This is a genomic window from Rhodothermus bifroesti, from assembly GCF_017908595.1.
Classification (GTDB): domain Bacteria; phylum Bacteroidota; class Rhodothermia; order Rhodothermales; family Rhodothermaceae; genus Rhodothermus; species Rhodothermus bifroesti.
In genome coordinates this window covers 456,945-497,421 of record NZ_JAGKTL010000003.1, presented here as the reverse complement: position 1 = coordinate 497,421, position 40,477 = coordinate 456,945, and the positions used below count along the sequence as shown (strand labels likewise).

The following is a 40,477-nucleotide window of genomic DNA, read 5'->3' as shown; positions in this document are numbered from 1 at the left end:
TCCCATGATCCACATGACCTATCGTACCTATGTTCACGTGCGGCTTCGTCCGCTGAAATACCTCCTTCGCCATAGCTGTGCTTTTCTCTTAAGGTTAAAAAAACCGCAAGCTGGCTTTAGGCCGCTGTAGCGCCTGTAGCCGCTGCGATGATTTCGTCGGCAATGTTTTTGGGGACTTCTTCGTAGGTTTCAAACTGCATCGTGTAGATGGCCCGTCCTTGCGTCAGCGAGCGCAGGTCGGTTGAGTAGCCAAACATCTCGGCAAGGGGCACTAGGGCCCGCACCACCTGGGCATCTTGCCGTTGCGACATACTCAAAATCCGCCCTCGACGGCTATTCAGATCGCCAATCACTTCTCCTAAATACTCTTCCGGCGTGACGACCTCCACCAGCATGATCGGCTCCTTAAGTACCGGATCGGCCCGACGGGCAGCATGCCGGAAAGCCATGCGCCCGGCAATCTCAAACGAAAGCGCGTCGGAGTCGACCGGGTGCGTCTTGCCATCGTAGAGCCGCGCCCGCACACCTTCAACCGGATAACCTGCCAACGGCCCCCGGTTCATCGCCTCACGGATGCCTTTTTCAACCGCTGGAATAAACTCCCGCGGGATGACACCGCCGTGAATGTCGTTGATAAACTCAAGTCCTGTCCCGCTTTCATTAGGACCAAATTCAATATAGACCTCTGCAAACTGGCCGCGGCCACCGGTTTGCTTTTTATGCACATAATGCTCTTGCACCACTGCCCGGATAGCCTCCCGATAGGCAACCTGCGGCCGCCCCACGTTGGCCTCAACCTTAAACTCACGCCGGAGTCGGTCAACGATAATCTCAAGATGCAACTCGCCCATGCCGGCAATGAGCGTCTGGCCCGTCTCGGGATCAACCGACACCCGAAACGTGGGGTCCTCCTCGGCCAACTTCTGCAGGCCATTGGCAAGCTTATCGCTATCGGCTTTGGTCTTGGGCTCAATGGCGATCCGGATAACCGGCTCTGGGAAATCCATCCTCTCGAGCTGGATTGGATGGTCCGGATCGCAAAGCGTGTCGCCTGTGCGCACTTCCTTAAGCCCTACCGCAGCCGCAATATCCCCGGCCATAACTTCGTCAACATCCTCGCGGTGGTTGGCGTGCATAAACAGCAATCGGCCAATACGCTCCCGCTTGCCGGTTGTGGTGTTCAGCACCTGCTGACCTTTGGTCAGTTTTCCACTATAAACCCGGAAGAACGTCAGCTTACCAACGTACGGGTCCGTCATGATCTTAAAGGCCAAGGCGCTAAAGGGCTCATCAATGCTGGGATGGCGCTCCAGCTCTTCTTGCGTTTCGGGATGATGCCCTTTAATGGCCGGAATGTCAACCGGCGAGGGGAGATAGTCGAGCACGCCGTCCAACAACCGCTGCACGCCTTTATTTTTAAAGGCACTGCCGCAGAAAACCGGCGTAATGTCGAGCTTCAGCGTAGCCTTGCGGATGGTCGCCCGAATCTCATCAGGTGTGATCGGCTCCCCTTCAAGGTATTTCATCAGGAGCTCATCGTTGTGCTCCGCAATGGCTTCCAGCATCAAAATCCGCCAGTGCCGGGCTTCTTTCTTCAGATCTTCGGGGATTTCGATCTCATCCCACGTAGCACCCTGCGTCTCATCGTGCCAGATGATTGCCTTGTCGAGCACCAGGTCGATTACGCCCCGAAACATCTCACCCGTGCCGATCGGAATTTGCACCGGCACCGGATTGGCCTTCAGCCGCTCCCGCATCTGTTCGATGGTGCCCTCAAAGTTGGCACCCGCACGGTCCATCTTGTTGATGAAGGCAATGCGGGGCACGTTGTATTTGTTGGCCTGGCGCCAGACCGTCTCCGATTGGGGTTCAACACCCCCAACAGCACAAAAAAGTGCTACAGCACCATCCAACACGCGCAGCGAGCGCTCTACCTCGACGGTAAAATCGACGTGACCCGGCGTGTCAATGATATTGATCCGATGCACCGGCCGGTCTTTTTTAGACCCAGACCAGAAGCAGGTCGTGGCCGCAGCTGTAATCGTGATGCCACGCTCCTTTTCCTGCTCCATCCAGTCCATGGTCGCCGCTCCTTCATGCACCTCACCAATGCGGTGCACCCGGCCCGTGTAAAAGAGGATCCGCTCTGTCGTGGTCGTCTTACCGGCATCAATATGCGCCATGATGCCGATGTTGCGGATCCGCTCTAGAGGTATATCGTGATATCTAAGTTCCATTGTTGACCTAAACAGATTTCAACCCCACAATCCAATCCTTAAAAGCGGAAGTGGGCAAAGGCCCGGTTGGCTTCCGCCATACGGTGCATGTCGTCCTTCTTTTTGATCGCCCCCCCTTCACCACGCGCCGCAGCCATAAGCTCATGGGCCAGACGAATAGCCATGCTCTTGTCTTTACGGGCACGCGCACTCTGAATAATCCAGCGGAACGCCAACGAGATGCGCCGCTCTGGACGCACCTCCATGGGCACCTGGTAGGTAGCACCCCCTACCCGCCGACTACGCACCTCTAACAACGGTGCCGCATTGTTTACTGCCCGCTTAAAGACGTCAATGCCCGGCTCGCCCATGCGCTCCTCAACCAACTGAAACGCCTCGTAAACGATGCGCTGCGCAAGGCTTTTTTTGCCATTGCGCATCACATAGTTAATAAAACGCGCTACCAACTCGTCGTTGTATATCGGATCAGGCGCAACCGGTCGCCGTTCAGCTCGCTTTCTACGCATAGTCTAAAACTTACCCGTACCTAAAACGACATCGCCCACGGCGATGACTCAGTGGACTTATTTCTTAGGCCGCTTGGTACCATACTTGGAACGCGACTTGCGCCGGTCGGTTACCCCTGCCGCGTCCAAAGCACCACGCACAATGTGGTACTTCACTCCCGGCAGGTCCTTCACACGACCACCGCGCACCAACACAATCGAGTGCTCCTGCAAATTGTGCCCCTCCCCAGGAATATAGGCAATCACCTCCTCTCCATTGGTCAAACGCACCTTGGCTACCTTCCGAAGCGCAGAGTTCGGCTTTTTCGGCGTGGTCGTATACACACGCGTGCATACCCCCCGACGCTGCGGACACCCATGCAGGGCAACCGACTTGGACTTTCTAATTTTGGGCTTACGCCCCAGCCGAATTAGCTGCTGTATTGTTGGCACGGCTCCTTAATCGTTTGTGCAACAACGTAGCTTTGTAATATACACTGTCTTTAGCACTTTGATCAAACCACACCCCTCCTCTTCCCCCATTCTTGGCCATTTCTCCACTAAAATCTCCTATAACAGGCGATTTTAGCTGATCTACTGATATAGACTAGTAGATCATTCTATAAAGGGATTCCCCCCCAACCCACAAAGGGGATCGTCAAGCTTCTGGTGCCTGCCGGCCTGAGCTTGACAGTGAAGCGGACGGTTCAACGGATGAAGCAGCTGAGGGTTCGTCGCTTTGCAAATCTTTCACTACCGCTTCTGCTTCCTGGCCATTTGCTGCCAGGTAGTCGCCATAAGGCCGTGGACCCAAGATTTCGATAAGATCCCGCGGACCAAGAACCTCCTTTTCTAACAAGCGCCGGGCTAAAGCCTCAAGCTGCTCCCGTTTTTCTTCGAGGAGCTTACGAGCGCGCTCACGGACTTCTTGAATAATCCGGCGCACTTCTTCATCAATCAGACGGGCTGTTTCCTCAGAGTACGGCTTGCCAAAGAAGGCCTGCTCTCCATAGTCACCCGAAAGGTTAAAGCTGACGTAGCCTACACGCTCGCTCATGCCGTAATCAACCACCATTGCATAGGCCATCTTGGTAATGCGCTCTAAATCATTTTGCGCTCCTGTCGAAATGCGACCAAAAACGATCTCCTCGGCCACCCGACCACCAATGGCCATCGTCATGCGGTCCAGCAAGGCCTCCTTGGTATACAGGTAGCGCTCCTCTGGCAGGTATTGGGCATAACCCAAAGCAGCTAACCCACGTGGCACAATGGAGACTTTGACTACAGGATCGGTGTACTGCAAAAACCAACCCACAATAGCATGCCCCGCCTCATGGTAGGCCACAATCTCGCGCTCTTCGGGCGAAATAATTTTGTTTTTCTTTTCTAGGCCCGCAATAACGCGATCAATCGCCTGCTCAAAGTCTTCCATTTCAACAGCCTCTTTGCCACGCCGCGCCGCCAGTAAAGCAGCTTCGTTGCAGACGTTGGCAATTTCAGCGCCCGCAAAGCCCGGTGTCTGGCCCGCCAGCACTTCTAGGTCCACATCTTTACCCAAGATCAAATCGCGCGTGTGCACCTTGAAGATCTCTAGACGCTCCCGCCGATCAGGCTTATCGATCAGAATCTGCCGGTCGAAGCGCCCCGGCCGCAGCAGTGCCGGATCAAGCACGTCAGGCCGGTTTGTGGCGGCCATAATGATCACACCTTTATCGGTGTTAAAGCCGTCCATCTCGACCAGAAGCTGATTGAGCGTGTTTTCCCGCTCATCGTTGGCCCCCATCATGATGCCACGACCACGCAACCGTCCCACCGCATCAATTTCATCAATAAAAATGATGCATGGCGCCTTTTCTTTGGCTTGGCGGAACAGGTCGCGCACGCGCGCAGCTCCAACCCCGACAAACATCTCCACAAAATCGCTTCCCGAGATGGAAAAGAACGGCACACCTGCCTCACCAGCCACCGCCTTGGCCAAGAGCGTCTTGCCTGTACCTGGCGGACCGACCAGCAACACCCCCTTAGGCAGCTTACCCCCTAGCCGGGTAAACTTTTTGGGATTCTTAAGAAACTCAACGATTTCCGCTACCTCTTCTTTGGCTTCATCCAAACCGGCTACGTCCTTAAATGTGACCCGGTGCTCTCCCATCGCATCATAGAGAATTGCCCGGTTTTTGCCAATGTTGAGCACCTGGGAACTGGGGTTCATGCGACGCAGCAGAAACACCCAAAGCGCAATGATCAAAATTAACGGGAAAATCCAGGTAAGCAGACCCCCAAACCAGTTCTCTTCGATGCGCGCACTAAACTGCACAATCGGGCGGCCTTCGGCCTGGGCCTGTTCATTATAGGCCAGCAAGAAACTCGTTAAATCGTGATCTGCCGGCTTGGTTGTGGTAAAGCGCCGCAATAGTTCCGCAGACTGCGGGCTCCGCAGCAGATCAGTCCGGCGGGGAGGAATCGGCACTTTACCTTCGCGAACCGCTGCTTCTGTAAAGCGCCCTTGAATACGGGTATCGTTGATGATTTCAACCCGCTCGACGTAGCCCTGCTGCACATAGGCTAAAAATTGGCTGTATTCCAGCGAATTGGTGTCGGTGCTACTCCAAAACAAGAAAAAGTGCACCAGCAAGGCCAAAAAAATGGCCAAGTAGATCCATACCGAAAACCGGGGACGCCGCTCGGGCAAACGAGGCCCCTCATCCCCCGGCGCGTCTCTTCGCCGCAATTCTAAGCTGTCGCGCTCTTTTTGCGACATGCGTTCCATCATCAAAAAGTTCAAAAGAATACTTTAAACTACTTCCCCGCCTTGTCCCAATGGACAGGCTTGCCTTGAGCCAAACCGTTTAGATTTTACTTTAGTTCCTGCTTTCGGGAGGCTCTAGGCGGAAAGGTCGGGCTGCAGCTTGCAAAACCGGGTGGAGCTGTTCCAAAGCAGCCTGAGCAGCCTGAGCACTGGGATAACGTCCTAAAATGAGCCGATAGTGCATGCGTCCTTCATGCTGAAACGGACGCACATCGATCACAGCGCCACCGGTCAAGGGCCGGTACTGCTGCAAGACTTGTCCTACTTCATTGGCGTCTTCAGTTTCTAAGAGCAAGATGGTCCAGACTTCTTGAGATGGCCGAGGTTCTTGCTGCGCAAACCCAGGCTCTTGCAGCCGTGCACGTGGCCCTCTGGGCGAAGCGACTTGAGCTGAATCCGATGGGCTTGCAGCAACCGACGGTGGCTGCAGGACCGCAAGCACGCGCTGCGCCTGCTTGGCCTCTGGACTTTGAGGATAGCGCTCCGTAAGGTAGGCATAGAGCTGAGCAAGCGTAGGTCGCAAGTTGCTAGAGGTCACGTGCGCCATGGCCACCGTATCGACGGCAACGGCCGCTGCGGCTTGCACCGAAGCAGCTGTGTCGGCCACCGGTCTGGCCGATGCTGCAAGCAGTCGCGCTGCAAGTGCAGCAGGTACCGGAACAGGGAAGCGACTAGAGTCGCTTAGGGCATGGCCGTCCAACAGGTCTTTCCATACGTAACCCGTAGCCAGCAAGGCACGGGGCGCAACGGGGGTGTTTTCGTAGTGCACAGCAAGCTCAAGCAAGCGCTGCAGGGCCTCGTGATGACGTCCTGCCCGCCAGGCAGCAACGGCATGGGCGTAAGCGGCTTCGGCCAAGTTCAGCGTGTCCGGCGCATTCTGCGTTGCCGAGGGCGCTTGGCCCAGCTGCACGCGCAGCTGACTGGCAAGCGCTGTGGTCGGATAGCGTTGCAGCAACGTCTCGAGGAGCGCCTGGGCAGCCAGCGTGTCCCCTAGAGCGCGCTGCACTTCCGCCAGCGCATAGTAGGCCCGCTGCGCAACGGGCTGATCGGCATCTTCGAGGATTACCAAGCGATACCAGTAAGCCGCTGAATCCGGCTGATGCATAGACAAAAACAGCACGTTGCCCAGCTCGTAGCGCAACTGCGCGCGTTCAGCCACAAGCCGTGCCCGCTGCACGGCATCGCGTGGAACATCTGACACGTCCACCAAAGGCAAGGCAATCTCGGCATCGTCTTCCCAGGTCTCTGCTGCAGCACCTTGGGCAGCAGGATCGGAAGACGCAGCACTCCGCAAAGCAGCCAAGCGCCGCCAGTTGGGAAGCAACGGACGCCGCCCCCAGCGCTCAAAGAAACGCGAACGGTTTTCTTGCACGCGGATAGGATCGCGGTGAAACAAAAAGCCGGCCTCGCCTGTAGCTGCAGCGGCCTCAACGACCTCTTGCCCTGGCAGGGAAGGCGCAGACTGCCCCTGCAAAAAGCGTTGCTCTAACGCACGCTGACCCGCAGCACGGCGCTGCGCTTCCAGCTCTTGGGCGCGGCGACGGCGCAGCTCCAAGACAAAAGCAGCAAAGGCTTCTTCATCGAGACTCCCTAAATACAGCAGCGAATCCAGCCGGTGGATTTCTTGGCGCACGCGGCGAAACTGTCCAAATACGCGCGCCAACTCGGCAGCGTCTGAGAGCGCAAACGGCGTCGGCGTAACTTCAGCAGCTGCACGCGACGGCTGCGTAGCTGGTCGAAGCGCTGCCGCTGCCGTGTCGAAATAGGCCGCTGCCCGCTCGTAGTCCAGAAATGCGTCTCGATAGAGCTCACCCAAAGCATAGTATATGCGTCCACGGACGCGACTTGCATCGGCAAGGTTGCCGTAAAGCAGCGCTTCGTAAAGCGTACGCGCCGTCTCGGCCTCTCCCATAGCCTGGTAAATACGCGCGCGCAGGTAGTAGAGCTCTCCCTGCCGTGCGAAATGTTTGTCATCACGCAGCATTTGGCTCAGGCTGCGCAGCGCTGCTGCAGCATCCAGGTGCAGCCCCTGAATCCGAAGGGCATGCCAGGCCGCAGCATAGCCTAGCTCGTAGTTAGGCCGATAGCGACGCACACGATCAAAAGCACGATAGGCACAGGCATAATCGCGCAGCGTCTCGCATATCTGCCCCAGCAAAAAATATCCCCGCGCACCCAACTCCCGATCTGGAACGCGCTCAAGACCAGCTTCTAGCGCCTGGCGCGCAGCTTCCCAACGCCGCTGCTGCACATACACCTCGGCCTCCAACAGCTTAAAACGCGACTGCCAAGCCGCAGGCAGTCCTTCTCGGGCTAACGTCTCTTGCAAAACCGCCTGCGCTTCATCATGCGAGCGGGCAGCCAAAAGCGCCCGGCCAAGCCAAAGCCGTGCTTCCAGCTCATAAGCCCGGCTTAGAGCCATCACTTCCCGAAATTTTTGGGCAGCTCCGGCATAATTACCCATGTAGTAATACGACTGGCCAATCAGCATCAACGCATCGTCCGCCCACTTCGAGCGTGGATGCTCCCGAAGCACGTTCGCACTCTTATCAATGGCCTTGTTAAAGGGGGTCACATTACTAGGCCGCGCTGGCGGACCAAACAACGAGAGGTACGTCGTCCCATCGATGGGTTCAGCCTGCTGGCGCTCTAGCGCCCGCCGCCCTTCCTCAAACGATCGACGGGCATTGTAAAACGTGTTGTAGTAAGCCCGAAAATTTTCGACCTGCTGCCCTAAAAACGAACTAGAGCCGCATCCAGCAAGCAGCCAGAGTACACCTATGCTAAGCACCCCAAAACCAATCGGGCGCAGCACGCTAAGCAGTGCGCATTGTAGCGAAAGCCGAGGCATTTACATCTGCGCAAGCAGACCGTTGCTTCCCAAACGCCACGACGCAGCATTGGTTCAATCGCCACCCTCCCTACAAGACGCCCACCATAGACCGGCTCCGTAACTACAGCAAGGGAGGTCCAGACCTCTTCATTGATCAAGGCCCGAACCTCCCTGTCAATATCCGCAAGCGTGCGACCACGAGCCCTAAAAGCACGCTCAAGCCTAAAGCGAGCCTCCTCTACGAAGTCTCTAAGCGACCTGAAAGCTTCTTCTCGATATCCTGGCTCCACTTGTAAACCAGAGCCAAGTCCTCCTCCGACTCCAAGATCTCCTCTTGGATCATCTCTAAGGCTAGGAGCAGTGGCTGTAAGGAGAGCTCTTCCCAGTCCTCGTTGTAAATCTTCACCTCGGGCTCGATCACCGGCTTCCAGTCCTTGTCGTAAAACACCTTCAGCACCACGCGATCCCCCGAGCTCTCCGAGGAATCCACCCGGGCGTTCGGGAAGAAATAGTAAGTCATCGCTGCGCTCCTCGTAAGCTCCTCCGAAGCCACCTCCAAAAGCGCTAGCTTCCATGGCTCGTCCTGGCGACTGGCCGCCTTGCGCAATTCTTCCCCTGAGATACTCAAGCTCTGAGCGGGCTCTGGCTGCGTCCTCTGGGGAAACGTAATCCCCGAACTCGCCTGAGAGCGCAGTTTGGAGATAATATTGCCTGAGAAGAATTGCACTTCTAGCCGCATTCGCCAAGGGTTGGGCTGATACCAGCCCCGGTTCATTGTCGGGGGACGCAAGAGAATCGATGAAATCGGGATAAGCATCTTCACTCACCTCCTGGTTAAATTCTATAAGCCCTTCAGTTTGTTTATAGATTATCGGAACAATTGTTCTTTTCTCCAGGGTCTCAAGACCTAATCAAGTGGTTTGTGCTTCAAAGCAGGGGCTGCATGTAGCTTCTTTAGGAGAGGATTTAGATGCCAGATGCAGCTAAGCTACCTCCTTTGTGGGCTTTTCGGGACGTAAGCGCCTATGGGCTGCGGTGGGTGCATCGTGCTGCCCTTCACCTAGCCCCTACGCGGCTACGTCCAGTGCATGTCACGTTGCTGTTTTTGGTTACGGGGCTACTCTCGGCCAAGCTGGCTGCGCAGAACCGTCGCCGTGCTGAACGTACAGCTGCTGTGCTACTTATCCTCAAGCACCTACTTGATGGCCTCGACGGTGCACTGGCGCGCTTGCAGCGGCCTTCGCGTATGGGTCGTTATTTGGATTCTGTTGCCGATTTTATGGTCAGTGCGGCTCTGTTTGGGGCTTTTGCGCGACGACGCGGTGGTCGAGGCCGCGATTGGCTTGGGGGTGGGCTTGGACTTTTAGCCCATCTGTTGCAGGTATCGGTCTACAACTATTACTATGTACTTTATCGGCATCGTCGAGGTGGCGAAGCGACCAGCCTACTGGATGAACGAAAAGCGCGGCCTTATCCTTGGGATCCGCCGGGCCTGACCCCTCTCTTGCATCGGGTGTATTTATGTCTTTACGGCTGGCAAGACCGCCTCATAGCCTGCTTGGACAGGGTGCTTACGACTGCTGCCATACCACCTTTACCTTCCCGCACCTTTATGACCGCGCTTTCGTCGCTAGGTTTAGGGGCTCAGCTGGCTGTTATGGCCACTTTTATGGCTTTAGGCCAGACGGCACGTCTACCTTTTATGTTTATTGGGCCTTATTTAGCCTGGACGGCGCTGCTTTTGGGCTGGCGGCGGCGCGAAGCTCGTTGTCACGCGCTTATTCAATCCGGCTGACATGCACCATGTTGGTTCGCCCTTTGGCAGGCAGCGGCATGCCGGCCGTAATCACAACCAAGTCCCCAGAGGCAACCAGTCCGTGCTCTCGCAACAGGCGGTGGACCAGCTGCACGCCTTGGTCGGTGTCTCGTTGGAAGGGGATGGCAAAGGCTTTGGTCCCCCAGAGCAATCCTAACTGTGTTGCTACGCGGGGGTTATCGGTAAAGGCATAGACGGGCACCGAAGGTCGGTGGCGGGCAATCCTACGCGCCGTGTTGCCCGTAGCCGTTAGGCAGGCAATGGCTACAGCGCCGACCTGCTCGGCCAACTGGCAAGCCGTATAGCCAATGGCTTCGGTCACCGCCTCCGCAGTTTCCGTTGCACTTCGGGGCGTCATTAGCCAACGTCCTTCGGACTCATGCACCTCGCGGCGGAAGCGTTCGGCCTGGCGGATGATTTCGTCCATGACCTGCACAACCCGGACTGGATACTTGCCTGAAGCCGTTTCAGCCGAAAGCATCAGCGCATCGCTACCATCGAGCACAGCATTCGCTACATCGCTGGCTTCAGCCCGTGTTGGTCGGGGATTGTCGATCATGCTTTCGAGCATCTGTGTCGCTGTAATGACCGGCTTAGCCGCTGCCAGACATTTGCGAATGATGCGTTTCTGCACGGCAGGTACCTGCGCTAGCGGCATTTCTATGCCCAGATCCCCTCGCGCGACCATGATGCCATCAGCCTGAGCGAGAATTTGGTCGATTTTAGCAACGGCTTCAGGTTTTTCAATCTTTGCAATAACGCCAACCTGCTTGCCCGAGTCGCGCACGCGGCGTATAAGATCGGCTACGTCGGCTTCACTACGTACAAAGGAAAGCGCGATGAGGTCTACCTCCATACGCAGGCCGAAGTCCAAGTCACGCAAGTCCTTTTCAGTAAGCGAAGGGCTGGAGTGGCGAATATGCGGCAGGTTCACGCCTTTGCGCGAGCGCAACGGTCCACCGACCACCACCTCAGTGATTACGTCCTCATCGCTTACAGCCACCACTGCCAGTTCAAGGAGTCCATCGTCGAGCAAAATGCGTCCCCCTACCTCGACGTCCTGGGCCAGTGTCGGATAGTTGATGTAAATGCGGCTGCGGCCGTCAGCGCGCTCAGCGCGACTGGTAAGCACCAAACGCTGGCCTTCGTGCACCAGCACCCCGCCCCCTTCGACGTCTCCAATCCGAATTTTGGGTCCTTGCAGGTCTTGCAAAATGGCCACTTCACGCCCAAGCTTTTGGGCTTCTTCCCGAACAATTTCGATGCGTTGCCGGTGCTCTTCGTGCGTGCCGTGAGAAAAATTCAGCCGGGCAACATCCATCCCGGCTTGAATGAGTTTGCGAATCGTTTCCCGATCCGAAGAAGAAGGGCCCAGCGTACAGACGATCTTCGTGCAGCGATCCATATCTAACGCGTATGCTCTGCGACCTATAGGTGCAAGCAAAGCTACGATAGAACAGGGCGTAGGTTCAAATGACGTAGCAGGCCGCAAAGCGCTTACGCTGCGCACTTTCCAGCCAAATTCAAGGTTTACCTGAAGGTTGCAGACCTAAGCCGCGCCCCATCTCGGCCCGGCGCAGGGCAGAGGAAATCATCATTAGCTCACCCACGTTTTCTAGCGTCAACAATCCAACCAGCTGGCGGTTGTGCACTACGGGGATCGCCTCACAACCGGTTTCTTGCATGCGCAGAAAGGCTTCTTCAAGCATGGCCGTGTCTTCAATCGGCTGGCACGTAGGCAGCATAGCATCACGCACCCGACCTTCACGGCCTTCGCGAGCCAAGGCGCGCAGCAAACTTTTGCGCGTCAGTACCCCAACGATTTGGTTATCTTCCACCACTGGGAAATCCTGCTCTGCGCCTGCCAACAAGGCTTCGACTGCAGCAGCCAGACTGTCGTCGGGATGAAGCACCTGGAAACGCGTCATCATAGCTTGCCGCACCGGAATGCCCTGCGTTAACGCTCGGAACATGGCCTGCTGGGCTTCCTGCTGCGCACCCACGTAAACAAACAGCGCAATAAACAGCAAAATGGGATTGAAGCTGATCAGTCCTAAAAGCCCAAAAAACACAGCCATCACCTGGCCAACGCTGGCCGCAATCTGCGTAGCCCGCACGTAGTTCAGGTGCAAGGCCAACAGTGCTCGGAGCACACGTCCCCCGTCCATCGGAAAGGCCGGGAGCATGTTAAAGCCCACCAGCATAAGGTTAATCCACATGAGCGAAGTCAAAAAATGGCCTTGGGGCTGCACGAGCGCTTCTGGATCAAAAGAGTTGCCTAAAGCCCATAGCACAAGCGCCAAAAGCGTGGCAATAAGCACGTTGACCGCCGGTCCGGCAATTGCAATCCAGAATTCCTGGATGGGTTCTTCGGGAATGCGCGCTAAGCGCGCTACACCACCAATAGGATATAACGTGATGTCACGCGTGGGCACGCCAAAACGCCGGGCCATAAGGGCATGGCCCAACTCGTGCAACACGACACATCCAAAAACAGCCAGCACCAGGAGAACGCCAGCCATAGCGGCATTCACCCCAACGCCATGGAGCACATAAAAAGCAAAAATGCCCACAATCAACAGGCCAAACGTCCAGTGCAGGTAAATATCGATGCCTGCGATACGGCTAATGCGCAAAGCGCCTTTCATGCAAGAAGGTCTCTAAGGTTAGCGGTTATTTTGGGAGTAGACCTGTTCCGGATTGAACACCAGCCCTTCGGTTTCAACCAGGCGTCCATTTTCCAGCTTGCGATAAAAACAGGAACGATGGCCTGTATGGCAAGCGGCCCCGCCATTTTGCTTGATTTTAAACAAAAGCACGTCTCCGTCGCAGTCGATGCGCACTTCACGCACCTCTTGCGTATGTCCGCTTGTAGCCCCTTTGACCCAGACCTCTTGTCGCGAGCGACTCCAGTACGTCATCAGTCCAGTCTCAAGCGTCTGGCGTAGCGTAGCCTCGTTCATATAGGCCACCATGAGGATTTCTCCGGTCTCGGCATCCTGCGCAATGGCCACCACCAGACCGTTCGCATCGTACTTAACAGCTTGCAGCAAAGCGTTCATTTCCATTGCTCTTTCCTGGGAAAAGAATGCTACTTTAAAGATAGCGGATGCTAGCCGCGTTAATCCATACCTTTGAAGCGGCTGGGTTTTATTTTTCGAAAATGTCTAATCCTGAGATCCGTCTGCAGAGCGCACGTTGTCACCAAAATCAAATCTTGGCTGTTCAGTGGCATGGGACCTGCATAAGAAGCAAACCCTCACGACACCTCCCTTCGAGGGGAATATGTGTCTCGGATTTCTGACGTAGCTGTTTCCTTGGGCGCACCCTCATTGAGATCATGCGCCCGTTGCCCCAAAACCACCTAGCGACTGTGCATCAGCGGCGCGGCGTCAGATGTGAGCGCGTGTTGGACGGCTGGTCATGAAGAAGCGGCTTCTTATCGCTTCAATTGCTTTAAATCCAATTTTGCTCGCACCACTGAATTAAAATCCAGTGCCAACCGAGTATGCAGTCACTCGCTTAAGCCTTCACGACGAGGTCGCCACGGCCCATCCGTGTGCGCGAGCGAGCACCCCTTTACGTTGCCGCACCTCAGCGCTAGCAGCGAAGGCTGTCCCTAGGAAGAGAACGCCGGCATGCAGTTCTGTCGTACGCCGTTACCGGACAATCATCAGCGGCGCTGTCAACACCTCGTGACCTGGCAGCCGCAACCGCACCTGATAGCGCCCACTCGAAAGCCCACCCAGGCTCACCCCAAGAGATTGAACCCCAACACGCTCCACCTGACCACTCCACCGAAAAACAACCCGACCAAGCACATCCACCACCTCTAGGATAACTGGCCCCACCTGCTCGCTAACAAAACGCAGCGTGGCCGCTCCCGCCGAAGGCATGGGAAAAATCCGCAGCTCACCCTGTAGACCATCCTTGAAGCCCCGCGATTCCACCGCCGTTGTTGTCCCCTCGGTATCCAGCAAGAACGCTTCCAAGCGCCCCGTCGCAGCGTTGCCGCCCACGCCCACGATGTAGCGTCCATCAGGCGAGACAGCGTAGGCATACGCCAACACCGAACCGTTGGTCAGCAAGGCGGCGAAGGTCGTGTTCAGATCCTCCATCCCGCCCGAGGCCGTCCAGCGAAAGGCGCGCACTTCAATGCTGGCAGTCTCTGCCACTCCGACCACGACCGAGCCGTCGGCAGAAACGCCATACGCCTCGCTCATAGGGCCACCAAGCGTGCCAATCTCTTGCATCCCCCCCGTGGCGGTCCAGCGAACAGCGCGAGAATCCCCATTGTTGTTTATTCTCGTTCCGATCACGACCGAGCCATCCGCCGAGACACTATATCTACATTGGATGCGGTCGCAAGGTCCTCCTCCAAAAGGACCGATGTCTTGCATCACGCCACCCTCCCAGCGAAAGACGCGCCGCTCACCGCTGGCGTTGGTTGCCGATCCGACCACCACCGAGCCGTCCGCAGAAACGCCATACGCATCGCTTGTAGAGCCACCCAGTGTGCCGAGGTCTTGCATCCCGCCCGATGCCGTCCAACGAAAGGCACGAGATAGACCACTGGCGTTTTCTGCCACTCCGACCACCACCGAGCCGTCGGCAGAAACGCCATACGCCGTGCTCCCATTGCCTCCGAGCGTGCCAAGGTCTTCCATCCCACCCGACTGCGTCCAGCGAAAGGCGCGTATCTGACCACTAGCGTTGTATGCCACCCCGACCGCCACGAAACCGTCAGCAGAAACACCTAACGCCGTGCTCCCATTGCCTCCGAGCGTACCGAGGTCTTCCATCCCACCCGACTGCGTCCAGCGAAAGGCGCGTATCTGACCGCTGGCGCTTTGTGCCCATCCGACCACCACCGAGCCATCTGCAGAAACGCCATGCGCCCAGCTCCCATCGTAGTCCGGCAGCGTACCCAGCCAGGTGAGGCTCTGTGCCTGGAGCTCCACCCCTGAGCCGAACCACACCACACCCACCACCACCTTTGCTAGCCACCATACATTGACGCTTTTCATGACAATCCTCCTGAGGAAAAAGTGGAACAATTGCGCATTCACCTTCAGCTTAGCGCACTACCACCAGCGGCGCTGTCAACACCTGCTGTCCTGGCAGCCGCAACCGCACCTGATAGCGCCCACTCGAAAGCCCACCCAGGCTCACCCCAAGGGATTGAACCCCAACACGCTCCACCTGACCACTCCACCGAAAAACAACCCGACCAAGCACGTCCACCACCTCTAGGATAACTGGCCCCACCTGCTCGCTAACAAAACGCAGCGTGGCCGCTCCCGCCGAAGGCATGGGAAAAATCCGCAGCTCACCCTGCAAGCCGCCCTCCCTTCCCCGCGATTCCACAGCTGTTGTTGTCCTCTCCGCGTCCAAGAGGTACGCCTCGTAGCGCCCTGTCGCAGCGTTGATGCCCCAACCCACGATGTAGCGTCCATCAGGCGAGATGGCATAGGCGTACAACAACTCCGACCCGTCGGTCAGCAGGTGGGCATAGGTCGTGTTCAGGTCTTCCATGCCGCCACTTACCGTCCAACGAAAGGCGCGCCTTATCTCTCCGACCACCACCGAGCCGTCGGCAGAAACACCACGCGCCTCGCTGGCATAGCTCCCAGGCAGCGTGCCAAGGTCTTGCATCCCGCCCGATGCCGTCCAACGAAAAGCGCGCCAAGCACCGCTAGCGTTTTGTGCCTTTCCAACCACTACCGAGCCGTCGGCGGAAACACCACGCGCCTCGCTCTCATCGCCACCCAGCGTGCCAAGGTCTTGCATCCCTCCTGACGCTGTCCAACGAAAGGCGCGCCAATCACCGCTAGCGTTTCGTGCCCCTCCGACCACCACCGAACCGTCGGCAGAAACACCACGCGCCTCACTCCGATTGCCACCGAGCGTGCCGAGATCTTGCATTCCGCCCGACGGCGTCCATCGAAAAGCGCGCCCTTCAATGCTGACCGTCTCTGCCCATCCAACCACGACCGAACCGTCGGCAGAAACACCACGCGCCTCGCTCTCATCGCCACCCAGCGTGCCAAGGTCTTCCATTCCGTCCGACCCCCAGCGAAAAGCGCGCTTCAAACCGCTGGCGTTTTGTGCCCATCCGACCACCACCGAACCGTCGACAGAAACGCCATACGCCGCGCTCCAAGCGCCACCAAGCGTGCCAAGGTCTTCCATCCCGCCCGCCTGCGTCCAGCGAAAGGCGTGCGTTATAGAGCCGCCGATGCCGATATCTGACTGTCCAACCACCACGGAGCCATTGGCAGAAATGCCAGACGCCTCGCTCTGCCCGCCGCCCAGCGTGCCTAGCCAACTGAGGTGTCGTGGTTCTGTCGTTTCCCTTCTCGTATCTAGGAGAAATGCCTCCATGCTCCCCGTCGCCTCGTTCATGCCCCAGCCCACGATATAGCGTCCATCGGGTGAGATGGCATTGGCTTCGCGCAACACCGAACCGTTGGTCAGCAAGTCGGCGTAGGTGATGTTCAAGTCTTCCATGCCGCCCGATGCCGTCCAACGAAAGGCGCGCCAATCACCATTGGCGTTATTTGCCCTTCCAACCACTACAGAGCCGTCCGCAGAAACGCCAAACGCCTCGCTGGCATAGCCCCCAGGCAGCGTGCCAAGGTCTTCCATCCCGATCAACGCCGTCCAACGAAAGGCACGAAACTCATAGCTGGCGTTTCGTGCCCATCCGACCACCACTGAACCGTTGGCAGAAACGCCAAACGCCTCGCTGGCATAGCCCCCAGGCAGCGTGCCAAGGTCTTCCATCCCGATCAACGCCGTCCAACGAAAGGCGCGCCAATCACCATTGGCGTTTTCTGCCCTTCCAACCACTACAGAGCCGTCCGCAGAAACGCCAAACGCCCCGCTGGCATAGCCTCCAGGCAGCGTGCCAAGGTCTTGCATCCCTCCTGACGCTGTCCAACGAAAGGCGCGATAAAAACCACTGGCGTTTCCTGCCCATCCGACTACTACAGAGCCGTCAGCAGAAACGCCACGCGCCTCGCTCTCAACGCCCCCAAGCGTGCCAAGGTCTTGCATCCCTCCTGACGCTGTCCAACGAAAGGCGCGATACCCACTGGCGTCTCTTATCCATCCGACCACCACAGAGCCATCGGCTGAAACGCCAGACGCCCCGCTCCAATAGCCTCCAAACGTGCCGAGATCTTCCATCCCGCCCAACGCCGTCCAGCGAAAGGCGTGTTGATCACCGCGGTCGCTTGCTGCCCCTCCGACCACCACCGAGCCGTCCGCAGAAACGCCAGACGCCCCGCTGTTATCGTACCCAGGCAGCGTGCCCAGCCAGGTTAGGCGCTGCGCCTGGAGCTCCACCCCTGAGCCGAACCACACCACACCTATCACCACCTTTGCTAGCCACCATACATTGACGCTTTTCATGGCAATCCTCCTGAGAAAGTGGAACAATTAGAAGCGTAGCTCTACGAACCTCCTGTTCACCTTGGCGTGGACAATGCTGCCACACCACCACCAGCGAAAAAGACCATGCGCTGGGCTTTCGCTTCTTGATCCAACAGCTACAGGATGAAATTCAGGAAAAAGCAAAACCTATCCCGTAGCTACGGCTCAGATTCCAGAAGAGAAAGATTTCTTCCCCAGCCAGCGAACTATCCTTTTCGGCGCTTCAGTGCTCGCGCAGGTTGCGCACAAAGTGCACTTCACACCCCCTCAGCTCCGATAAAACCATCTAGACCTTGTCTGCCATGTCCACCAGGAGCGGCTAGTATACATGCCGGTCGAAATGGATTCGTGACAGGCAAGCGTTCTCTTGTTTATAGAGTCGTTGTACTGGGTTGAATAACCCTCCTTGATTCTTCGACTTACGGGCTAATTTTACACCACTACCCCCCAGTTGTCAAGTGCTCATTGGAGTCACCGCAAGCCCGATCAGCACGTTCTACACCCACATCTTTCAGCACAACTGTCGCATCATTTGCTCCCATCCTTTGGCGTGCATCACTTCTGTTAAAGAGGCGCTTAAAGCCCCAAAAGAAGTGTCCTTATTGTTCACCTTCAGACTCATTAAATCGGTACAGCTTTTGATAGCTTTTGCACAGCCCTAGGTCCATCTATCTTATCCAATGTTAGGGGTTGTTTTAGGGTTTATTTTGCTCAGCCTATCGGGATTGGCGATTTCGCCAGACTCGCTCGGTCGCCTGCCTTTATGGGTTGCGCTGCGCCAGCTTCCTCCCTTGGCGCAAGACGAAGTGCTCTGGCTGGCGCGATGCATTTATTCCGAAACAGACCGCCCCGAAGAGCAACGCCTGGTAGCTTGGGTAGTGCGTAACCGCGTCGAAACACGCTACCGTGGCGATACGTATCGAGAAGTTGTCTTGGAACCGCTGCAGTTTAGTGCTTTTAACCGACCTTCACCCCGTCGGGACTTTATTTTAAGCTTAACGCCGCAGGCCACAGCGCCGGGATGGCAACAAGCGCTCCGCATTGCGCTGGAAGTATACCAAGCGCCGGCTTCGGCAAGGCCCTTTCCCATTACAGTACGGCACTTTTACAGCCCCATCTCCATGTCGACAACCGATCCGCCTCCCTGGGCACAGGCAGGCGTGCCTTTTGAAGGTGCAGCCGTAGCCGCCATTGATCCACAACGCTTCCGCTTTTTTGACCGCGTCGACGCTGAACTAGACCCACCGGTAGTGCGTGCATCCTTTGCTAAGGAGCAACCCACTTGGCAACGCCCAAGACCCCGCCTTTTAGGACGCATTCCGCGGCCTGCTCGGCCTGTGCCTCCTAACCGCCCTAGTGAACCATAGGAAACGGATCAGCGTTCAGCAAGGCGTATGCAGCGCTGGCAAGTCATCGGGAACCTATTGTGGCGGCTCCCGCGCTACCTACTCATTGGGCTAGTGCGGTTCTACCAGCTTGTGCTTAGTCCCCATCTTCCAGCTACCTGCCGCTACACCCCAAGCTGCTCCCAGTACGCCATTGAAGCCTTCGAAAAGTACGGTGCTGTGCGCGGCTTGCTCTTAACGCTGTGGCGGCTGGCCCGCTGCCACCCCTGGGGTGGCCAAGGCTACGATCCGCCTCGGTGGTTTGGCGAGCCGCCCCCAGAACCCTCTGAGCATCCAAACCCATGAGCTACGAACTGCACCAAGAAACCTCCCAACTTGAGCACGTCCGCTGCGCCGTGCTTACCATTAGCGATACCCGCACCGAAGAAACCGACCGCAGCGGCACGCTTCTGCGCAACCGCCTCCAAGAGCATGGCCACCAGGTCGTGCATTATGCGATTGTACCAGACGAGCCCGAAATGATCGGAGCTTTGCTGGACGAGCTTGCCGGCAAGGTCGATGTGATCCTAACCACCGGTGGCACAGGTATCAGCCATCGCGATACGACCTATGAAGTGGTCGCTGCCCGTTTGGAAAAAACCTTGCCAGGCTTTGGCGAGCTGTTTCGCATGCTCTCGTTTCAGGAAATCGGGAGTGGTGCCATGCTTTCCCGGGCTATCGGCGGAGTTTATCGCAATACGCTGATTTTTGCCCTGCCCGGTTCGCTTGGCGCCGTCAAACTGGCGCTTGATCGGCTTTTGCTCCCCGAACTGCGGCATCTCGTCTGGGAAATCCGACGCCACCAATCCCTCCCCTAATCCTTGCAACCCTGCAAGCAAACAGACCGTTAGAGTGCGCCGGAAGCACTGGAACGATCTGCGCACTCCATGGAGGGTTCGCCCAAAACGCTGCGTCTTTACAACACCTTAACGCGGCAAGTAGAACCAATTTATCCGTTAGAACACGGCCGCCTTCGGCTCTATGCCTGTGGGCCTACGGTCTACACGTATGCTCACATTGGCAATTTTCGCAGTTTTCTTACCGCTGACCTCATTGTACGGGTCGCCCAGGCGCTGGGCTGGCAGACCATCTACGTCTGCAACATTACCGATGTAGGACATCTGACCGAAGACGACTACGCCGATGCCGCAGGCGAAGACAAGCTCGAGCGCGCTTTGCGCTCTGCCGAAGGACGCCGTTTCCCTAACATTTGGGACTTAGCCCGCTTCTACACCCAGGCTTTGCTGGAAGACTGGCAGGCGTTGAAGCTCCTCGAACCCGACGTTCGTCCCCGAGCCACCGAGCATATCCGCCAGCAAATTCTAGCCATCGAACGCTTGGTTCAAACCGGCCACGCCTACGAAACCCGCCAAGGCGTGTATTTCCACGTGCCCAGCTTCCCTGACTATGGCAAGCTTTCGGGAAACCGTGACCCCGAGCAGCTCGCACAAGCCGTACGCGAGGTAGTCCAAGACCCCGAAAAGCGCGACCCACGGGACTTTGCCCTTTGGAAAAAAGACGAAAAACACCTTATGCAATGGTACAGTCCCTGGGGATGGGGCTTTCCAGGCTGGCATATCGAATGCTCTGTCATGTCGATGGAATACTTGGGCGAAACGTTCGACCTGCACCTGGGAGGCGAAGACCTAATCTTTCCGCACCATGAATGCGAAATTGCCCAAGCCGAAAGTCTCACCGGCAAGCCACTAGCCCGCTACTGGGTGCACACCCGCTTTTTGATGGTCGAAGGCGAAAAGATGTCCAAATCGAAAGGCAACTTTTTTACCGTACGAGAACTGATTCACCCCCCCGAGGCCGGAGGTCAAGGCATTGATCCAATGGGGCTGCGTTATGCGTTGATTTCCGGCAAATACCGAGAGCCCCTGAACTTTACCAAAAAACATCTCGCCGATAGCCTGCGTATGGTGCAGCGCTATCGGGAAGCTGCAGCGCGCATTGAAGCCGCGCGTCAAAGCGATCGCTCAGGTCCAGATCGATTGGGCGATCGTCTTTCTACGATTTACGATAAAACACTTGAAGCGCTCTGCGACGACCTCAACACGCCGGTAGCACTAGCTACGGCTTTAGAAGGCATCAAGCTCATTTTGGGCTTTGGCGACCAGCTCAACCGGTCCTCGGCGGAAAGCGCCTGGCGCTGGCTTAAGCAGCTGGATGCCTTACTGGGCTTTGTGTTTCCGCCCGACCGTGCAGCGGCTGCTGCCTTCCACCGCCAGGATCCGCTAGCTGAGTTGGTCGAGCGCCTGCTAGCCGAACGGGATGCAGCGCGGCGTGCACGTGACTTTGCCCGCGCCGACGCCATCCGAGAACAGCTACTGCAAATGGGCATCGAGGTGATGGACACTCCCGAAGGTACCCGCTGGCGCCGCAGGGTGCTGGTAGGATAAAAAAAGCACGGTTAGCGATGCATACCCCTACTACCCTACCCCTAAAGGAGCGGCCTCGCCGACTGCGCCGAACTGCAACGCTCCGGCGCATGGTGCGTGAAACGCGCCTGTCGGTCGATCAGCTCATTGCGCCGCTTTTTGTTGTTGAAGGCAAGCACGTCCGCCAAGAAATCGCTGCAATGCCGGGACAATATCGGCTAAGCATCGATGAACTGATCAAAGAAGCCCAGCAACTCTATGCCCTGGGTATTCCGGCTGTAGCGCTCTTTCCGGCACTAGACGCATCGCTGAAAACGCCCGACGGCCGCGAAGCACTGAACCCCAAAGGCCTGTATCCTCGGGCTATCCAAGCCCTTAAGCAGGCCTTGCCAGAGCTGTTGGTGATCACTGATGTCGCTTTAGACCCGTATTCGTCAGACGGACACGATGGCATCGTGCGGCAAGGTCGCATTGTGAACGATGAAACCGTTGAAATCCTTGCCCGCATGGCGGTCGTGCAGGCGCAAGCCGGAGCCGACATCGTTGCGCCTTCCGACATGATGGATGGCCGCGTCGGTGCCATTCGGAAGGCACTGGATGAGGAAGGCTTTACTGAAGTCGCTATTCTGTCCTACACGGCCAAGTACGCTTCCGCTTTTTACGGACCGTTCCGGGAAGCCCTCGACTCGGCGCCACGCCATCGCCCGGGCATTCCACCCGACAAAAAAACCTATCAAATGGATCCAGCAAATGCCCGTGAAGCCCTGCGCGAGCTGCGACTGGACCTTGACGAAGGCGCCGACATTGTGATGGTCAAACCGGCCTTACCTTACCTGGACGTCATTTACCGGCTGCGCCAGGCCTGCGACGTGCCTGTTGCCGCCTACCACGTCAGCGGTGAGTATGCCATGCTTAAGGCTGCTGCACAAAACGGCTGGATCGACGAAAAGGCCGCAGTTTTTGAAGTGCTTACGGCCATCCATAGGGCCGGCGCCGACCTGATCCTCACGTACTTTGCCGGACAGCTCGCCCAGTGGCTTAAGCAAGACCTGCACTAGTTGACCATGGTGGATTTTCGCTCGGAAAACCCAAGGACTATTGCTGTACCGTCCATTACGCCCCTTGACCCCGGAGATTTGGAAGGGGGCTTTGTGCGCATGATGAAACGGTTTCACCTTTCGGGCACCCTTACCGGAGATCTGGAAGCCGATGCCTATCTACGCCAGGATGCCAACGCGCTGCTGCTAGGGCTGCTCTACGACCAACGCGTCCGGGCCGAGTTTGCCTTTACTGGCCCCTTGCGGCTTCGGGAACGGCTAGGACACCTGGACCTGTGTCGAATCGCCCAGATGCCACTGGAAACGCTGCAGCAGCTTTTTGCCGAAAAGCCAGCCGTGCATCGCTTTACCCATCGCATGGCCGAGCTGACGCAAGCCGTAGCCCAGCAGCTCTGCATCCATTACGCAGGCCAAGCTGCCCAACTGTGGGCAGATGGTGCCCCCCTCGCTGAAGTCAAAGCCCGAGTGCAGGCACTACCAGGCTTTGGGAAAGACAAACTGACCAAACTGCCTTATGTACTGCACTACTTTGGGCACCGGGACTGGAGCCGCGAGCTGCCCCTAGCCCGCCATTTGTAAGGGCCCATTTAAGTGATGGCAAGGGCAGGCCGATATAGGCGGTAGAAATTTTCAACACAACCGCCTGAACCGTCCAACCAAACCTGTACCTGCCATGTCGGACCTAAGTCGGATTAACACGAACCTGCAGGCCCTTCAAGCCTACACCTACCTGCAGCGCACCAACAGCGAACTCGGCCTGCGCCAACTGCGCCTGGCCACCGGCAGCCGCATCAACCGCGCCGAAGACGACTCGGCCGGCTACTCGATCGCTGCCAAACTCAAAGCCAAAATCCGCGGCCAAGAACAAGCCCTGGCCAACATCGGCGATGCCAAATCGCTGCTTACCGTCGCCGAAGGCAGCCTCAACTCCATCATGGACATCCTCCAAACCATGAAGGAAAAAGTCGTCCAGGCTGCCAACGACACGCTGGGCTCCGAAGAACGCGATGCCATCGAAAACCAACTGGCCCAGCTCACCGCCGAAATCGGCGACATCCTCGACGCCACCAAGTTCAACGGCCGCGCCCTCTTCGCTACCGCAGACGTCACCCTCAACTTCCAGGTGGGCGACTCCACTGATGCCCAGGACAATTTTTCGGTGACGATTGATGCGATTTCGAACGGGACAGCCAGTGCCCAAGGAGGGTTGTTTGCAGGCCTGACGAGTGCTTCGGTCTGGAACAGCGGAAACTGGAGCTTGGACACCGTGGCCCAGGCAACGCATGCCCTGCAGGCCATCGAAACGGCTATTCAGGACCTGGCTACCCGTTTGGGCCGTATCGGTGACTACCAAAAGCGGCTCTCGTTCAAGATGGACAACTTGGCCACGGCCAAAAACAACTACGAAGCCGCTCGCAGCCGCATCGCCGACGCCGACTTCGCCTATGAACAAATGCAGCTGGCCAAGCTGCAGATCCTCCAGCAAACCGGCGTGGCTGCACTCGCCCAGGCCAACGCGGCCCCACAAGCGATCTTGCAGCTTTTCGGCTAAGGCGCTAAGCGACTAAAAATAAAAACGGTGGCCTCGCGCGCGCCCCACGAGGCCACCGGGCGTCTCCTCCCCCACGATCGATACGGGTCCGCAAACCACGTAACCCTTAATGTTTAACCTAACCGTAAGGGAGGTCCGCCATGTCCGAGCTAAGTCGGATTAACACGAACCTGCAGGCCCTTCAAGCCTACACCTACCTGCAGCGCACCAACAGCGAACTCGGCCTGCGCCAACTGCGCCTGGCCACCGGCAGCCGCATCAACCGCGCCGAAGACGACTCGGCCGGCTACTCGATCGCTGCCAAACTCAAAGCCAAAATCCGCGGCCAAGAACAAGCCCTGGCCAACATCGGCGATGCCAAATCGCTGCTTACCGTCGCCGAAGGCAGCCTCAACTCCATCATGGACATCCTCCAAACCATGAAGGAAAAAGTCGTCCAGGCTGCCAACGACACGCTGGGCTCCGAAGAACGCGATGCCATCGAAAACCAACTGGCCCAGCTCACCGCCGAAATCGGCGACATCCTCGACGCCACCAAGTTCAACGGCCGCGCCCTCTTCGCTACCACAGACGTCACCCTCAACTTCCAAACAGGTGATTCTTCGGCGGTAGAGGACAATTTTTCGGTGACGATTGATGCGATTTCGAACGGGACAGCCAGTGCCCAAGGAGGGTTGTTTGCAGGCCTGACGAGTGCTTCGGTCTGGAACAGCGGAAACTGGAGCTTGGACACCGTGGCCCAGGCAACGCATGCCCTGCAGGCCATCGAAACGGCTATTCAGGACCTGGCTACCCGTTTGGGCCGTATCGGTGACTACCAAAAGCGGCTCTCGTTCAAGATGGACAACTTGGCCACGGCCAAAAACAACTACGAAGCCGCTCGCAGCCGCATCGCCGACGCCGACTTCGCGCTCGAGCAGATGCAGCTGGCCCGCTTGCAGATCCTCCAGCAAACCGGCGTGGCTGCACTCGCCCAGGCCAATGTGGCCCCACAGGCCATCCTGCAGCTTTTTTAACGCAGGCGCCTGACCGCTCTCCTGTTCCCAGAACTGGTTTGGTGCCCACCGCATCACAGTTCACCTTGTCTTTTCAAGGTTCGGGCGGGACGGTTCAGGCGTAAACCCAACGCCCCGATACCGGAAAAGACAGCAAGAAGCCCCCATGGGGGCTTCTTGTCTTATGCAATCATCCGTTGACGCTCTTTCAAAATGATCCCCGTTTTTATTTTCTCTAACCATACTTCCACTTCTTTGATCTGCTCATTTGAGTTTATTGCTTTATGCTCTAGCTGATGCGCCAACTCATGCAACCCCACATGCTTAAAAGCATTAATTAATGCGTTCTTCAGCGCCTGCACATTCAATGGAAATCTTTTATAATGTGTCATGTTATTCACCTTAAACGACTCTATTAACATCAATAATCCATTTTCAATTTGTTTTTGCATTATTAAAGCGACACCAGTAACAAAATAAGCAATAGGTTCTTGTTTTGTAATTTTGAACATATTATTACAATAAACTAAAGCTTTTTCTGGCTTTTTAAGTTTAAGCAAAACTTGTGATCCTATAAATAATGCATAGAATGCATTTTGAGGATTAGCTTTAAATAGTGCATTATAATCTATGATATCTAAGACACTTATTGATTTTTCATATTCTTCCAAAATGTAATAAAGTACAGCAAGTTGATATCCAAAATAGGCTTTTTCAATATCATCTGAAGCTTCTTCAAACTCGTTTTTCAACAATTCTAGTCTTTGTATGTATTTACTTTTTATTTTTTTGCGATCATGTGCATATCCAATATGAACAACATCAACGTTTAAGTCTAATATTTTATCTGTTTCTGTATTAATAAACTTAAGGATACTTTTTATGATCTGATTATGTACTCTGCCCTCATATCGAATTGATGGATGATTGAGGAAAACGCGTTCTTGCCACAGGACGTCGGCGGCAATAACCTCAGAAGCGGGTAAAACGTTATGCACGCAGATCCGAGCAGCTACGGGCTTTTGGTTAGTTAGAGCTTGGCGTAAAAGCGTCCAGTGTCGTGGATCGGGGATATACTCGTCGCCGTCCAGGACCAGAATATACGTTCCTGAGGCGCGTTCTAAGCTGTAGTTACGGGCAATCGCAAAAGAATGGGGCCATTCGATTTCTTCAAACACGTCTGCGTAGCGACGTGCAATGTCTTGCGTGCCATCCGTCGATCCGGTATCGATGATGACGATTTCATCCACGTGCGGACGTGCCAGCCGAAGGCATGTTTCGAGGTGCTCAGCCTCGTTTTTGACGATCATGCACAGCGAAAGCAGCGGACGCCCTGAAGTTTGATCCATGGTGCGGGCAGTTAAGGTTAGAGCCTGTTGCAGCAAGCTGCAGAAGAAATCATGCCAAAACCCTCTTATGCTTAAGCTCGATGCATTTTGGCCGATACTTGCGCCAGAAGCACAGCGGCCGCTGCTGCAGCTTGGAAAAGATGCCATCCATGGGGAAAAACCTTCCCCTTTTTTGAGAACAGGCATCACCTATCCACTCGCAACCAAACGGGAAAAAGTAGCCATGAACGTTATGTATCGAATGCGGCAGTATCAGGAACAGGCCGTGCTTAGTGCTTCCCCGGAGCAATTGGTGCTCAAGCTTTACGATCTGGGCATTGCAGCTTGCAAACGCAACGACCGGCCTAAGGTCCGGGCGGTGCTTGTTGAACTCATGTCAGCGCTAAACTTTGAGGCAGGCGGGGAACTGGCCGAGCGGCTACATGCCCTGTACGAATTTTGCCTGCGCGAAAGTGCTATTGGCGACATTGGGGTCGTGCAACGCATTCTCGAGGGCTTGCGTGAAGCCTGGAACGAAGGGGTTGTGATGGCCCGTGCTGCCTGAAATCAATATCTAACCTGCGCATAGGCCATGGCTGTTAATCCGCTGCTTTCGGTCTACAACGCCGACAGCCCTTACGAGCAGCTCATCAGCGCCATTTTGACCATCGAACGCCGACCACAACTGGAGCTCAAAACCCAGAAGGCTGAGCAAGAGCGGCTCAAATCCGTAATGAGCGACTTTAACAGCAAGCTCTCGGCACTGCATAAGCTGCTCACGACGTTTACAGACCCTTTAACGCGTCCCTTCCAGAGCAAAGCAGCCACAACCTCAGCTACGGCCTTTTCGGTAAGCGCTAGCGATCAGGCTGCAACAGGTTCGCACACCTTGGAAGTGTTGCGTTTAGCCTCGGCCGACACGCGCCTATCGAAACAATACACCAGCAGCGCATCGACGCTGCGTACGTTTTTCGACACCTACGGACCGCAGACGTTCACCATTCAGGTGGCCAGCCCTACCGAGACCGATCCGAATCACCGCGTCGACGTCCAAGTAACGGTCAACCCCACAGCTACTACCGATGCAGACATTTTGCGGGAAATCTCGCAGGCCATCAACGATGCGATGACCGCAGCGGTTGATGCGGGCACCCTCAAGTCTGGAGAACGCGCCTACGCCTCGGTGGTCAATGAAACCGCCAGCACCGCGCGACTTTCCTTGCGGAGCGGCCAGACGGGCTATCAGTACCGGCTGGCTTTTGTCGACTCGGCAAACGGCCTTTTGGCTGCGCTGGAGCTTACCAACAATGCCGTAGTGTCGGGCACCAGCGGGGGCCAAGTGAAAGCCGTAGGCACCAGCGAGACAGACTCGGAGCTCAACAGCAAATTTGTCCTTGACGGCCTTACGCTCTATCGCAACAGCAATCGCGTTACCGATGCGCTGGTGGGCGTTACCCTTGAGCTTAAGCAAGTAAGTACCGGGGCAGCCGAGTTTACAATTGGACCCGACACCAACGGTATCAAGGCCAAAGTCGAGGACTTTATTAAAAAATACAACGACGTAATCACCTACATCGCGGGCAAAAGCAACGTCGATGGCAAGTCCGGGACGCGAGGCGATTTTGCAGGAGATCGTACCTTCTCTGGCCTACGTTTTACGTTGCGGAATGAAGTGGTACAGAAAGTCAGTGGCCAACCCGCTGAAGGCCCACACTACCTGACCGATTTGGGTATTACGATGGGCAACGACGGCACGCTGACCCTGACCGACACCGATAAGCTCTTTGAAGCCCTGCGCCGCAATCCACAAGCCGTTGAAAGCCTTTTCTCCGGAAGCGATGGCATAGCCCAACGGCTGCTTACCACGATTGAAGCTTATGTGGGCGCACAAGGCATTGTCAGCCAGCGGCAGGCTTCTATTGATGCGCGCATTCGTCGCCTGAATGAGCGCATTCAGGCAATGGACGAACAGCTCTCCCGTCGGGAAGAACAGCTTCGGGCACAGTTTGCCCGCTTACAGGAAACGATTGCCCTCTTGCGCAGCCAACAACAATTTTTGAGTGGATTTTTCTCAAGTGGCATTGTTTTTTGAGCGACTTGCGCTTAAAGCTTTATTCCTAAACTGAAGGTATCCTATGCCCGAGCATCCAGCCCTTTCGCTACTGCGCGAGATCTTGGACGTGGGCGACGAGATCGCCCAGGCCCTAAGTCGGCAGAATTTTGAATACCTGCCGGAGTTGACGCAACGGCGCAGTCTACTTTTAGCCCAACTACAACAACATCCCTTGCCTGAGAGCTTCGACCCAGAATGGGAGGTCTTACGCGTTGCCCTAAATGCGCAACACCGACGGCTCAATGAACTGCTAGCGGAAACAGAGCGACAGCTCGCGCAAGCCTTGCTAGAAGTAGAACACTACAAACGCGCACGCCATCAGTATCAAGAAACCTCCCCACGCCAGGTTTTGCGCGAAGATTTGCGCGGATAGCAGCAAAGATTTAACTTTTTATTTTAAATGGTCGATATTGAGAAGGGGAAATTTCCTGTGGAAGCGTAGGACAAGCAGATTGCCGCCATGGATATTCGGGACATCAAAGGCGGAGGTGCTCACCGACTGGATCCCTTACAGCGGGAAGCACTGAGTACTGCCCGCCGGATTGATGAAGGGGATCGCCCCTCTACTACGCCTCAAGCGCCTGAAGGGTCTGCGGTTGAAGACCGGGTAGAACTTTCCGAAGCAGCCCGTAAGGCTGCGCAACAGGCAAACGAGACGCCAGCCATTGAATTTGCCCGCGAAGCTTTACGCAGCACCCCCTCGCTAAGCCCAGAGCGCGTGGCGGCTATTCTACGTTCATTGCAAGCAGGGTACTACATGCAGCCCGAAGTGATCAAGCAGATTGCCCAGCGCTTGGTCGAAGAAATGCTGGCGGAAAACCTTGTGCCGCCTATGAAATAAACCCCTGCTCGCGATAGCGTTTAAGCTTGTTGCGAATTGTGCGGGCACTAATACCGAGCTTTTCCGCAGCCAGTTGTTGGTTGTTGTTCGTCTCTTTAAGCGCCTGCAGGATCATTTCTCGCTCCATATCCTCAATGGTTTGGACGCGTTGCAAAATATTTTCCTTCTCTACCTGCGGCGCTGCCGAAATGACATCGGCAAAAAACTCGTTAAACACGTCTTCGACTTCGATCACGTTGCGGTCAGCCGAAAGCAGCACACCCCGCTGCACAAAGTTCTCAAGCTGACGCACGTTACCAGGCCAATGGTAGCGCATAAAACGTTCCATAAGCGCTGGAGCCACCTGTTTGTCGGGTAATCCATAAAGCAAGCTGTACTTTTTGACGAAATGCGCCACCAAGAGCGGCACGTCCGATAGCCGATCGCGCAGCGGAGGCACGGTAAGCGGAAACACGCTGAGCCGATGGTAGAGGTCTTCTCGGAATTGTCCCTTAGCAAGGGCTTCGCTTAGGTTGCGGTTACTGGTAGCAATGACCCGCACGTCCACTTTACGGGTTTCAACAGAGCCCACTTTTTGGATTTCGTGTTCTTGGAGTACACGGAGCAGCTTTGCCTGAACCGCCAAATCAACCTCGGTAATTTCGTCTAGCAGTAGCGTACCACCATCAGCACGCTCAAAAGCCCCTGTCATGTCTTCGATAGCCCCTGTAAAAGCGCCTTTGCGGTGTCCAAATAGGTGGCTTTCAACCAGCTCACGGGGCAGATTAGCGCAGTTGATCGCCACAAAAGGCCCTTCGGCACGATCGCTCATCTGATGAATTAGCCGGGCAAGAATTTCCTTCCCGGTACCGCTTTCTCCCTGAATGAAAACCGGTGCTTTGTTGGCAGCTACGCGCGGGAGCATGGTTTTAAGCTGCTGAATAGAGGGGTGCTCCCCAACGTATTCGATTGCCCAGCGACGCGTGGCGCGGCGTGCATGCGCTGCAAAGGGGGCACCCTCACGCCGCTCTTGCCGACGGGCCAAAGCAGCCCGCACCCGCTCCACCAACTCTTCGGTCGCAAATGGTTTAGGAATATAATCAATCGCGCCATTTTGCATGGCCCGTACAGCATGCTGCACATTGGCATGTGCCGTAATCATAATGACCTGCAGGTCTGGATGCTCCTGGCGAATATAGGCCAACAGCTCCAGCCCATCCATGTCAGGCATTTTAAAATCGGTAATGACCAGGTCGAAAGACGTTTTCTTCAGCGCTTCAATGGCCTGCAGGGCATTGGAGCAGCTTGTTAGGCGCATGCCATGACGGCTAAAAAGCCGTTCAAACAGGGTGTGGAGTAGGTGCTCGTCGTCTACAAAGAGGATATGCGGAACGCTTGCCTGGGCTGTCGTCATAACCGTTGCTGGGTAACGCTTTACTTTGGGTAGAGAGCGCTATCAAAATAACGTAGTCAGCTTTCTATGCCAAGAGTGCATCACCATTTGCTTTTTCTTCTCCTTGGGGCAAAACCAGCGCGAAGCAGATACCGGCTTGAGGGTCGTTTGTAGCCAAATAAAGCGTCCCTTTGTGGGCCTCTGCAATCCGGCGCGCAATAGGCAGGCCAATGCCTAAATTTTGAGCTTTTGTGGTAAAGAAGGGGACAAAAATCTTTTCCGCTATCTCTTGGGGCATCCAACCCTCGTTCCACACCTCAAAACGAATGCTGCAGGGTTCGGCTAAAACGCGCAGTTGCACAACGCTGTCGGGGCGTGTAGCTTCCAGGGCATTTTTCAAGAGCATAAACAGGGCCTGGCGGAGCAGCATGGCATCGGCCCGGATGATCTTTCCTCCAGAAATGCGCAGATCGAGGGCCACTCGGGCCGCTTCATGCGCTTCTAACATCACCAGTAGCTCTTGCAGCAGTACGCGCAGCAAGCGGGATTGCACCATCGGCTGCAGTGGTCGAGCATACCATTGCAGTTCCAAAAGAATCCGCTCAATAGAAGCAGTGCTCTCAAAAACGCGCAGGGCCAGCTCGCGTTGTTCAGGTGTGGCCAGGGTATCGGTCAACAAGTCGGTGAATCCTTCAATACTAGTGATGAGGCTGCGTAGGCGATGCGCTAGCACCTGGGCCATATTGGCCAGCACTGCGTCGTGCGTATCCGCAAGTAAGGGGGGCTTATCCGAAGTAACTGCTGACATAAACAACCCGAGCAACTTCAAGGGGACCAAGCTAAGGCAACCGCCTTTGCCCGATGCTGCTGGTGCGCTTGGCAAAAGGCTCAAATCATATGCCACCTATGGCATGCGCGTGCTTGCGTAGGTTGCACGGATCTTTCTGGCAAGTTTTTCCCCAAATTCGGATGCATTTCCGTCCTCGTCTTCCTTACAAGGTGGTTCAAACCCTTTGCTATCGACGAAAACACAGGGGACTTAAGCGGTGGCACGGTGGTTGATGCTGCCTTTCTAGCAGCAAAGCACGCCATAGGGCAATGGAAACGACCAAACTGACGCTGCTCCGCCATGCCATGCAAGCCTATACATGGCGGCTGCGGGCCTTGAGCAGCAACATAGCCAACCTGGACACCCCGGGTTATCAGCGCGTAACGGTAGCGTTTGAGGAAGCACTCCGCAAGGCGCGTCATCAAGTACCCAGTTTGCGGCAGCCTGAAGATGTGGAGCCGAAGATGCGCCTTGAGACAACCGCCCCGATACTTGAAGACGAGCTCATGGAGCTTGCCGATACGCAAATGCGCACGCAGCTGGTCACGCGTGCGCTGCGAGAGCATTTTGACCTCATGCGTACGGGCATCACTGGTCGAACAGGATAAAGACGTAACGTCGCATGCCACTGCCTCCACGGATTTTTTCGTTTTTCCGAACTGCAGCACGAGGCCTAGAAGCCCAGCGGATTGCCATCGGTGCGGCTACAGAAAACATTGCCAATGCGGCCACCAGCCGCACTGCCGAAGGCACGCCGTATGCCCTCAAGCAGGCCGTGCACACCGCTGCAGAAGCACGCTACCAGCGCTTTGGCCGGCTTTTAGAGCGGATGCAAACTTCGCTGCGCACCAGCGATCCGCGCCACAGTCCTACCCTTTCGCTACGCACCAAGCTTCCCGAAGCCGAACTCGGCCCTGAAACCACCATCGAAGAGGTTGTACGGCTGCGTTACGAGTATGACCCCACGCACCCTCACGCCGATGCCAACGGCTACGTCGCCTACCCCGACGTCAACGTTGTGGAAGAGATGGCCCGCCTGATTTCAGCTAACCGCATCTACGAGGCCAACCTCTCTACCATCCAGGCGGCCAAGGAAATGATCAAGCGAACTTTAGAAATCTAAGCTATGCTACGCTGCTCGCTTGGATGGGTCTTTGTGTTTGTTCGGCCGCGCCTTGCAACGGTGCTGGCTTGCGTTAACGCTGCTCGGCAGGCACTGCATTTGCCTCCACTATATCGTCTACCCACTGGTGCAGCGCGGCATACCCGCCAGTGTCCGCTGGCCCAAGCCCTAAACGGACTGGTAGGCGTCGATGGCGTAGCCTACCCCGACCCGGAGGTTGCCAAACGTGTGGCAAAAGCCTGGGGTACCAATTACGTCGCGCGCAGCTCCTGGTATGTTGTGGCTTTACCCCCTGTGCTGCGTCGTTTTGTGTGCGACTACGACCTCGGCGCCTTTCCGGCCTTAGAAGATCATCAAGTTCAAGTATCAGAACCGACACCCCACGCAGTTGCCTGATTGGCCATGGATATTCGTCCCACGTTTTCTCCGCTTCCCGGCTTAGCATCATCTGCTGTCGGGACAGGAACCCCTGCCGGAGCTGCCTCAAAGGCTAAGCCAGAAGGTCCTCGGGCCGCACAGCCCACAGCCTTACCTCCCGAAGGCCTAAGCTTACCGGAGTGGCAGATGATCCAGCGCTACTTTCCGCCTTCCGAAAAGCTGACGCTTCGGCTCTATGGACCAGACCGCTCAATGCACACGCTCCAGCCCGGCGCGCTAGGCTCTCAGCTGGACGTACGCGGCTAAAGGTTAAGGATCATGAACGTTGCCGAACTGCAACGACTGCAATCAATATGGGGGCGGGATGACGGGCGCTTGCCTACCCCCCGCGACCGCACAGCAGCCGATGGCGGCTTTGCCGACACGCTAAGCCGAGCCATCAACGCCGTAGATCGCGCTCAAAAAGCCGCCAATGAGCAAGTGGAAGCCTTTGTAGCCGGTGAGCAAGAAAACTTGCACGAGGTTATGATTTCGATGAACCAGGCGCGCCTGTACTTCCAGCTGATGACCGAGGTGCGTAATCGCCTCCTAGAAACCTACCAAGAGCTCATGCGCACCCAGATTTAACAGCGCATTGTGCATAACGCAGCGCCAAAGCTGGCTGCTTTGTCGCGTGCTCGGATTTGGATGTTCCGGTAGTAGCCCGCTTGAAGGTTCAGGATGATGTCGCTAGAAAGTTTGAAACAGTTCCTGAGCCGGCTCACACTTGGCCAGCGTCTGGCGCTGGGCACAGTCGTAGTCGGCAGTATTCTGTTACTTTTGGGCATTGCCTACTGGGCCGGAAGGCCAGAGTATGCCTTGCTTTTTGGTGGGCTATCCCCTGCTGATGCCAGTCGGATTGTCGAGACGCTTCAAGAAGAAAACATCCCTTACCAGCTCAAGGAAGGGGGCAGTGCCATCTGGGTTCCCCAAAACCGCGTCTATGAACTTCGCCTGCGTTTTGCTGGGGAAGGGGTCATTAGCGATGGTCCCGTGGGCTATGAGCTGTTTGATAAAGGCACGCTCGGCATGACCGACTTTATGCAGCGGCTCAATTACAAACGGGCGCTTGAAGGAGAGCTAGCCCGCACGATTATGAGCCTGCAACAGGTCGAGTTGGCTAAGGTGCACTTGGTCCTTCCAGAACGGAGCCCATTTCGGGAAACGCAGGTGGCACCTAGCGCTTCGGTGCTACTGGTGCTCAAACAAGGCGCACGCTTAAGTGAGCAGCAAATTGACGGCATTACGGCCTTGGTGGCTGGTGCTGTTGAAGGTCTACAGCCCGAAAACGTCACCGTGCTTGATGCGCGGGGGAACCTGCTTTCCAACCCCGATGCCGGTAATCCTGAGCTGGCGCTAAGCAGTACCCAACTCAAACTGCGCCAAGCGCTCGAGGCCCATTTGACCGAAAAGGGCCAGTCTATGCTTGATCGCGTGTTGGGACCGGGAAACGCGATTGTGCGCGTTGCGGCTACGCTGAACTTTGATCAAGCCGTCACAGAACGCCAACTGATCGATCCCGAAAGCGCCACCGTTATCAGCGAAGAGCGCATGGAAGAAACGGGAACGGCCGAAGGCAACACCTCAGCTAACTCGATGGTGCGCAACTACGAGCTTAGCCGCACCATCGAACGCATTCAGCAAAACGGAGGCAACATTGAGCAGCTAACCGTCTCTGTGATTCTCAACCAGCGCTACACCGTGGCAGAAGATGGCTCACGACAAGCGCGTCCCTACACCGAGGAGGAGATGCGCGAAATTGAGGAGCTGGTCAAAAATGCCGTAGGATTTAACGCCCAGCGAGGCGACCGCATTGCCATTCACCAAACCCGCTTCGACACGCAGATTGACGACCAGCTTGCCCAAGAGCTGCGCGAGCAGCGCCGCCAAGAGCAATTGAATCTGTATATCCGCTACGGGCTAATGGCGCTGGCCCTAGGTTTAGTGGTCTGGCTGCTACGGGCTGCTATGCGACGCATTGGGGATCTGGCAGGCACCACCCAAGTGCTCATTGGCCGCGTCGATCGCGAAGCTCTTCAGGCCGGCGTCTCTCCCGAAGCCCTTCAGGGCAAAGCCCCAACGCCTGGACTCGCTGCCGGTACGGAAGAAGAGCTGGTGATGATCGACGACATTTATACCAGTCGACTCTCAGCCGAAGCCAAAGCCCGCATTAAGGCCAAGCACTTGCTCTTCGAAGAGGTGCAGAAAAAAGTAAACGAAAAACCCGAAGAAACTGCAGAAATCATTCGGAGCTGGATGGTCAGCGACCTTAATGCCTAATGCCTATGGCCACCAAAGCCAAAGCGACCGATCGGCCTGTTGCCGAGCTGACCGTGCACGACCTGACAGGAGCGCAGAAAGCGGCCGTCCTGCTCATTGCCATGGGCACGCAGGCAGCGGCTAAGATTCTCAAATACCTGCGCGACGATGAGGTCGAAAGAATCTCTATCGAGATTGCACGCATGCGAAACGTCAGCGCCGATGTCGTTGAGGCCGTCTTGCTGGACTATCGCGACTCGGCCCTGGCCCACGATTACATTGCCCAAGGAGGGCTTCAATTTGCGCGGGAAGCCCTAGAAGCAGCCCTTGGCCCACGACGTGCCGAAGAAATCCTAATGCGCGTCGAAGCCGCCATGCAGGTGTCGGCCTTTCACCTGTTACAAACCGTTGAAACCGCCCAGCTCGTCAACTTCATCCAGAATGAGCATCCACAGACCGCTGCGCTTATTCTGGCCCATTTGAATGCCCGCAAGGCTGCCGATATCATCTCAAACCTGCCCGAAGAGTTGCGCACGGAAATCATGTACCGGCTGGCCACGATGGGCAAAACCTCGCCAGAGCTGCTACGTGACATTGAAGACGTCATCCGTCAACACATTAGCGCGGTGTTTGGCGCTGAGCTCAGCACTTCGGGTGGCGTCGAAAAGGTTGCCGAAATTCTCAACAGCACCAGCCGAACGGTCGAGCGCACGCTGCTGGATGCTATCCGTGAGCGCGATCCCGAACTGGCCGCTTCGATTAAGGCCTTGATGTTTACGTTTGACGATCTGGCCCATATCAGCGATCGGGACATGCAGCGTCTGCTGACGGAAGTGGACCAAAAAGACATTGCCCTGGCCCTCAAAGCCGCCTCAGGCGAGCTCAAAGAAAAGATTCTCCGCAACGTCAGCGAACGCGCAGCGAAGATGATCCAAGAGGAACTCGAGCTCATGGGACCTGTCCGCGTGCGCGACGTCGACGAAGCCCAGCGACGCATTCTCGAAACAGCACAACGTCTGGAAGAACAAGAAGAGATCACCTTGACGCGCACAAGCCAAGAACTATTGATTTAATCCCAGTGCCATGGCCCGGCTTATCTCTTTGGTTGAGCACCTCAAAACGCAGCCTGAGCGGCCCTTCCCGCCACGGCTCACCAAGACCCAACTGCGAGTGCCGGCAGATCCGGAGGAAACGCAAGCTTTTCGTCACCACGGCCTACTGCGGCGCCAGCAAGCCCGGCAGGCCCAGCCCATCGAAATTGATGCAGGCGAGTGGATGCAAACAGAGAACATCTTTCGCATTTCTGCTGAAGAAAATGACCCACCCCCACAGGATGCCATGGATGAATCTGCGCTCAAGGCCAAGCTGGAAGCCGAGTGGCAGCAAAAGCTCGAAGTAGCCATCGCACAGGCCCGCGCTGAAGGCGAAGCGGCTGGTCGTGCTGCTGCTGAAACCGAATGGCGCGAGCGCCTGCTTCGGCTTCAAGCTGAGTGGGCTGACGAGCTAGAACGCCTCCGCCAAGCCTGGTATGCCTATACCCGTCAGCTCGAGCCCATGCTGGTAGAAATCGCGCTCGAGGTAGCTGAAGCGCTTCTGGATGCCCCGCTTCCGGAAAGCCTTAAAGGCGTTTCCGCACGTGTCTTAGCCGAGGCGGTTGAGCAGCTGGCCCGAGAAACCCCGATTGAGATCTCAATACACCCAGTCGACTTCCTGCGCCTTCAAGAACAGGGCGTGATTGCCCAGCTTGAAAGTCGTCATCCTGAGCTGCGTTGGCAGCTTAACCCTGCACTGAAAGAAGGCGACTGGGTCGTGCAAACCCCCTCAGCGATGCGCCGCAACATCCGCCAGGAACTGCTCCAAACCTTGCGCCAACGCTTAGGACTGCTGCCGGCCGTCCCAGAAGCTTCGGACCAAGCACCAGATAACCATGCCTGAACTCCCTTCCCCTGAGGCATCATTTACAGCCCACTGCTTGCGGCAGATTCGCAAGCATCCACCGAGACCCCTGCATTTTGGCAAAGTTCAGAGTGTGGTGGGTTTGCTGATCGAAGCCTCCGATCTACCCGCTGCTGTGGGCGAGCTATGCTATATCCATGAGGGAGAGCAGCCAGAGGCGCGGCGCATCAAGGCCGAGGTCGTTGGTCTACGTGGACGCACCACACTCCTCATGCCCCTGGAGCTGACGCGTGGGCTTAGAGCCGGGTGCCTGGTTGAACCTTCAACCCTTCCCCTAACCGTCCGCGTGGGCCAGGCGATGCTAGGCCGCGTGATCGATGCCAGTGGTCGCCCTATCGATGGTAAAGGTCCGCTGCATTTGACCGAAGAGCAACCCGTGCACAGCGACCCTCCTCCGCCACTTACGCGCCGCATGATCGATACCCCCCTGCTAACGGGCATCCGAGCAATCGACACGTTCTTAACCCTAGGCCGTGGGCAACGCATCGGTATTTTTTCGGGGTCTGGCGTGGGTAAAAGTACGCTCCTGGGCATGATTGCCCGCCGTGCCCGTGCCGACGTAAACGTGATCGCCTTAATTGGCGAGCGCGGTCGCGAAGTGCAAGAATTCATTGCCGACAACTTGGGCGACGAAGGGTTACGCCGGTCGATTGTTGTAGCCGTCACTGGCGATCAAGCCGCCATCAACCGGGTCAAAGGAGCAAGCGTGGCCATGGCCCAGCGCGAAATTGGACTGGCCGTAGGCGAGCCCCCGACCACGCGCGGCTACACCCCAAGTGTCTTTGCCCTGCTCCCTCGGCTGCTGGAGCGTGCTGGCCCAGGTGCCCAAGGCAGCATCACGGGCATCTTCACCGTGCTTGTCGACGCCGACGACATGAACGACCCTATTGGAGATGCCGTCCGCGGCATCCTCGACGGGCACATTGTGCTTTCGCGCCAACTAGCCCATGCCAACCATTTTCCTGCCATCGATGTCCTGCAAAGCGTCAGCCGCGTCATGCCGCGCATCACCACAGCCGAACACCGCGCGCTCGTCGAGGAAGCCCGACGCCTGCTGGCCATGTATCGCGAAGCCGAAGATCTTATTCGCGTCGGCGCTTATGAAATGGGAACCCGGCCTGAACTCGACCGCGCCATTATGGCCTATGACATGCTTATGGCCTTCCTGCGCCAAGGCGTCGACGAAACCTCTGAAGACCCCGTTGGCGACCTAGCCGCCCTCTTAAAAAGCTTGCCGCCAGCAAAACCCCCAGCCAAATCCCGATAGATTGGCCGGCCTTTTGCAGTAAGCGTCCATAACCTCTCAGAACCGCTATATTGACTCCAGAAAGTACCTATGCGCGGCAAGAAATTCCGCTTTTCGCTCCAAAGCGTGCTGCGCCTACGGCAGCACCAGACCGAACAGGCTGCTGAAGCCTTGGCCCAGATCACGCACGCCCGCTTGCAGTTGGAGCAACAGCTTGCCCAAGCCCAGAAAGAGCTCGAAACATTGGAAAAACAGCTCATCTTAGCGCAACCCACCCTGGATCCCGTGCAGCTTAGGCGTTACGAAGCACACTGGTTAAGTGCACGGCGTCAATTGCGCACCTTAGAGCAGCAGCTGGAAAACCTACGTCGCCAAGAGGCCGAAGCACGACAACAGGTGCTCGAATGCCATCAAGCCGAGGCTTCTCTTGAACGCCTACGCGACCACCAAAAAGCCCAACATACCCAAGCCGAGCTAGCTGCTGAAAATGCCTGGCTCGATGAGCACGCTACAGGCGCTTACGTCCGCAAGCACCTACACCTGAGGATGCCATGAAGATGCTGCTACGCATCCTATTGGCCATACTGGCCTTTTTGCTGGGCGTGATCGGTATGTACTTCGCCATGCCCTATGTGGCCCCACAACGCGTCGCTCAGGTTCAGGATAGTTTGGCTGTCCTAAGGAACGACACAACCGCCATCGGCGCGCTAGGTCAACAGACTCTAATGCATGCAGATAGCTTGCTAGACCATTTCCAGTGCGCCGACTCAGCGGCTTTGCTGGCGCTTGTAAGCGCACAAACAGCCTTGCGTGATTCCCTTAAGGTAGCACGCGACACGTTGGCGCAACTGCGCCAGGCGCTCCAAACCGCCCAGCAACAGGGCGCCTCGTTGCGCCAGGCCTTGTACCAAGCAGAAGCCCAAATGCAAACCCTCCAGCAAAGACTGGCTTCGCTAGAAACCCAAAAGGCACGCGCCGATGAGCTGGCTGCCACCATCACACGCATGGAAGACAAGGAGCGACGTGCCCTGGTTAGCCAGCTCCCTCCTGAAGTCATTGAGCTGCTGTATCAAGCCACCAGCGGACGCGGGCGTACCTTGCTGTTGCAGTCTTTGCCTCCAGAACAAGCTGCCCGATTGGTCAATCGCCTGATTGAGCGACCCACCGCACAAGAGGTTTCCCTACGTCCCGCTGGCAGCCAGTAAACCTGACTTAAGCTAGGCCATGAACGTATCCCCTACACCGCTACCGCTGCCCCCAGCCACAGAAATGGGGTTCACCGGGACAACGCATCACGCCACCGAGTCCGATAGCGACAACACCCAACCGGAAGCCCATGCACGTCGCCGGTTTACGCACTTGCTAGAGGCCATCTGGCAACTCGTTTTTCCTATACCCTCAACGGAAAAGGCATCACCCCACACCTCAACCCAGGCCGACGAGCCGTCTTTTAGCCCACACGCAACAAGCACCGCATCTCCACAGTCAGCGTTGGTGGATCACCAACAGATCCCTGGCCCCGAATCCTACACCCAACCTGCTATGGGCAGCACCGCATCGGTGCCTTCTACTGAAGCAGCTTCAACGACTTGGATGAACAACACCCCAGACGCTCAACCTATCATTGAGCATCCAACGACAGCACAGCAAAAAAACCCGAGCAACAACGGGCACCCGCAGATAGCCCTTGCAGAACACGCGGATATCGCGCAGCACCTTGCCTACAACTCAACTAAACTGGCCCAAGCGATCCCTACCCCATCTTCGATTACGGACCAGAAACAGCTTCTCGAGGCTCCTGCCCCCAATACCCCACCTGCCCAGCAGACAACCGTACATCACTCACCACAAGCCCCCCAATTTCCCTTCGAAGACCAGGCTGTTTTGCCATCATCGGCTGAGTTCGCTACCGATGCCTCTCTCATCACCCGAAACGGGCAGGCCTTTGCTCCCAAGACTGCTACAAACGATCCTGCACCTCCAGCATCCCAGACAGAGGCACTTT

The 40,477-nt window shown here is 56.5% G+C and carries 39 protein-coding genes (1 of these 39 running past the window's edge); 25 read left to right on the top strand and 14 right to left on the bottom strand.

Annotation, left to right across the window (positions count from 1 at the left end; genetic code table 11):
* Positions 1 to 116 precede the first annotated feature (116 nt).
* The 6 genes from fusA to J8E65_RS09115 form a co-directional block, all read right to left on the bottom strand.
* Positions 117 to 2,237, bottom strand: coding sequence for an elongation factor G (gene fusA / locus J8E65_RS09140; protein ID WP_210375436.1), 2,121 nt, complete (start codon positions 2,235 to 2,237; stop codon positions 117 to 119).
* Between the two features lie 38 nt (positions 2,238 to 2,275).
* Positions 2,276 to 2,743: a 30S ribosomal protein S7 gene (gene rpsG, locus J8E65_RS09135; protein ID WP_210375435.1), complete on the bottom strand. Its 468-nt coding sequence runs from the start codon at positions 2,741 to 2,743 to the stop codon at positions 2,276 to 2,278.
* Between the two features lie 57 nt (positions 2,744 to 2,800).
* Positions 2,801 to 3,175, bottom strand: a complete 375-nt coding sequence (gene rpsL / locus J8E65_RS09130) for a 30S ribosomal protein S12 (protein WP_210375434.1) — start codon at positions 3,173 to 3,175, stop codon at positions 2,801 to 2,803.
* Positions 3,176 to 3,380: 205 nt separating this feature from the next.
* Positions 3,381 to 5,480, bottom strand: coding sequence for an ATP-dependent zinc metalloprotease FtsH (gene ftsH, locus J8E65_RS09125; protein WP_210375466.1), 2,100 nt, complete (start codon positions 5,478 to 5,480; stop codon positions 3,381 to 3,383).
* A gap of 100 nt (positions 5,481 to 5,580) precedes the next feature.
* Positions 5,581 to 8,379: a type IX secretion system periplasmic lipoprotein PorW/SprE gene (gene porW, locus J8E65_RS09120; protein ID WP_237181813.1), complete on the bottom strand. Its 2,799-nt coding sequence runs from the start codon at positions 8,377 to 8,379 to the stop codon at positions 5,581 to 5,583.
* 220 nt (positions 8,380 to 8,599) lie between these two features.
* Complete coding sequence (locus J8E65_RS09115; protein WP_210375433.1) at positions 8,600 to 9,178, bottom strand: hypothetical protein; 579 nt, start codon at positions 9,176 to 9,178, stop codon at positions 8,600 to 8,602.
* Positions 9,179 to 9,331: 153 nt separating this feature from the next.
* On the opposite strand from J8E65_RS09115, the gene J8E65_RS09110 reads away from it, so the two are divergent.
* Complete coding sequence (locus tag J8E65_RS09110) at positions 9,332 to 10,156, top strand: CDP-alcohol phosphatidyltransferase family protein (RefSeq protein ID WP_210375432.1); 825 nt, start codon at positions 9,332 to 9,334, stop codon at positions 10,154 to 10,156.
* Here J8E65_RS09110 and pyk read toward each other — a convergent pair.
* The 5 genes from pyk to J8E65_RS09085 all read right to left on the bottom strand — a co-directional run bounded on the left by pyk (position 10,140) and on the right by J8E65_RS09085 (position 17,593).
* Positions 10,140 to 11,582 (bottom strand): pyruvate kinase, encoded by a 1,443-nt coding sequence (gene pyk / locus J8E65_RS09105; RefSeq protein WP_210375431.1) that lies wholly within the window; start codon positions 11,580 to 11,582, stop codon positions 10,140 to 10,142. The two genes, J8E65_RS09110 and pyk, sit on opposite strands and share 17 nt — an antisense overlap.
* 118 nt (positions 11,583 to 11,700) lie before the next feature.
* Positions 11,701 to 12,825, bottom strand: coding sequence for a site-2 protease family protein (locus J8E65_RS09100; protein WP_210375430.1), 1,125 nt, complete (start codon positions 12,823 to 12,825; stop codon positions 11,701 to 11,703).
* Between the two features lie 18 nt (positions 12,826 to 12,843).
* Positions 12,844 to 13,245, bottom strand: coding sequence for a phosphoribosyl-AMP cyclohydrolase (gene hisI / locus J8E65_RS09095; protein ID WP_210375429.1), 402 nt, complete (start codon positions 13,243 to 13,245; stop codon positions 12,844 to 12,846).
* 591 nt (positions 13,246 to 13,836) lie between these two features.
* Positions 13,837 to 15,204 carry an HAF repeat-containing protein gene (locus J8E65_RS09090; RefSeq protein ID WP_210375428.1) on the bottom strand — a complete coding sequence of 456 codons (1,368 nt, stop codon included), beginning with the start codon at positions 15,202 to 15,204 and terminating at the stop codon, positions 13,837 to 13,839.
* Positions 15,205 to 15,253: 49 nt separating this feature from the next.
* Positions 15,254 to 17,593, bottom strand: a complete 2,340-nt coding sequence (locus tag J8E65_RS09085; RefSeq protein ID WP_210375427.1) for a hypothetical protein — start codon at positions 17,591 to 17,593, stop codon at positions 15,254 to 15,256.
* A gap of 701 nt (positions 17,594 to 18,294) precedes the next feature.
* Here J8E65_RS09085 and J8E65_RS09080 point away from each other — a divergent pair.
* The 8 genes from J8E65_RS09080 (at position 18,295) to J8E65_RS09045 (ending at position 25,009) form a co-directional block, all read left to right on the top strand.
* Positions 18,295 to 18,981, top strand: a complete 687-nt coding sequence (locus tag J8E65_RS09080) for a cell wall hydrolase (RefSeq protein ID WP_210375426.1) — start codon at positions 18,295 to 18,297, stop codon at positions 18,979 to 18,981.
* A 27-nt stretch (positions 18,982 to 19,008) separates the two neighbouring features.
* Complete coding sequence (yidD, locus tag J8E65_RS09075; RefSeq protein ID WP_210375425.1) at positions 19,009 to 19,305, top strand: membrane protein insertion efficiency factor YidD; 297 nt, start codon at positions 19,009 to 19,011, stop codon at positions 19,303 to 19,305.
* Positions 19,302 to 19,817 (top strand): MogA/MoaB family molybdenum cofactor biosynthesis protein, encoded by a 516-nt coding sequence (locus J8E65_RS09070; protein WP_210375424.1) that lies wholly within the window; start codon positions 19,302 to 19,304, stop codon positions 19,815 to 19,817. The genes yidD and J8E65_RS09070 overlap by 4 nt, the downstream gene beginning before the upstream one ends.
* A 69-nt stretch (positions 19,818 to 19,886) precedes the next feature.
* On the top strand, positions 19,887 to 21,404 hold the full coding sequence (gene cysS, locus J8E65_RS09065; protein ID WP_210375423.1) for a cysteine--tRNA ligase: 1,518 nt from the start codon (positions 19,887 to 19,889) through the stop codon (positions 21,402 to 21,404).
* 17 nt (positions 21,405 to 21,421) lie between these two features.
* Entirely contained in the window at positions 21,422 to 22,441 is a 1,020-nt protein-coding gene (hemB, locus tag J8E65_RS09060) for a porphobilinogen synthase (protein ID WP_210375422.1), read from the top strand.
* Between the two features lie 6 nt (positions 22,442 to 22,447).
* Positions 22,448 to 23,020 (top strand): hypothetical protein, encoded by a 573-nt coding sequence (locus tag J8E65_RS09055; RefSeq protein WP_210375421.1) that lies wholly within the window; start codon positions 22,448 to 22,450, stop codon positions 23,018 to 23,020.
* 94 nt (positions 23,021 to 23,114) lie between these two features.
* Complete coding sequence (locus tag J8E65_RS09050; RefSeq protein ID WP_210375420.1) at positions 23,115 to 23,993, top strand: flagellin; 879 nt, start codon at positions 23,115 to 23,117, stop codon at positions 23,991 to 23,993.
* A gap of 140 nt (positions 23,994 to 24,133) precedes the next feature.
* On the top strand, positions 24,134 to 25,009 hold the full coding sequence (locus tag J8E65_RS09045) for a flagellin (protein ID WP_210375419.1): 876 nt from the start codon (positions 24,134 to 24,136) through the stop codon (positions 25,007 to 25,009).
* Between the two features lie 161 nt (positions 25,010 to 25,170).
* Here J8E65_RS09045 and J8E65_RS09040 read toward each other — a convergent pair whose 3' ends face one another.
* Positions 25,171 to 26,523, bottom strand: coding sequence for a glycosyltransferase family 2 protein (locus J8E65_RS09040; RefSeq protein WP_210375418.1), 1,353 nt, complete (start codon positions 26,521 to 26,523; stop codon positions 25,171 to 25,173).
* A gap of 37 nt (positions 26,524 to 26,560) precedes the next feature.
* On the opposite strand from J8E65_RS09040, the gene J8E65_RS09035 reads away from it, so the two are divergent.
* The 4 genes from J8E65_RS09035 to J8E65_RS09020 all read left to right on the top strand — a co-directional run bounded on the left by J8E65_RS09035 (position 26,561) and on the right by J8E65_RS09020 (position 29,270).
* Positions 26,561 to 26,881, top strand: a complete 321-nt coding sequence (locus J8E65_RS09035) for a flagellar export chaperone FliS (protein ID WP_210375417.1) — start codon at positions 26,561 to 26,563, stop codon at positions 26,879 to 26,881.
* A 27-nt stretch (positions 26,882 to 26,908) separates the two neighbouring features.
* Positions 26,909 to 28,408 carry a flagellar filament capping protein FliD gene (fliD, locus tag J8E65_RS09030; protein ID WP_210375416.1) on the top strand — a complete coding sequence of 500 codons (1,500 nt, stop codon included), beginning with the start codon at positions 26,909 to 26,911 and terminating at the stop codon, positions 28,406 to 28,408.
* Positions 28,409 to 28,451: 43 nt separating this feature from the next.
* A complete protein-coding gene (locus J8E65_RS09025; protein WP_210375415.1) occupies positions 28,452 to 28,802 on the top strand; it encodes a hypothetical protein in 351 nt (116 codons plus the stop codon).
* A gap of 87 nt (positions 28,803 to 28,889) precedes the next feature.
* Positions 28,890 to 29,270 carry a flagellar biosynthesis anti-sigma factor FlgM gene (locus J8E65_RS09020; protein WP_210375414.1) on the top strand — a complete coding sequence of 127 codons (381 nt, stop codon included), beginning with the start codon at positions 28,890 to 28,892 and terminating at the stop codon, positions 29,268 to 29,270.
* Here the strand turns inward: J8E65_RS09020 and J8E65_RS09015 are convergent.
* Both J8E65_RS09015 and J8E65_RS09010 read right to left on the bottom strand, forming a co-directional pair.
* Positions 29,260 to 30,663, bottom strand: coding sequence for a sigma-54-dependent transcriptional regulator (locus J8E65_RS09015; RefSeq protein WP_210375413.1), 1,404 nt, complete (start codon positions 30,661 to 30,663; stop codon positions 29,260 to 29,262). The two genes, J8E65_RS09020 and J8E65_RS09015, sit on opposite strands and share 11 nt — an antisense overlap.
* Before the next feature lie 64 nt (positions 30,664 to 30,727).
* Positions 30,728 to 31,450, bottom strand: coding sequence for a sensor histidine kinase (locus J8E65_RS09010; RefSeq protein WP_210375412.1), 723 nt, complete (start codon positions 31,448 to 31,450; stop codon positions 30,728 to 30,730).
* 290 nt (positions 31,451 to 31,740) lie between these two features.
* Between J8E65_RS09010 and J8E65_RS09005 the strand changes: the two genes are divergently transcribed.
* The 12 genes from J8E65_RS09005 to J8E65_RS12480 all read left to right on the top strand — a co-directional run.
* Positions 31,741 to 32,079 (top strand): flagellar basal body rod protein FlgB, encoded by a 339-nt coding sequence (locus J8E65_RS09005; protein ID WP_210375411.1) that lies wholly within the window; start codon positions 31,741 to 31,743, stop codon positions 32,077 to 32,079.
* 14 nt (positions 32,080 to 32,093) lie between these two features.
* Positions 32,094 to 32,594, top strand: a complete 501-nt coding sequence (gene flgC, locus J8E65_RS09000) for a flagellar basal body rod protein FlgC (RefSeq protein ID WP_210375410.1) — start codon at positions 32,094 to 32,096, stop codon at positions 32,592 to 32,594.
* A gap of 3 nt (positions 32,595 to 32,597) precedes the next feature.
* Positions 32,598 to 32,990, top strand: a complete 393-nt coding sequence (locus J8E65_RS08995) for a hypothetical protein (protein WP_210375409.1) — start codon at positions 32,598 to 32,600, stop codon at positions 32,988 to 32,990.
* Between the two features lie 6 nt (positions 32,991 to 32,996).
* The gene (locus J8E65_RS08990; protein WP_210375408.1) at positions 32,997 to 33,278 is read left to right on the top strand and encodes a hypothetical protein; all 282 of its coding nucleotides are present in this window, start codon (positions 32,997 to 32,999) and stop codon (positions 33,276 to 33,278) included.
* Between the two features lie 12 nt (positions 33,279 to 33,290).
* Entirely contained in the window at positions 33,291 to 33,599 is a 309-nt protein-coding gene (gene fliE / locus J8E65_RS08985) for a flagellar hook-basal body complex protein FliE (protein ID WP_210375407.1), read from the top strand.
* Between the two features lie 93 nt (positions 33,600 to 33,692).
* Entirely contained in the window at positions 33,693 to 35,291 is a 1,599-nt protein-coding gene (gene fliF, locus J8E65_RS08980; RefSeq protein ID WP_237181809.1) for a flagellar basal-body MS-ring/collar protein FliF, read from the top strand.
* Between the two features lie 5 nt (positions 35,292 to 35,296).
* Positions 35,297 to 36,343, top strand: coding sequence for a flagellar motor switch protein FliG (fliG, locus tag J8E65_RS08975; RefSeq protein WP_237181808.1), 1,047 nt, complete (start codon positions 35,297 to 35,299; stop codon positions 36,341 to 36,343).
* Positions 36,344 to 36,353: 10 nt separating this feature from the next.
* Positions 36,354 to 37,205, top strand: coding sequence for a FliH/SctL family protein (locus J8E65_RS08970; protein WP_210375405.1), 852 nt, complete (start codon positions 36,354 to 36,356; stop codon positions 37,203 to 37,205).
* Complete coding sequence (locus tag J8E65_RS08965; RefSeq protein ID WP_210375404.1) at positions 37,198 to 38,493, top strand: FliI/YscN family ATPase; 1,296 nt, start codon at positions 37,198 to 37,200, stop codon at positions 38,491 to 38,493. The genes J8E65_RS08970 and J8E65_RS08965 overlap by 8 nt, the downstream gene beginning before the upstream one ends.
* 69 nt (positions 38,494 to 38,562) lie before the next feature.
* Positions 38,563 to 39,027 carry a flagellar export protein FliJ gene (locus tag J8E65_RS08960; protein ID WP_210375403.1) on the top strand — a complete coding sequence of 155 codons (465 nt, stop codon included), beginning with the start codon at positions 38,563 to 38,565 and terminating at the stop codon, positions 39,025 to 39,027.
* Complete coding sequence (locus J8E65_RS08955; protein WP_210375402.1) at positions 39,024 to 39,677, top strand: hypothetical protein; 654 nt, start codon at positions 39,024 to 39,026, stop codon at positions 39,675 to 39,677. Before J8E65_RS08960 ends, J8E65_RS08955 begins: the two co-directional genes overlap by 4 nt.
* Positions 39,678 to 39,696: 19 nt before the next feature.
* Positions 39,697 to 40,477 carry the beginning of a hypothetical protein gene (locus tag J8E65_RS12480; RefSeq protein WP_237181806.1) on the top strand. The gene runs 1,331 nt beyond the window's last position, so 781 of the gene's 2,112 nt are visible here — the first part of the coding sequence; the start codon lies at positions 39,697 to 39,699; its stop codon lies beyond the right edge, outside the window.

Excerpts from the sequence above, each read along its gene's own strand:
- J8E65_RS09025 (WP_210375415.1), top strand. The coding sequence starts at position 28,452 with ATGCCCGAGCATCCAGCCCTTTCGCTACTGCGCGAGATCTTGGACGTG.
- rpsG (WP_210375435.1), bottom strand. The coding sequence starts at position 2,743 with ATGCGTAGAAAGCGAGCTGAACGGCGACCGGTTGCGCCTGATCCGATA.
- J8E65_RS08955 (WP_210375402.1), top strand. The coding sequence starts at position 39,024 with ATGAAGATGCTGCTACGCATCCTATTGGCCATACTGGCCTTTTTGCTG.
- J8E65_RS08990 (WP_210375408.1), top strand. The coding sequence starts at position 32,997 with ATGGATATTCGTCCCACGTTTTCTCCGCTTCCCGGCTTAGCATCATCT.
- J8E65_RS09090 (WP_210375428.1), bottom strand. The coding sequence starts at position 15,204 with ATGAAAAGCGTCAATGTATGGTGGCTAGCAAAGGTGGTGGTGGGTGTG.
- pyk (WP_210375431.1), bottom strand. The coding sequence starts at position 11,582 with ATGGATCGCTGCACGAAGATCGTCTGTACGCTGGGCCCTTCTTCTTCG.
- J8E65_RS08965 (WP_210375404.1), top strand. The coding sequence starts at position 37,198 with ATGCCTGAACTCCCTTCCCCTGAGGCATCATTTACAGCCCACTGCTTG.
- J8E65_RS09005 (WP_210375411.1), top strand. The coding sequence starts at position 31,741 with ATGGAAACGACCAAACTGACGCTGCTCCGCCATGCCATGCAAGCCTAT.
- J8E65_RS09020 (WP_210375414.1), top strand. The coding sequence starts at position 28,890 with ATGGATATTCGGGACATCAAAGGCGGAGGTGCTCACCGACTGGATCCC.
- porW (WP_237181813.1), bottom strand. The coding sequence starts at position 8,379 with ATGCCTCGGCTTTCGCTACAATGCGCACTGCTTAGCGTGCTGCGCCCG.
- J8E65_RS09110 (WP_210375432.1), top strand. The coding sequence starts at position 9,332 with ATGCCAGATGCAGCTAAGCTACCTCCTTTGTGGGCTTTTCGGGACGTA.
- J8E65_RS08960 (WP_210375403.1), top strand. The coding sequence starts at position 38,563 with ATGCGCGGCAAGAAATTCCGCTTTTCGCTCCAAAGCGTGCTGCGCCTA.
- hemB (WP_210375422.1), top strand. The coding sequence starts at position 21,422 with ATGCATACCCCTACTACCCTACCCCTAAAGGAGCGGCCTCGCCGACTG.
- J8E65_RS09055 (WP_210375421.1), top strand. The coding sequence starts at position 22,448 with ATGGTGGATTTTCGCTCGGAAAACCCAAGGACTATTGCTGTACCGTCC.
- J8E65_RS09045 (WP_210375419.1), top strand. The coding sequence starts at position 24,134 with ATGTCCGAGCTAAGTCGGATTAACACGAACCTGCAGGCCCTTCAAGCC.
- flgC (WP_210375410.1), top strand. The coding sequence starts at position 32,094 with ATGCCACTGCCTCCACGGATTTTTTCGTTTTTCCGAACTGCAGCACGA.
- J8E65_RS09085 (WP_210375427.1), bottom strand. The coding sequence starts at position 17,593 with ATGAAAAGCGTCAATGTATGGTGGCTAGCAAAGGTGGTGATAGGTGTG.
- fliF (WP_237181809.1), top strand. The coding sequence starts at position 33,693 with ATGATGTCGCTAGAAAGTTTGAAACAGTTCCTGAGCCGGCTCACACTT.
- fusA (WP_210375436.1), bottom strand. The coding sequence starts at position 2,237 with ATGGAACTTAGATATCACGATATACCTCTAGAGCGGATCCGCAACATC.
- J8E65_RS09015 (WP_210375413.1), bottom strand. The coding sequence starts at position 30,663 with ATGACGACAGCCCAGGCAAGCGTTCCGCATATCCTCTTTGTAGACGAC.
- J8E65_RS09050 (WP_210375420.1), top strand. The coding sequence starts at position 23,115 with ATGTCGGACCTAAGTCGGATTAACACGAACCTGCAGGCCCTTCAAGCC.
- J8E65_RS08970 (WP_210375405.1), top strand. The coding sequence starts at position 36,354 with ATGGCCCGGCTTATCTCTTTGGTTGAGCACCTCAAAACGCAGCCTGAG.
- J8E65_RS09070 (WP_210375424.1), top strand. The coding sequence starts at position 19,302 with ATGAGCTACGAACTGCACCAAGAAACCTCCCAACTTGAGCACGTCCGC.
- J8E65_RS09080 (WP_210375426.1), top strand. The coding sequence starts at position 18,295 with ATGTTAGGGGTTGTTTTAGGGTTTATTTTGCTCAGCCTATCGGGATTG.
- ftsH (WP_210375466.1), bottom strand. The coding sequence starts at position 5,480 with ATGTCGCAAAAAGAGCGCGACAGCTTAGAATTGCGGCGAAGAGACGCG.
- J8E65_RS09010 (WP_210375412.1), bottom strand. The coding sequence starts at position 31,450 with ATGTCAGCAGTTACTTCGGATAAGCCCCCCTTACTTGCGGATACGCAC.
- hisI (WP_210375429.1), bottom strand. The coding sequence starts at position 13,245 with ATGGAAATGAACGCTTTGCTGCAAGCTGTTAAGTACGATGCGAACGGT.
- cysS (WP_210375423.1), top strand. The coding sequence starts at position 19,887 with ATGGAGGGTTCGCCCAAAACGCTGCGTCTTTACAACACCTTAACGCGG.
- J8E65_RS09100 (WP_210375430.1), bottom strand. The coding sequence starts at position 12,825 with ATGAAAGGCGCTTTGCGCATTAGCCGTATCGCAGGCATCGATATTTAC.
- J8E65_RS09115 (WP_210375433.1), bottom strand. The coding sequence starts at position 9,178 with ATGCTTATCCCGATTTCATCGATTCTCTTGCGTCCCCCGACAATGAAC.
- J8E65_RS09035 (WP_210375417.1), top strand. The coding sequence starts at position 26,561 with ATGAACGTTATGTATCGAATGCGGCAGTATCAGGAACAGGCCGTGCTT.
- J8E65_RS08995 (WP_210375409.1), top strand. The coding sequence starts at position 32,598 with ATGCTACGCTGCTCGCTTGGATGGGTCTTTGTGTTTGTTCGGCCGCGC.
- fliG (WP_237181808.1), top strand. The coding sequence starts at position 35,297 with ATGGCCACCAAAGCCAAAGCGACCGATCGGCCTGTTGCCGAGCTGACC.
- J8E65_RS09040 (WP_210375418.1), bottom strand. The coding sequence starts at position 26,523 with ATGCCTGTTCTCAAAAAAGGGGAAGGTTTTTCCCCATGGATGGCATCT.
- fliE (WP_210375407.1), top strand. The coding sequence starts at position 33,291 with ATGAACGTTGCCGAACTGCAACGACTGCAATCAATATGGGGGCGGGAT.
- fliD (WP_210375416.1), top strand. The coding sequence starts at position 26,909 with ATGGCTGTTAATCCGCTGCTTTCGGTCTACAACGCCGACAGCCCTTAC.
- yidD (WP_210375425.1), top strand. The coding sequence starts at position 19,009 with ATGCAGCGCTGGCAAGTCATCGGGAACCTATTGTGGCGGCTCCCGCGC.